This window comes from Duganella sacchari (assembly GCF_900143065.1).
In the GTDB taxonomy this organism is placed as follows: Bacteria; Pseudomonadota; Gammaproteobacteria; order Burkholderiales; family Burkholderiaceae_D; genus Rugamonas; species Rugamonas sacchari.
The window spans coordinates 1-41201 of the sequence record NZ_FRCX01000023.1; the positions used below are offsets into that span (position 1 = coordinate 1).

Here is a 41201-nt window from a genome sequence, read left to right on the forward strand (position 1 = left end):
AGCGACGCCGGCGGCGAACTGCTCCAGTCGCTGGTGCACCAGCGCTACAAGCTTAAGCGCAGCATCGTGGTGACCTCCAACCGGGTGGTGCAGGACTGGGGGAAGTACCTCGGCGACAACACCATGGCGACCACCATCCTGGACCGTCTGATGCACCGCGCGCACCTGCTGGAGTTCGAGGGGAAGAGCTACCGCTTGAAGGAGGCCGCCAGCCGTCTGACCGGCTTGGTCAAGCAGGGCGAGTCAAAAAATGACCCGGCTGCGGTCGATTAAACTACAATCCGACTGTCCTGCCTGGGGGAATTTGACCCGGCCAAGGGTGGGGGAATTTGAAGTGGCCAACGGGGGGAAGGAACGAAGGAGCAGAAAAATCTACAATTTCGGGATGCATGCAATAAGCTGATTCATGCTAAGAAGATCTCGTTTGGCATGGCGCAACTATCTGGGCGGCTGAACTATTTAGACGGGAGCGTCGAGTTGCATGGCGATTGGAACGGAAAAGATTGGGTCGCCCAAGTATTGTTGGCAGACTTCATTCGCATGGCTGTTCGTCAGCTATGACCTATAGTAGCTCGAACTTGATCTGACATCGGCTGACAGACCACTAATGTTGAAGTTGATTGGCCCGGAGCCTTATCAAGCCTTCCGACGTTTGGCGAAATCTTACGGTGGCTCATTTAAATCTTCATGTCGATCATGACCAAGCACGGTATTGACCTGTATCTGTTGCCGATCAGCCTCGTCAGCAACACTGAAGCATCCCGCGAGCGTATGGATATCGCGCGGTGCAATACCTGCATCCCGAAATTCATCCCGCCAGGTGGAGGCGATGTCCTTCACCTCACTGATGATTTCACGTGCTTCGGACTGCGTCAGTAAAAAGCGGCCGCATTGCGAGAGTGCGTTTGCAACTGTGCTCGCCGGCCCGAATTCACCGATGCCAATACTCTGCGGCCGGCCGGCGGCTTCAATATGCGGGACGATATCGAAGGCTGGGGAAAGGCGATACTGGCCGGGTTCGAGCATCAGGAAAGCGTGATTGCGCAGGTGATCGTCAACATTGCCCACCATGATGTTGAGCACCATTCGCCGGTACAGTTCATGCGCATCCGCACGCGCATCCGTCCCGTATGGCCGCAGTACTTCGGCGATTCCCGCGTATGAGAAGCTGGTCACGTAATCGCGACCATCGGGACTGAGCGGCTTCGGATCAAGGAAGCTCTGCGCGCTTGCGTAGTGAATGCGATTGTTCTCCAATCGATCAAATCGGTCAACGAGCAGAACAGAGCGGTCTCCAATCTTGATGAGCTCGAAACTGGGCACATTGATACATGCTTTAGTCGCCAGTCTCAGCGTGGCGTATTCCGCGGCCGGCACGTCGAAAAGATCATCCTGCCGGCTGAACTTCGCAATATGTTCTGTACCGTCATGTATAACCACCGTTTTAGGGCGGACACCGCCCAAGCCACTGCCAGGAAAAAGTAGATGTGCCGTTTCTGCATCGATTCGTACAGCAGGGTCGGCGGTGTATGCCTCCATTTCTTGCAAGACTCTGGCTGACAGAGCACGCGAAGATTGAATGTCATTCTTGAGTTGAGGCGGAGTGCGCAGATCAGTCGAGAAGCCGAGACAGCCCGAACCATGATGGAGCGAACTTAAGAACCATTCAACGGCGTTTTGTGGTGCTAAGCGGTTTGATTCGCGCAGCAGCTTGAGAGTGAGCTGTGCCCCCCAGGCGTTAGGGCCGGCATCTGAAAAAACGCCATATGTTCCATCACCTCTGCGCGGGATCGCAATTTCAGGCGCTTGCAAGGGCACATGGATTGGATCAAGCGAAAACGCTCGCGAAGTTCGCAAATATCGTAATCCATATCCAAAGCGCCCGTTGCCATGCGCATCGAGTCCGAAACGTCCGATCGGAACCGGAGCTTCGGGATCGGAACAGTCGAAGATGATGCAGGACTCGATAGCCATTAAAAATCTCGCTCAAGAGGCACATCCATTCCCGAGCGCAAGTGCGCTGGCCTATCTGGCTGGCTGACGAGCAGCTCGACACTGGACAACTCCCTCAGCGCCTCAAGCACACTCAAAAAGACGCCAAGGGAAACACCAGGATCTCCGCGTTCGAGACGTGCGAGTGTTTGCCGGTGGACGCGACACGCGCTTTCAAGATCGACCAACGAGCGCCTCTGCGCTTTTCTTGCCGTACGAATACGCTCGCCAAGACGCTGCGCAGCATTCTGGACATTAATAGAATTAAAGGTTTGGTCGTGTCGCATGGTTAATAGTCCTAAGACAGGTAGTGCTCATGCTATCACAATGTCGCTTAGATACACCATTCAATGGTGAAATGGTGCATCTAAGCGCCTTCGTTGCAATAATTTTAAAACTACACACAATAGAAGAGTGCAGATCTAGCTCACAGCTACAGTCCTATGAAAGCACATGGGTTCTAGACATATCCCCTGTCGGATGGGGGCCAGCATGAAGGATGCCCACGTAATGCTCCTCGCCAATTGCCAAGTAGTGATAGTAAACACGAGTGGCATTCCGTGCGTTCGTATTGTCACCTTGCTTCAGATGGGTTTCACGTGTTTCGCCGTAGACCTTTGTACCGTCCTGCCAAATCGTTAGTGTTCCCTTTTCTCGGCCATTCTGAGCGTGAGTGATGCCACGCCCTTTGAAAAACTGTTCAAGGGGAACGCCTACTTCGCCATCCAAAAGCTCGTGACACGAATCAGCGCAATTAATTAGAAAAACGCGCCTATGCTTTGGAATGTCATCACACGTTTCCAGTGCGCCATCAGTGACAAGAAACCGATTATTGCTCGCTGCAAGCGCACTAAAATGCTCCGATGGAGTGAGCGGCTTTTGCGGAAAATATTTCTCCTGAAAGCTCTTGAAGAGGCTGTTAAGAAAACCATCGTCAACCTTATCTCCCGAGCGAGGCCACCCCTCTTTACCGCGCTCAGGTCTTTCGACTAAGCCTTCAACGGCCTCGAAGGCATCGAGCTCATCTTCCAGGTTCTGCGGAATCGGAGCGTAAGGTAAGACCAAGACCTTAAGATCCCTTGGCTCCTTACCTTGAGTGTACGCTTGGAATGGAAAAATTGCCGTGTGCTCAGTAGGGATCAACCTCAGCTTCCCGGCATCATTAACGGCGGAAAGAATATATTCAACGGCGACATTATTAGTCAACGCAGCCGAGACCAATCTCGTCTCCATACCCTTAGGTAGGCCAATGACAAACAGAGAATCCATGGCATATGCTCAGAGGCGAGCTTTTACCAGGACTGTCGACACCAATATTGGCAGCACTATCTGTGCGATGTCATCGTCACTCATCGACTCCAAAATCGCTAACGCTTGCTTTCGCACTGGCGCAGGCAAATCACCAGGCGGCTTTATCGAGGTTGGCTCCATGACAGAATGCTGTTTGGAAGGGTGCGAAATTGCGGTCGAGTCGATCCCATGCTCACCACACCAGTTAACGATGTGTTCATAAATACGGTTCACCCGTTGAGCTCTCCAGATCTCGCCATCTTTGGCGCCCAAGATCTTGGCGATAGAGTCAAACATCACACCACCGGTGTCTTCTTCCAGCAGATGCTGAATTACCATCGCGATGCGACTGTTTGGCGGATTTTTCGATAGGAATGCACGCAACCACTCCACCTGTGTGGCTTCCGCGATCGGAACGATTTCGATGTAATTTGCCGGCGCAGACTCGATTGCAGCTTTAACGTCTGCAGGGGTACCGTTGCGGTAATGAAGAACCTTATGATCGACTCTAGAGAAATAGCGCCGGCGCTCTCTATCTTGATTTATAAACGCCTGCCAGACATCTGGGCGAACCACGATCTTTTCAGGTGCGATTACAGGCTCAGACTGCTGTAACCCAACGGCGATGGTAGCATCGACAGCCAGGTCCTTCAAACTCACCAAGACATCTCCCGGCCCAGCAGGCGGAGTTAGCGTCAGGCTCTCTCCAAGATGTTTTTTGAGGAAATCCGTAAACCGCTTACTGCCAAACGCCTTCTCGTCAAAGCGATCAAAACCGCGCTTTTGCAGCACACTATTGAGGCGCTGTTTGAGGCGAGCAGAAAGTTCTGGCTGGGATTCTTGAAGAAGATCGACCACCAGTTGGGTGATCAAAGTGATGGCTGCTTGCATGTATTTTGGAGTAAGAGTAATAGGAAAGTAACAGACTACAGAGTGTAGTTGTTATTTCCAGGCACAACCTTATATTACTCCGGGTTTATGACCTGTACAACGTCGTTCATCCAGGTAAACCCCAATCAAACTCCTGGTGACACTTTGGCGTATGTACAAGCTTCTTACGAGCGCAGATCGAATCCTATTCGACTACATTCTAAGAATACACTCCCAAAATACGTTGGAAGGAAGCGGGATTATACCCATCCACGGACATTTAGGTCAAGTCTAACGGAATCGCGCACAATTGTCGCTCCTCAAGAAAACCGCTGTGAGAGCCACAAATTTCACTTTTGGCGAACCTCGAATTCCTGTTTTTAACACCTTGCAGGAACAAGCTTTCGACTCTTGTCACATGTCTTCAATTCCACTCTCCAAGCTCTTTTGAATGAGTCATCCCGCGCAGCGTCGCCCGCACTACTTGCATCCAACTCGACTGAACCAGTCGCACGTGCGCGCTCTGTGGGAGCGTTTCCCCAAACACTTTGGCAAACAGTACGATACACGCAGCGATTGCTTTGCTATTGAGTCACATCGAAGGCGCAGTAACTCACTGGGGTGAGCTCTGATTCATCAGATCCATTACTTGCCCAACGTTTATCACGTCGCCCAGCCCGTCTAAGAGTTGCTCGGATACTGAAGCCGGAGTGCCGCCTGCTGCCCAGTCCACTGCAGGATGCCCTTGAGGTAGCATGCCGACGATTTGCTCCACTACCAATGGGAATCTACCGCCGGCGAAGCGAATTGCCAGCAATAGCAGCACACGACGCTTACGGTGGGCTGCAAGCGCGCTCGCGGCCGCAAGAATCATTTCGCCTGACCCAGCGAGGCAAAGAAGCACAAGCAGCCTTGATGCGATATCAGGATCAGACATCGTAAGAAACTGCGGCGTGACCTTTTCAAGAATTTCAGACGCCACTTTTTCATGTGCCGCTAACAAAGCATGAGCAGCCAGTCTTCGAACATGTGATTGGCCCGGGCTTGTCGCGAGCTCAAACAGTTTAAGCTGATAGGCCGGCTTTGCCGCGGAAGCCAGTAACGAAAAAATGTCGAACCGCAGTGTCATATCTGCCGTGTCTACAGCCAACTGATAAAGCTGCTCCGCCGCAGCGTCTTCGATGTTGCAGAGCTTAGATATTCCAACGACTGCGGCTCTGGCGACCGGATAATTTTCAGCTTGACCATGCTGCGCATAGCTTGTGGACCACTTGTCGCGAGCGAGACGCAGAAGAGTTTCTAAATGATTTCGATGGGGCTTTTTGTCCAGGAGTTCAACAAGCGCGCTACGTACTGGGTTGCCCTTTACTTGCACCATGTCGAGCACAGATGAAGGCAACGGCGCCTCCATAGGAGAGGCGAACGCACGGAGCGCCAGTGAAGCGACCTTCGAGAAGCGATGCGACAGCGCCAATTCAATGTCCTCATTCATTTGGTGCCGAATAGCGGCCTTCACTGCGATAACAGCATCGTCACGCTCATCCGCATTGGAAAGAAGCCATCGCACATCCTCTGGGACAAAGGCAGGAAGATGTTCATCCAATTTCAACCGGAACAAACGAACGGACTCGCATGCGTCGCTGATATTGATCAGGAATTCGATAGTCTCCACTGACATTTCAGGCATGGACGCGTTGACTAATGATGCGGCGGCGCCATAAATTTCTCGAAAAACTGCAGGGGCATTGGCGAGCATACCCAATACCTCAAGGTGTCCTTCTTCCACGATGGGCGAGATACTTGATGTTGGGTGTGAGCCTCCCAAATCTACCGCGAGCTCAACCAACCTAATGTATCGCCCATGTTGAAAAAGTCCCTGGACAGCTTTCATCAAACTTTCGGGAGCATGTTTAACAATGCAGCTCAATGCGCTCAGACGAACGAAAGTAGACCTGTGTCCTTCAGTAACTCGCTCGAAAAGCTTGGGTTCGTAAATCGCATCCCACTTACTTTCCAGGATATGCCAAACGCTGTCTTCTTCTTTAGTGTTATAGGCGGCGTCGAACGCGCCTGCAACCTCTGCTTCAGATACAGACTGAGCGTTCATCATTGCACGCAACCATGCAGACAGCATGAAAGATCTGTGCTTGTGTGCCGCAATCCGCTCCCAGCCGAATTCGGATCTAACGTGCACTACATAGGAGTCAATAAACTGGCTTGCAGTCCAACCATCTTCGCTTTCACTCAAGTACTGCGCATATTCTTCGCTGTACTCGCCGTTGATAATCGCGAGGTTTATCTTTGCATAACCAGCTAGCTCGTCCTCGGTCGGAGTCGTGATCCTGACGGCGATATCGATAATCCGCTCGAACCCCTCAACATCCTTCAGCGCACCCGCCGCAATGACTTCATTCGTCCTGATTACACCATTGTGCACAGCATCTTCTGCTGCCAAAAGGAATGCAGGTGTCAATCCGGAAGCCATGCGCTCGACTGCAGGAACAAAGTCATCCGTATAGTAGTCTCGACTATTGGGTAGCACACATTGGATAAATTTCTCTAACACGACTTTGGCGATGGGGCTGGCTCGCATTCGCGCATACCACTGCTCGTCATGCACCGGCAAGAACCACATATCCATGTATCCGAAACTTTGATCTGGTCTATGTAGCAGGAATCGCGCAACTTCAGCAACATCGCTACGCGGTGAGCCAGCAGAAGCTGCCACTGCCAAGAAATTCCCGAAGTCTTTTCCGCCTTCCGACAGCGCCTCCACTAGCCAGTTATCAATCGCAGCCCGGCTCTCATTAGATATTCTGGGTTTGATATCAGGTGTGCGATCCGCAGCAAAAAGTAGATGCGCTGCCGAACGTACTCCCCAGTGTTCACTGGCACCGTCGAGTAGCACCAGTCTATCAATGAGCAATCGTAGAGTACGTTGTACGCCAAGACGATCGCGGCCCAGCGCTTGCTCGATCCCCGACTCCACACGCGGATGAAAATAACTCACTGTTGAGTCAATCTGACGAAGGTTACGTGCCGCCACAAAAAAATTCAGCAGCGGTTGAAATCCTTTTTCGTATCGTGGGTCAAGATCGAAAAATTCCTCTTCTAACTGGCGCAGCAAATCGATCGATATTTTATCGTTCAGTTTTAGCAGAGCCCAGATCACGGTCGCTGCTACCAGGTCTTCGCGCTCTTCGATCTGATCTATAACTGTTCTCTCGATTGACTCATGATGAGCCTTGCGTACAGCCTCATTAATCAACGCCTTTGGGTTGTGCCGATGATCTATGTCAATAGTGGGGAGCGCATCAAAAAACTTCTGGATTTCAAGTGGCGTTCCTAGTTGCTCAAGGACCTTTGATAGGTTTGACGTGGCCACGCCTTGAAGTGCCCAGGGCAAATCATCGATCAAGGACCGATACAGTGATATCCGTTCCGACTTGCCGTAGTGCTCAGCCTCCAGATTGATAACCCACGACTGCACAGTATTCAAAGCGCCGGCAGCCTGGGCCACGTCGCGTCGCGATGTGGCCACGATCATCCGATCATGGCTCGCACGTGAAAAAGCCTGCGAAAGTTGACTGTTCCACGGACGGCGCCTTGGATCAAAATTGTACTTCCCCCAAGGGTCGACGATGTCGTAAAGAACCGGCGGCAGCGTATTATCGTTTTCGAGTTGTTCGGGACCGAGCGTGATGGGAACCCTCGTTAAACCGGGATTGGTCGCGCGAAGCTCTTCATATAACTTATGCGTCGAGATTGTCTTACCAGTGCCAGACTGCCCCACAATGAAAACAGCATACTGTGTCGACATCGCGCCAATCAACTCTGGCCAGTTGGTGGGATGAACGTAGTGCCTGAGTTCAGGCGAACTGGCAATGTAGCCACCATGACTTTTGATCAATTGTTCAAGCTCCTCCCTGATCCATCGACCTGCGCCGGCTCCAACGATCCGAGCGCGAGCCTCCTCGCGCAAGGCAAGCCGACAGTCGCGCAGATTTGGGCGCGGAATACGAAAACTCTCCAGCAACTTTTGCTCTATGTCGAGCCCGAGACGTTCCTCGTCTTGGTTACCAATGATGGCGACACGCCCGGCATAATCGGGAGGCAGGCTCTTCAAATCAGCAGTTTTCTCAGCCTTGGGCCAATTACCCGGACGGCGAACACCGAGATCACGCGTTCGACCGTTGAGCGCGGCATTAGTAACGAGAAGGTATCGCGCACGAGGATCTTCTTCGAGACGTTGAAATGCAGATTTACGAACGGTGCCGTGTTGAAGCAAGCTTTGTATTCCCGGCATAGTCCAGGCATCTCCAGAGCGCAGCTTTACCTGAACGATCATCCGATATGACGCCAGAGGCAAATCACTGGTTACACGTGCTGGCTCAGCATCTGTCAAATCAGCCTCCAGGTCCTCTTGTGACGCTGGCTCCAGAATGAGCTCTTGCGCCAGTTTGCTCTCCAGCACAAGGTCCAAGGCCAACCATACCGAGACATCGATCTGGTATTCGTATCCCAAAATCGAATACGCGCCGGAGCCTGGCTGGTTGTGAGCGCCGCTGCCTGGGGCATCTGCGCCCGAAGTGGATTCATGAGTCATGTCGGCGGCCGTTCAGAAGATAGACTAAATACCAAGAATTCTCGCACATGCGCAACTGCCGCAGGAACCTTCTATCACGAGCATCACCATGCTCTAGCAAGATCAGCATGGGTGGTCCCAATGACGAGCCGGTGCAAGGCTGAACATGCGGTCTCCATAACGCCGCGACGGTTAGCCGAGAATGAAATTCCTCATATATGAAGATTTTTACTCATATAAATTGCTATTTCCTTATATATGAGGAATAATGCGAACTTCATTTCAAATCTGGCAACCCACGTGTACTCGGACGATTGGTCTGAAAAGGCCGCCAACAAGTTGAAGGCCGAACTGCGGCTATCAGGCGTGGGATACGGCGAGCTCGTCACACGCCTAGCGCAAATTGGCGTCGAGGACACCTACAAGGGCGTCGCCACAAAAATCACCCGCGGGCGATTTACATTTGCTTTTTTCATGCAATGCATGAAAGCACTAGGCAAGAATGAGGTGAGGCTTGATTAACAAGCTTGTCAAACTTAGTGACATTTTTACCACTGTATTAAAATACAGTGGTCTTACTATTTTGGGAGATCGACATGGGCGTCAATAGCAAGATTGAGTGGACCCATCACACCTTTAATCCTTGGTGGGGATGTCTGCGCATCTCCCCTGCCTGCAAACATTGCTACGCAGAGACGTGGGCAAAACGGGTAGGGATGAACGATCTCTGGGGAAAGGACGCGCCACGGCGCTTCTTCACCGACGCACACTGGCGCGAGCCTTTGAAATGGGACAGGGATGCCGCCGCAGCTGGAGAACGACGACGCGTGTTCTGCGCGTCTATGGCCGACGTATTTGAAGATCGCCGTGACCTTAACGAAGCGCGTGAACGTCTTTGGGCGCTGATCGAAGCGACACCCAACCTCGATTGGCTACTTCTGACTAAGCGAATTCGTCACGTTAGAAAACTCGCACCTTGGTCCGGTAAGTGGCCCGAAAATATTTGGCTAGGTACCAGCACTGAAAATCAAAATTGGTTAGAAAAAAGAGTAGACCATTTGCTTCAACACAATGTAGTGGTACGCTTCGTTTCGGCAGAGCCACTTTTGGGTCCCCTGAATTTGCGACCGTGGTTACAAGCGCCAGGATCGGCGGTACCCGGCATCAACTGGGTCATCGCTGGTGGCGAAAGCGGTCCAGAATCTCGCTCGATGAATCCGGCTTGGCCGGAGGACTTGCGTGACCAGTGCAACGAAGCGAACGTGCCCTTCCACTTCAAGCAGTGGGGCCATTGGGCACCAGAGGAGTTGATTGCAGAAGGTATTTCCGCCCGGGCGCAACGAATCGACGTCGTTGGTCGTGACGGCGCCATTATTCGACTGGTCAAAGTGGGGAAAGCCAAAGGTGGTCGTGAATTAGGTGGAACGACGTGGGACCAGGTTCCTGTTATTAGCGGGAGCCTGCTACGATAACGGGAAGAATAATTGGCAAAAACTGGCGATAAATGGCAATGGATAATCGGAGACGCACCACCGCCGCTTGATCCACACTCAAAAGTTAAACATCAGCTAGTTAGGGACTATCTCTACAAGTACATTGGCGTGCTGATGGCAAATGCGAAGATGCCGCGGCTACGGCTAACACTGGTCGATGGATTCGCCGGCGGCGGCCTTTACGCTGACGGCGGCGGCACAGCGCCAGGATCGCCGCTGATCATGTTGCAAACGGCAAGGGAGGCTGAGGCATATCTCAATGCCAGCCGCACTCAAACGCCGCGCCAGGTCGACGCCCAGTATCATTTCGTCGAGCTCAACCCAAGCTCGTTCGAATATCTAAAGTACACACTCAAGGGTGAAGGATACGGCGAACGTATTGGCAAGGATATAGCCCTCTACAACCACAAGTTCGAATCGGTCTGCGCCGACATTGTTGCGGCCGCAGCGGCGCGTAAAGCGGGACAACGCGCGATTTTCCTGCTCGACCAGTACGCATATGACGATATCGTCATGTCCACGGTCAATAATATCTTCCAGAACCTTCAAGGTGCCGAGGTCATTCTGACCTTCAATGTCGATTCGCTCCTCACCTTCCTGACAGACAGCGAGCAGTTCCACTCAATAACACGCAGAATCGGGCTGGAAGAGTACATCAACTGGAAGGACATAGCCCGCTTGAAAGCCGGATCACATTGGCGGCAAATAATCCAGCGTCAGATATCGCACGGAATCTGGAAAGCCAGCGGCGCCCGCTTCATGACGCTTTTCTTCGTCACACCACAAGGTAATCGGCCGTGGTCCTATTGGCTGGTGCATTTGTCGAATGCCTATCGCGCGAATGACGTGATGAAAAGCGTACACTGGGATCACGGCAACAGCTTTGGCCATAGCCTGGAAGCCGGCTTTTTCCAGATTGGTTATGAAGCCAACAGGGATATCGACGTGACCTCACAATCAGAAATGGATTTTCAAGGCGCCAGCGCATTTGACGAAACCCTTCACAAACGCAGCGTAGCCACGCTGAAAGATCAACTGCCCCGCATGATCTACGACAATCCTGATGGCTTGATGTTCAACGATTTGATCTACCAGATCGCCAATCAAACCAACGCGACCGAGAAGATCATAAAGGAATCACTCCACGAAGGCGTTGCGACAAAGGAACTGCAGGCCATCATTGAGGGTGGAGGGTTGCGCACAAAAGGTACTTCGATCCGAGGGAGCGACATACTGATTCCCAACCGCCAAAAATCGATCTTCCTGGGATACCATTGATGAAGTTTGACCCTCACGAAATCATCCCTCAGGCATACGTCGGCCGAGAGCAAGCGTACATCAAACACCTGCTTCTGGACGGGTATCTTGAACGGTTGCTCTACATCGTGGGCTGGAACGCAAGCTTACTTGGGCACGAAGAGATAATTTTCGTTGACTGCTTCGCAGGTCCTTGGCAAGACGATAGTGACGATCTGAAATCGACCTCTATTGCCATATCGATGGACGTGCTGTCCAAAGTTCAATATGCGTTGGCCGAAAAAGGTAAGCCTGTGCGGTTCCGGGCGATCTACATGGAAATGGATAATGGCGCCTTCGGTCGGTTAAGTCGCTATCTCTCCAGTCACTCGCCGACCAACGTGGAAACCACTGCCCTGCATGGAGATTTCAGGCAGTGTGTACCAGACATTCTGTCTCATTGCCCACCCAAAAGCTTCGCCTTTTTCTTCGTGGATCCTAAAGGCTGGGTAGCGGTCAGACCGGAAATCTTGCAGCCCTTACTGGCTCGTCCACGCAGCGAATTCCTGATCAATTTCATGTACGGCTTCGTCAATCGCTTCGCCTCTATGGAAGCACAGCGTGAAGGTATTACAGCGCTGTTTGGCGGCCATTTCGATCCAGATAAGCTACCCACCAATCCCGCCGATCGTGAATCATTCCTTCTTGAGCAATACCGAACCGCTCTCGTTTCTCGGGCGAGCGTCGGGACCGCCAAGGCCCTTTCAGGCTACGTCACAATTCTCGATCCGACTGCAGACCGCACGAAGTATCACCTGATTTATCTCACCAGGCATCCGAAGGGTATCGTTGAATTTATGACCCAGTCTGAGAAGCTGTCCGGCGTCCAAGCAGTTGTGCGTGCAGCGGCAAAATTTGAGAAAAAGAATCGCGATAACGCCACCCCCGATCTGTTCGGAATCGACGCCAATCAGGTAGATACTCGCGGAGACAACGGCAACGTTCGCCAGGACCTTCTAAAAAAACTCTGGCTTGATCGAATCGGCGACAAGCCGCTAATGGTCACCGAAGCGGTTTTTGCAGACCTGATTTGCAAAAGTAATTGCTTCCCATCGGAGCTTCAGCTAGCGGTCAAAGATTTAACTGAACAAGGACAGATCATCAACCGCGATGCCGGACAGTCCAAGCGCTCCAAGAACATCGTGAACTACGAGAAAAAGGAGACCCTTGTCCGAACCAAGAGCTGAACTAAGCCTGCTGTGGTGGTGACAGGTATTGCCTTCCAAGTCTGGTCGCAGGTTATGCGATAATTTCCTAGTCGCAACCACCCTGTCTACGACAGAAGGTTTCTAAATATGCCTTTATCGTTTCAATACACCACTCGGCCACGAAGCAAAATAGTTTGCAGCGATGACAGCTTCCGACTAAATGGTCCTCACATGGCATGGTGGCAGTGCGGTTTCAAGAAAAATTATTCCGATGACACCCAGCCCACGGTACTGATGGCGTTTCGGAAAATAGACAGAGGTACTCTAGCTGACAAGGTGGTCTATCATGAGCTCTCTGTTGCGGCACTAGGGCAAGTCCGCCTGGGCTCGATTTGGCAGGATAGGGAATGCACATCGCAGGCGGTCTTCGAGGCGCGAACATTTGACGTGGATTTCACCAACGGCTGGAGGTTTACCTCTTTCAAGGAAGCCTCAAAACAGGGGCTCACAGCGCCTTTTCCTCAAGAAATCTATCCATTGGAGTACAAGTCAGCGGATATGAATTGGCTGCTGGAATTTGATCTCCCAACCGGTGGGAAACTCATCATTCCGTGCATTGAGTTTTTCGCGCGGTGTTACGGCAGTTCCGGCGAACTCAGGCGCATATTGGCGGCTTATACTTGGGAAGGGCACGCCGAAACGGTAAAGGCCAAATGCTTCGCTCCGCTCGATACAGAGGAAATCCCCGGCGTATGGCAAGTGCGCCTGCAGCCGCGCCTGCGCAATCGTGATGCGGTGTTCTTGGCCCACGTCAAATACGATCCTTATACAGAGTTGGCCGCTAAACGAATTCATAGCCAGATACAGGTGGCGTTTGAAAAGAACAGCTCACGGCCTATTTTCGCCCAAATCGCCCCTTGGTTTAAAGGCTCGACAAAGTTGATTGTCGAAGGGATCGCATTTGGTAATTCTTTCCTTGCTCTGCGGGTCAACGGAATGGAAGATCCCTCAGGGGATGATGTTGAGCGGTCCAGAGTTGGTGGCAAGGCGAAAAATCCTGCGCCAGAGTCCGCAAAGACTCGTGCACCTGGATTTCGACCGAGGATGCAAACGCCTCGCCCTATCATCAACTTAGCTGGCAATCGCATCGCTGACAGAGACGCAGGTACTGTCGAGTTCGAAGACGACGATTTTGTGACGATCAATCCTCGGCCGATCAAAGACGTCCAAGCGGAGCAAGCTAAAACAAAGTCAGGAGGGAGTCGCCACGGCCCAGAGACCACGACCTCATCGCTCGGCGAGGCTCGGGGCGCGGGTAAAGGCGTTGGCCAGGCATCCATTCACGCGCCAGAGTTTCCGAGCAACGGATGGTTGCGAGATATGTGGGATGCGATGATTGCACTTCAAAAACGCAAGGTCATTGATGCCGTAGACTGGTACACGTATCAGCATGGCTTCAGTGCTTCTATGCCGATCATGCTCATCACAGTGCCTGAATTTAAGAAGAACGACGAGGTCGAAACGAGAGTCAAAAGTTTTCCATTTTTGGATCGCGAAAAAACTCTCCGGCGAGGCATTCTTGTCGCACGCATTCAACTCTCCGATGGCCCGGTCTACATAGTAGAGATAGCCCGCAGCCCAATTGGTAGCGCTTCTTCAGGCGAAGGGGAGCAGTCATTTCAAGGCATCGTTTTTCGGTTAAGCGATGAGAAAGACCTAAATTCCTGGCTTAGAGAACTAATCGACCTGATACGCCGCAGCGCAGGCGTTCTTAGTCGGATAGGAGGAATTGAAGGAAAGTGCCCTGGAGTTGCAATGACCTTCCCTCACAACGCCGGCCCCAAACAACTAGCCAAAGGCGTGACAAGGTGCGAGTACATCGTCGCCGCAGCAATTCATGATATTGGTAGCGAGATTAATCTGGATGTCGCTTGACTTGGCAAAAACCGGGGCAGCAAAACCAGCCCCATATGCCCCGTCACCTCGCCAGAGACCGCAATTTCGAGGGCTTGCAAGGGCAAGTGGATCGGGTCAAGCGAAAACGCGCGAAGTTTGCAGATATCGCAGTCCATACCGTCTCTACCATTCGCCTCGCTGTTTGAGTTGAAACTCCAGGCCGTCCACCGGCCCGCCCTCGCGATGCCTGTTCAGGCCTACAAGCATCGCGAGGGCTTTGCGGCGTTCCGCGTGCTCGGTGGCCGTCAAGCCAATTGCCAGCTCTGAAGCCCGGTCCATCGTCGATTCAGCCACTTTCTTGGCGCGCTTATGCGCAGCGAGCACCCTCAGCAGCATGTGAGCATTTGGCATCTTGAGCATGTCTCGCTTTTTAGCGAGCAGCGCGCGCGCTTTGATAAGGCGACGCGAGGGATTGGGCGCCTTGTGACCGAGCTTTTGAGGTTGGACGGCGCCTACATCAGAACGTAGTTTCTTGATCGTCTGCATAATAAGCCTCCTGGGCGGCAATACTTCACTGATGCGCATTACCTTGTAGTTGCATTCAGTGTACCACCGGTGGACTCTTATGATCATCAACGCGTAGCCCTCATCTTTTCCAAATTCATGCTGCCAACGCGGTCTCCGGCTCATCAAACCGCACTACGCCGAACACCATGCAGTTGCAAGGGAAGCACACGAATATCGAACGATTCTGGAACGATTCTTGGAACGATTTAATTTCATTATTCCTATAAATATCAATGCATTAACGATAAATCCGATTCTTTTACGGAACGATTCTTGGTGACATAGCCAAACTCATTAGTTGCCTGACGCAGTGGGCGTAACGCTGCAGTCTTTGATATTCAGATATAGCCGTTGTCCACTTCTCCATTGGGTAGGATCAACTATCGGAACAATGGCATGGCGGGGAGCAAAGCTTCTTAGATAACGAACGTACACATATGGTGACTGCGAATCTGATCCTTTGCGACAATCGAGACTGGTATGCCGGATTTCTCCGGAAGCCGTACTAACAAAGATGACCGTCGCAACGCGCCACCCCTGATCGTAGTTGTACTTCCCATCATAGAGGATGGTACATCCACTAAGCGCCACAACAATGCACAGTGCGAGAATTCTCGTCATTAGCCTGCTCCCGGTTAATCCTGGCCGCACCCTCAATCATTAAACGTACGACCTGTCGACAAATTAGTGACGGCCAACTGTCCGCCTCTCCACGCCGGCGACATTTCCGTCCTTCGACGCTGAGGCCTGCTCCAGAATCGCCTGGACCACATAGCGCGGCCGCGCACGCACCTGCTGATAGATCCGGCCCACATACTCTCCAAGCAGTCCGATCCCGAAAAGAATCATGCCCATAAAGAAGAACGATATGGCAAACAGCGTGAATAGTCCTTCAGCTTCAGCTCCCCAAAATAGCCGGCGCAAAACGAGCACCGCCACAAGAATTGCAGAGGCGAGCGACATCAACATTCCCATCATGGAGAAGAACTGCAACGGCACAAGCGAGAAGCCAGTGACGAGATCAAAGTTCAAGCGAATCAGGCTGTATAACGAGTACTTCGAGTCGCCGGCCGCTCGCTCCTCGTGCTCGACGATGATTTCCGTTGGATTGCGGGCAAAGCGATAAGCCAGCGCCGGCACAAAGGTGTTCACCTCTGCGCACCTGTTCACGAGATCGATTACATTGCGTCCGTAGGCACGCAGCATATTCCCCTGATCGGTGATCTTGATGTTTGTGATCCTCTCGCGCAAGCTATTCATGAGCTTGGAAGCATAGGTACGCCAAGCGACGTCCTGCCGCTTGCGTCGTATTGATCCGACGTAGTCATAGCCCTCGCGAACCTTCATCACAAGATTACCAATCTCCTCAGGTGGATTCTGCAAATCGGCGTCCAACGTAACAATGATTTCGCCGCGTGCAGCTTCAAAACCTGCGAGGATTGCCATGTGCTGGCCGTAGTTGCCGTTAAAAAGAACCACGCGAGTTACATCGGATCGCATCCGGAACTGTTCCGCCAGGATTGAAACTGAATCGTCCCGGCTGCCGTCGTTGACGAAGACAACCTCGTAGCTCAACTCTAGTACGTCAAGCGCTGGGTACAGCCTGGCAAACAGGGCTGCGAGCCCAGCCTCCTCGTTATAAACCGGGATGACTATGGAAAGTTCTGGCGTAAACGGCTCTCGATGCATGATCACTCCACCAGCGCCTGAGCGGCTGCGACGTGCCCCTGGTACGCATCAAAGATCTTCTTGAGCGCATCAGCCATCGTCGTAGACGGCGCCCATCCCAACTCATCGCAAGTATTGGTGATCTTCGGCACACGGTTCTTGACGTCCTGGTAGCCCTCACCATAATACGACCCTGCGGTTGTCTCCACGATGCTGACCTTGGCAGCACCAGAGGCATACTCGGGATACTTGACTGCCAGGCCCAGCATGAGCGCAGCAAGTTCACGGATCGAGTAGTTGTTTGATGGGTTGCCGATGTTGTAGATCTTGCCGGTAGCGATTCCACCCTTGTTCTCAATGATCTTCATCAGCGCGTCGATGCCATCGTCGATGTCAGTGAAGGCGCGCTTCTGGTGGCCGCCGTCGACCAGCGAGATATTCTCGCCGCGGACGATATGGCCGAAGAACTGCGTCACCACGCGCGACGAACCTTCTTTCGGGGTGTGGATCGAATCGAGGCCGGCGCCGATCCAGTTGAATGGACGGAACAGGGTGAAGTTCAAGCCTTCCATGCCGTACCCCCAGATCACGCGATCCATCAGTTGCTTGGCATTGGAGTAGATCCAGCGCGGCTTGTTGATCGGTCCACAGATCAGTTCCGAGTTTTCAGGATCGAACTCTTCGTCGTGGCACATGCCATACACTTCCGAGGTCGACGGGAACACCAGGTGCTTGCCGTACTTGGCAGCCGAACGCACGATAGGCAGGTTGGCTTCGAAGTCCAGCTCAAACACGCGCAGCGGCGCTTTGACGTAGGTCGACGGCGTAGCGATCGCCACCAGCGGCAGGATCACGTCGCATTTCTTGACGTGGTACTCGACCCATTCCTTGTTGATGGTAATGTCACCTTCAAAGAAGTGCATGCGTTCGTGCCACAACAGGTCAGAGATGCGGTCAGTGTTCATGTCCATACCGTACACATGCCAGTCGGTCGTTTCGAGAATGCGTTTGGACAGGTGATGGCCGATGAAACCGTTCACGCCGAGGATAAGGATTTTTTTCATTATTGCTCCAAAAATTGAAAATCAAAAAAAGGTTGGTTGGTGCCGGAGACCGCAACTACACGGTCGTTACTGGCTCTGACCTGCATTGGCAGACCTTGCATCATCATCTCTTCATAGAATTCGACTCGGATGATGGCGAACTGCGGTAGACCACGAGCGATGCCTTGGCGCCACCGCTCATAGAACTGTTCAAGATTGGCGATGCCGCGCTCTGGCTCTTGTTTCAGACCAAACGACAATTCATCTGTGTAAGCAACTGGAATGACTGTATGCCCAAGGTAAAAGGTCATCGATTGCTCGTAGGTGCCAACGGAATACACTTGCGTTGTTTCTGTAACTTCGGGTTTGATCGCCATCGCGATGTCGATGCCGGATTGCTCCCGGCCAAATGGTTGGTATGCGGCCATACTCAATTGTGTGAAGGCCCAAGCAGCAACCGCGACAACAAGCACCACGACGCTACCTCTGTTGCGTTCAGCGAAATACCATCCGGTGGAACCCGCCACAATGCACACCGAAAATGCGATAACAAGGAGCGGCATCGATGAATGAAGCAACGCTGCATCGCGGGAAGTCAGTCCGAGTTTTCCGATCATGGATAAGCCCACCATGCCGGCGATACCCCATGTCAGCAAGCACACTGCGGGCAGCCTGAGAATCACACGCGAGGCGCCTTCGAGAACGATGCCGGCGAGAAGTGCCAGAGCTGGGAAGACCGGCAACATGTATCCGGGCAGTTTGGATTTCGAATAGCTGAAGAAGAACAGGATGAACACAATCCAGATCAATAAAAGCAGCTTAGGTTGGAACTGGGCCTGGATTCTCTTACCTGCCCGAATCAGACCAATTGGCAACAGCGGTAACCACGGAATCGTCGCTGGAATGATCAACACGAGGAAGTAGTACCACGGCCCTTCGCGATGATGCTCCTTCAGGAAAAAGCGATTCCAGTGCTCGTTGATGAAGAAAAAATGTGGCTGCTCAGGATTCTTGATCGCGACCACGATAAACCACGGCACAGCGATCGCCAAAAACAGCGCGCAGCCTTGTATGAAATGAAGACGGCGAAGAACTGCTCGGTCACCGGACACGATCCAATACAGGCCCATGACTGCCGCGGGCAGTACGACTCCGATCAATCCCTTCGATAGCAACGATAGCGCCAGGCCTGCCCAGCATACGAGCATCCAATTGCGGCGCTCGGATGCGGTAACGTGGTCCTGCTGCGCAATAAGTAAGGAGCACAGCGAAATGGTCAGTGTCGCAGCCACGCCAATGTCGAGGGTATTGAACTGCGACGCGCCGGTCCAGAAGAGCATCGATGCGAGTATCGATGCAGCATAAAATCCGACTCGCCCACCGAACAATTTTCGCCCGGTGTAGCCGACAAGCAGAACGCCCATGATCCCGCATACGCCGTTCCAAAGCCGTGCCTGCCATTCTCCAATGCCGAACAAGGCATAGGCAACGGCACTCATCCACATATGCAGGGGTGGCTTCTCGAAATACTTGATGCCATTGAGGCGTGTCGTAATCCAGTCGCCAGTTACGAACATCTCTCGTGCCATTTCTGCGTAGCGTCCCTCATCCGGTGGCACCAGACTACGAATGTCGAGTACCCAGATAGAACACACCACGAATATTACGATGAGCGCGTACAGCTCGATCTTAGACTTCAAAAAATCAGACATGAAATATAGTTGATTAAGGTGATACATCCCTGTGCAAAACTTGGCACATCAAGCTGCCTGGGCAATCCAGATCATTCAACAACAACGTTCGTAATCTCTGGCTTATGCGAGCCAACGCAGTAAGGGTGCCTGACAACTACCTTGTCATCTTTTTTAAACTCCTTTGATAGCGGAACAAATGCATTGATCGATCGGTGTAGCCTGTAGCTCATAAAGTGAACCTGCATATAGCGGCCCGTCGCCAACTCTTCAGGATTGAGCGACACACGGCAATCCGGCAGATCAGCGGGTTCGACACCCACATCGAATATCTCGGTGATGGTTCCAATTTGCGTCCCCAGATCATCCGGCGGCTTCGTGCTACATCCAGCAGTCATCACAGAGATGACGACCAGACTCAGTATCTGATTGCGTTTCATATTTACCTCCTGTTTCGGGACTCATCCGACCATGTTCTTGAACAATGACCCGATTTCCTTGTATTCATCTAATGCCTTCTGCAGCAAGAACTCATGCCGAATTGCCTGATCTGCGAAAGAAGAGCGCTCGGTGTCCATCTCTACGGTGTTCCCATCAACTGAGCCCTGTGTTGGAATGCGGTACATCAACGTAGCTACAAAAGGCGTGTCTTTAGCCGGCGAGCTGGTGACCTTAACCGTCGCAGTCGTTGCATTGCTCGCAGCAATCGCTTGCTGCAACGATGCTCGAAAATCGATATCGCGCGCCTTGTAGTTGGGCGTATCTGCGTTCGCAATATTCGATGCCAGTAGGGTCAACCTCTGCTCCGAAATCTTCAATGCCCTTTCCCAAAATACCTCCTTGGTCCAGCCACTGAAGACGTTCGGTGCATCACCTTTTACATTGTCCATTTCAACCTCCTGTTCAAATTGGGATAGTCATACGGGCAAATCAATCTCTTAAAAGATCGGCGAGCGTCGGCTTAAAGGGCCGGTCTTTCTTCCGCTGGCGACGCAACCACCACGGATATGCCCACCACAGTGTCAAGATCAGGGACGTGACCAGCGCCGCAACGGCACCTCCAAGAGGGTGGCCAACAACCTCCGCGGTAACCAGATATGCACACAGCACGGACGCCAGAGACAGAAATGACGCCCCCGCAAGCATCTGCTTACTGGCTAGATTCTTGAAGCGGGGCCTGTTATCCAAAGGACGCAATATCCTGTGTTGCACCGCAGGTGCCGTAAACAAGATCAAGCTCGATAGCGAGCAGAAAAAGGTGGCCATGAAGATCCACTTCTCCACTTCGACAATCTCCCGAAATCCGGAATTGAAGGGCAACGTGATGAGAAACCCGTTGAGTAACTGGGCGCCTGGCAACAGGATGCGTAGCTCGTTGAGCATCTCTGTCATGTCGGTCTCATCGTGTCCTGCGTTATCTGCATGCGGATCCGTCATGGCAATCTCCTTGGCTCCAATAATTCAGCTAACGCCATCGACATAGAGTGCAGTCGCTGCGAACCAGACGAGTGAAGCAAGAAGATATGCAATAGCTGTGCGCCTGGCAGGAGAGTTCGAACTTCGTTGAGTGTTTCGCTTTTCTCGCAATGCGAATCGGAAAACACCTTCGCAAGAGTGTCCTTCATTTTCCACCTCCACTTTGCGAAGTACGTGGGCTATAGCTATGCTCACCTGCGTCGTCGCAAGGTTCAGATTCAAGCTGAACCGTGCAATGATGGATGTCGAACTGCTCCGCGATGGTTTCTCTTATTTTCTTTAGAAGAATTTGCTGTCCTGGGATCGCCAGCTCAGTGACGACATGAGCAGTCAAGCTAGCTTTGCCGCTGGTAATGGCCCAGACGTGCAGTTCATGGACGCTCACTACGCAATTGATTTCCTCGATCGTTTTCTTGATTTCGAGGAGATTGAGACCTTCTGGCACGCCCTCTAGCAGAACGTTCAAACTCTCTTTAAGCAGAGTCCACGTGCGCGGGAGGACCCACAGACCAATCAGCACAGCGATCGCTGAGTCAACCCATGCCCAGCTGGTATAGCGAATGATCACGGCCCCGGCAATAACGCCTACCGATCCAAGCATGTCACTCCATACTTCGAGATAGGCACCTTTAACGTTCAGGCTCTTGTCCTTCCCACTGCCCAGCAAGCGCATGCTCACCAGATTGATCATCAGGCCAAGGGTCGCAACGATAAGCATCGCACCGGATTGAATTTCCGGAGGGTTGTTGATCCGCTGGTAAGCCTCGTACAAGATGTACATGGCAACCAGGAAGAGCAACACTGCATTGAAGGCAGCAGCCAGAATTTCGAATCGGTAATAGCCAAACGTGCGTAAGCTGTCGGCCGCGCGTTTACCGATTCGGATCGCGACCAGAGATACAGCCAATGCAGCAGCGTCGGTAAACATGTGAGCGGCATCTGAAATCAGTGCCAGGCTATTGGTCAGGACTCCACCGACAACTTCCGCAATCAGGAATGTTGTCGTCAGTATGAGTGCAATCCAGAGCGGCTTTTCATTCGTGCCCTCATTGACTGCGTGTGCATGATTCGAGCTCATAGACTTTCCTTACTTCTTGTGTCGCTTGTGGCGGCGTTGGCCATGCAGCTTGGATGACGGACTGACGAGCTCCAAATGCGGCTTTTGGTGTTTCTTATTGCGCTTCTTGTAGCTGTAGTTCAGCCACCATATAAAGCCCCCCATGATCAAGATCATCACGATGGAACCGTAGACAAGGAACGTAGTCATCTCGGCGTGCGCCGCGGATTCGCTTGAATTCATATTCACCACCTTTGAATGCCAGTTTTAGGCGTAAAGAGCCCCACCGACTCGCTTTTCAGTGAGTCGGAAGAGGCGGCCGGCAATGCCGGCCGCAATCTACGAGGGGTTAGTTCGAGTTAGTGAGCAGGTTGTGCGTCATCAGGGACAACCTCCTTTTCCTCAGGATCGTTGCGATGCATCAAGCGGTACAACAGAGGCAGTACCAGCAAGGTCAGCGCCGTCGACGACAGGATGCCGCCGATGACGACAGTGGCCAGCGGACGCTGTACTTCGGCGCCCGTACCGGTAGCCAACGCCATCGGCACGAAGCCCAGCGAAGCGACCAGCGCAGTCATCAGTACGGGGCGCAGACGGGTCAAGGCTCCCGTGATCACCGCCGCGTCCACACTCATTCCTTCTTCACGCAAGGATCGGATATAGGAAATCATCACCAAGCCATTGAGGACGGCGACCCCCGACAGTGCAATGAAGCCCACCGCCGCAGAGATCGACATTGGAATGCCACGCATCGACAGCGCGATGATGCCGCCGGTCAGCGCAAACGGAATGCCGGTAAAGACCAGCAGGCCATCCTTGACGTTGTTGAACATGACGAACAACAGCGTGAATACCAGGAACAGTGCCAGTGGAACGACAATCTTCAGGCGATTGGTTGCGGACTGAAGTTGTTCAAACGTACCGCCCCAGGTCGTCCAATATCCAGATGGGATCTTGACGTTCTTGGCGATCGCTTGCTCCGCCTCGGGCACAAAGCTGCCGATATCACGGCCGGTGACGTTAGCGCTGATCACAATGCGGCGCTTACCGTTCTCGCGGCTGATCTGGTTCGGACCTGGAGCGAAGTCGAGCGAAGCCACTTCGCTCAATGGAATGAACGAGGTTGTGGCGCCAGCTTGCGCCGGCAGCGAGATCGGCAGGCGACGCAAAGCATCCAGGTCACTACGCAGCGTTTCTGGCAGTCGGACCAAGATATCGAAGCGGCGGTCACCTTCGAACATGATGCCGGCTTCACGACCACCGGTGGCGATCGCGAGCGCTTCTTGCACGTCGCCGATATTCAGCCCATAACGCGCAGTCTTCTCACGATCGATTTTCACGGTCAGCATCGGCAAACCACCGGTTTGTTCCACCTTCACTTCGGTGGCGCCCGGTATGCGTTGCAGCACATCGGCGATCTTCTTGCCGGTCTCAGCCAGGACGTCCATATCGTCGCCATAGACCTTGACCGCGACGTCACTACGCACACCAGAGATCAGCTCGTTGAAACGCAGCTGGATAGGCTGAGAGAACTCATAGGCATTACCGACGTACTTCTCGGCTTCTTCCTTGATTTCAGCCACCAATTCGTCGCGGGTTTTCTTCGGCTTCGGCCATTCCGAGTCTGGCTTGAACATGATGTAGCCATCCGAGATATTCGGCGGCATTGGGTCCGATGCAATTTCTGCGGTACCGGTACGTGCAAAAACGCGATCGATTTCCGGGAATTTTGCTTTCAGGCCAGCTTCGAGCTTCTTCTGCATTTCCAGCGACTGGCTCAAACTGGTGCCCGGGATGCGCAGCGCCTGGATCGAGATATCGCCCTCGTTCAGGTTCGGCACGAATTCACTGCCCAAACGAGTCGCCAGCAAACCGCACAGAATAATCAGCACTACAGAACCGGTGATCACGGCGGTAGCGTTGTTCATCACCTTTGCCAGCAAAGGCTCGTAACCGTTCTTCGCCATCACCATCAGGCGGTTTTCCTTCTCAGCCACACGCTTACCAATGAACAGCGCTACGGCAGCCGGAATGAAGGTCATGGACAGAATCATGGCGCCCAGCAGTGCGGCAACCACGGCGAAGGCCATTGGGTGGAACATCTTGCCTTCGACGCCAGCAAGAGCAAAGATCGGCAGGTAGACGACCATGATGATCAACTGGCCGAACAGCAGCGGACGGCGCGCTTCCTTGGCGGCCGCAAATACTTCATGGAAGCGTTCACGCAGCGTGAGCTCACGCTTGAGGTGCTCTTGTGCATGCGACAGGCGACGCACGCAGTTCTCGACGATCACCACGGCGCCGTCGATGATAATACCGAAGTCCAATGCCCCCAGACTCATCAGGTTGGCACTCACTTTGTACGTGACCATGCCCGTAAAGGTGAAGAGCATCGCCAGAGGGATGACCATCGCAGTAATGATCGCCGCGCGCATGTTACCCAAGAACAGGAACAGAATCACGATGACCAGGATCGCGCCTTCGAGCAGGTTCTTCTTGACCGTTGCGATCGCTTTGTCGACCAGCACGGTGCGGTCGTAGACAGGCACAGCCTTGACGCCAGCCGGTAGGGAGCGGTTCACCGCCTCCATGCGCTTGGCAACCGCCTGAGAGACTACGCGGCTATTTTCGCCGATGAGCATGAAGACGGTGCCCAGCACAACCTCACGGCCATTCTCCGTGGCTGCACCAGTACGCAGCTCGCGACCAATGGCAACCTCAGCTACATCGCGCACGCGAATAGGGACGCCTTGAACATTGTTCAGGATGGTGTTGCGAATATCATCCAACGTGCGCACCTGGCCAGGCGCGCGGATCAGGAATTGCTCGCCCTTGCGCTCAATGTAGCCGGCGCCGACGTTATTGTTGTTGCGGTCGATGGCGCCCACGACATCCTTGAGCGTCAGGCCATAGGAACTCAGCTTCACAGGGTCAGGAGTGATGTGATACTCCTTGGCGTAGCCACCGATCGAGTTGATTTCAGTGACACCTTCCACTTGGCGCAGTTGCGGCTTGATGATCCAGTCCTGGATCTCTCGCAGGTCAGTCGGAGTGTACGGCGTGCCATCAGGCTTTTTTGCATTCGGCTCGCTCTCAACTGTCCAAAGGTAAATTTCACCCAAGCCGGTAGAAATCGGTCCCATCATCGGTACGACACCCTGAGGCAAATTCTCCTTGGCCTCCTGGATACGCTGATTGACGAGCTGGCGAGCAAAGTAGATGTCGGTGCCATCCTTGAAGATGACGGTCACCTGCGACAAACCATAGCGCGACAGCGAGCGGGTCTGCTCCAGATTAGGAAGGCCCGCCATCACCGTCTCGATCGGGAAGGTCACGCGTTGTTCAACTTCCAGTGGCGAATAGCCACTGGCACTGGTGTTGATCTGCACCTGCACATTGGTAATGTCAGGCACAGCGTCAATCGGCAGCTTCTGATAGCTGTAGACGCCGATGGCGGCCATTGCGAGCACGGCCAGCATGACAAGCCATCGGTGTCCGATGGAAGATTGAATTATTCGTTCAAACATGGTCGGTTCCTTAGTTAGTCTTCGTGTCCGGCACTGCCTTTGCCCTGCTCAGCTTTGACCACGAAGCTATTGCTCGCGGCATACTGGCTTCCGGCAGACAGGCCCTCTACGATCTCAACGAGCTTGCCGTCGCTGTTACCAGTTTTGACGGGCTGGACTTTGAAACCTTTTTCGACTTTCACGAAGACCACGGATTTACCGTCGATGGTCTGCACTGCATCAGCAACGACAGCGACAGGAACTTTCTTCTCACCACGGGTCATGGCTGCATTGACGAACAAACCTGGGCGCCAAGCCATATTCGGATTAGGGATGACAACGCGCGCTTTGGCGGTGCGGGTTTGCTCGCCTAGCAGATTGCCGACGTAGCTGACTTTTCCGGTGGCGGAGGTATCATTAGCTGCCGAAGTGATCGTGACGGTTTCACCTACGCGGACCAATTCCAGATCCTTTGGCGTCACCACAACTTCCACCCACACGCTAGACAGATTGGAGAGCAGGAAGACGTTGGCGTCTTCTTTAACAGCTTCTCCTTGTGCGATGTGCTTTTCCAGAATGACGCCATCGAACGGTGCACGCAGCACATAGCGGTTAAGCGCGCCCTCGGCTTCGCCTGCACCCAATGCGGCCAGCTTGGAGCGGGCGGTCTGGGCTTCGATCTCAGCTTCGCGCAGCGCAGTCTGCGCCTGGAGATAATCCTGTTCTGCAGAGATCTTGTCTTCCCACAGTTTCTTCTCGCGCTGGTACGTGGTCTGTGCCAGGCCCAGTCGTTTTTGCGCTGCGAGAGACGCGCTACGCAGGTCTGCCAAGGCAGGGCTGGAAATCACTGCCAGAACCTGGCCTTTCTTGACGCTTTGGCCAAGATCAGCGGCAACCGACTCAGCCACGCCAGGTGTACGCGGTACGATGTGCGCGGTGAGATCTTCGTTGAAGCGTACCTCACCCGGCAACTGAATCACGTTGCCCATCGTGGCCGCCTCGGCTTTCGCGATCGTCACACCTGCAGTCTGAATCTGCTTTGCGTTCATCAGGACCACGCCTTCTTCGCCGGCGTGATCGCCGCCTTCCTTCTTCGCGGTTTCTTCTGCGTGCGGTGCTTCAGCAGCACCACCGCCACTGTCCTTTTTCCATAACAGGATGGTCGCACCCAGTACGGCGCCAATCAGCACAATGATCAGTGCAGTTTTTTGAGATTTTTTATCAGTATTGAACATCATTTTGCATTCCTGTCAGTCGTGTAGTTGCCAACGTTGGGTTCTACGGCGATGAAACGTTCCAGATCGGCGAGAGAGCGATAGCGGGCGGAGAGTGCGCTCAGATATTGAGCGCGGCTTTGGAATAAAGTGCGCTGAGCATCGAGCACGTCAATAAATCCAAACTTGCCCAGTTCAAAGCCAGTGACGGCCGCGTTGAACGCGCTTTGTGCGGCCGGCAGGATCTCGTTGCGCATGCTCTCAATCTGCTCCTGTGCCACGGACGCCCGTTGGTGAGCATCTGCCAAAGCTTGGGATGCATTCAGATACTCAATCTCTGCATCGGTCTTCGCCTTATCAACACGACGCAGTGCGGACAGAAGGTTGCCCTGGTTACGGTTAAAGAACGGCAGCGGTATCGCGACACCTACAACCGTCTGAGAGACGTTGGTCTGGAAGTCCTTCTTTTTCCCCAGCGTGAGGGTCAGGTCAGGAACGCGATCTGCCTTCGCCAGATTAACACCCGCCTCTTCGCGAGCAATCTGCATGCGTGCACGTTGCATCTGTGGCGATGCATCCAGGCGAGACTGTAGTTCAGGCAATGCAGGAATGACTGCCAGGTTGATGTCTGGCGTCACCAAGGAACGCGCTTCAGGCTGCGTACTACCCCAGAATGCAGCCAGGCGGCGCCGTGCCAATGCAGCGTCGGCGACTGCTTGCGACAACTCCAGACGCGCACTGGCTTCAGCCACGCTCGATCGGGTTTGCTCCAGAGGCGAGATTTTGCCGGCCGCCACACGGCGCCCAGCGGCGTTGGTAGCCTTTCCTGCCAGGCTGAGAGACTCCTTTGCCAACGTGACGTGCTCTTGCGCCGTAAGGGCCTCTAAATAGGCCGCAGTGACGTTCGCGCGCAGCTCTGCTGCAGCGACGTCCACATCTCCGCGCGCCAGCGCCTGATCTTGTTCTGCCAGTTTGATACGGGCACCGCGTTTTCCGCCCATCTCAATGGGCTGGCTTAACTGGTAGGTATCAGTACGATTGCTGCGGGAGGAAGTACCTTCGCGCAGCAGCGCCAGTTCAGGATTGGGGCGCACGCCGGCTTGGACGCGCGCGCCTTCGGCGATCGCAACGCTCTGTGCGGCCGAACGCAGTTCTGGGCTGGTCGACAGGGTCATTGCGATGGCCTGTTCCAGCGTCAGCGGTGCGGAATTTGTATTTGCTGCAGGTGCCACTTCACCAATCGTGAAGGCAGCGCTCTGTTGCCCAGCAGCCTGGGTACTAAAGGGGATGAGCTGTGCCAATAGGACAGCCGCTCCCAAAACCAAATGTCGGGATTGCATGGATAACTCCGAAAATTAAAGACGAAGAAATCCGGCGGCGTGCAGCAACCTCCGCCTATTTTCAGGCGTAAGTCACACTTCTAGAGAGACGAACGAATACAACCGCCGGAGTTAAGCGGCGACTGCCCACTGAGGGCGTTCTGGAGGAGCGGTGTAAAACGAGGAGAGGATGATTTCGGTGGACACTGGAGCAGCTTCAGCGATCTGAGGATGCGAGATGCCGTCAAAGCTATCAAGCGACAAGGTGCCGTGTGCACACGAGGCGCAATGAGAATGCGCCGACGACTTCTTTGCGTCCGTCGGCTTTTCTTTCAGAATCGAAGCGACGTTGTCCGAAGGATTGGTATCGGGATGATGGCCCCAGTGATTTGCAGCTTTACCCGTCTCATGCGTGCAATAGACTGCCACCACGCTCCAGCTAAACTGCAGCGCGAGTAGAGTAATCAGCATGATGAGAGTTCGACGGACCATGCGGCGAGTATATCACGATGAATGCATTTGCATTTCTGTTGCGCTCGAATTTTTTTCTTAATCCAACAGTCTCTGTTTGCAAGTGATCTCTCAGACAGCTTGTATCTAAAGGCAATCTTGCAATTACGTGATGATGCCACTCCTGTTTTGGAGGTGTCATCATCACCGCTTTTACGCGCTGGCTTTGTCCTTAAATGCGAGCAGCCTCAGCGCATTGACCACCACAATGATCGTTGAACCTTCATGGAAGAGTACGGCAGTGCCGATGTTCAAGCCGAAGATCGTCGCCGGGATTAGCACGGCGACCACACCCAGGCTCACCCAAAGGTTTTGCTTGATGATTCCGCTCGTCTGGCGTGAAAGGCCAACGACGAACGGTAGCTGCGATAGATCATCGCCCATCAGCGCTACGTCGGCCGCTTCCAACGCGACGTCCGAACCCGCGGCTCCCATCGCGATGCCTACGGTCGAATTAGCCATCGCAGGCGCGTCATTGACGCCGTCGCCGACCATCGCGACCTTGCCGTGTGCTTCGCGCAAGCGCTTAATCTCGCCGACCTTCTGGTCCGGCATCAAATCGCCGCGCGCTTCAGTAAGTCCCACCGTGCGCGCAACCGAGTCTGCAACTTTCTGGTTGTCGCCAGAAATCATAATGAGCCGTTCGATACCCAGTGCGCGCAATTTAGTCATCACCTCGCCGGCTACTTCACGAGGTGTATCCATGACGCCAATCACGCCAAGGTAACGGCTGCCTTTAAACACGATCATGGTAGTACGACCGTCGCCGACCAGTTTCTCATTGGCGCTGGCCAGCGCTTCCGGCACCGCACCGACGGAGAGTTCCGTGAACAGAATCGGCTTGGCTACATAGACTTTTTCACCACCGACATCTGCCTCGATACCGCGGCCCGTGATGCTCTTCACGTCATTGGCAGAAATCTGCTGCAGCTTGTCACCTAAGCGTTCGCGCGCGCCTGCCACCAATGACGAAGCAAGCGGATGGTCGCTGTGAGATTCAACCGCAAGTACGACACTGAGTAGCTCTGCTTCATCTGCACCAGGCGCCGTCACAACGTCCGTCATTTTCGGTTTGCCCTCAGTGAGCGTTCCTGTTTTGTCAAAGGCGATAGAGGTGAGAGTCCCGAGGTTCTCAAGCGGCCCGCCTCCTTTGACCAGCACCCCGCTGCGGCCGGCGCGCGCAACGCCAGAGAGCACGGCGCTTGGCACGGAGATCGCCAGCGCACACGGACTTGCAGCAACGAGCACGGCCATCGCACGGTAGAAGCTATCCGCAAAAGGTTCGTCGATTACGACGAAGGCGAACATCAGCAACACGACTAACCCTAATACCGCCGGCACAAATTTCTTCTCGAATTTATCAGTGAACTGCTGAGTCGGAGAACGCTGTGCCTCGGCTTCAGAAACCATCTGCACGACGCGTGCCATTGTCGACTGGGTGGCCAGGCGTGCAACCATGACCTCAATACTGCCGGCGCCGTTGATGGTGCCCGCAAATACGCGGTTGTTTGCAGGCGCCTTATCAAACGCGGCGATCGCAGCGCTTGCATCTGCCACGGGCTCTTTGTCGACGGGCACACTCTCGCCAGTCACCGGCGCCTGATTAACGCTGGTTGTGCCCTTGGTTACGACGCCATCGGCCGGCAACCTCTCATTCGGCTTGACCAACACAACGTCGCCAGGCTGGAGGGATTCGACAGAAACCTCCTCAGTTTTGTCGCCTCGGCGAACGATCGCAGTTTCAGGTGCGAGCTTGGCCAGCGCTTCAATAGCGCGTCGTGCGCGCCCCATCGCGAAATGCTCCAGCGAATGGCCCAGGCTGAACAGGAACAGCAGCAATGCGCCTTCCCCCCATTTCCCCAAGGCGGCGGCGCCGGCTGCAGCTACAAGCATTAACGTATCGATCTCGAAGCGCTTCGCTCGCAAGTTATCGATTGCCTCTTTGAGCGTGAAGTAACCGCCGAAGACGTAGGCGGTGCAGTACAAGGCCGTGCTGAGCCAGTCCGGCCCCGCCTCGGACCTCTCGCACAGCCAACCCGCTAAAACTAAAGCGCCGGCGAGCAGCGCAAAAATCAGTTCCGTTTTTTCACCCAGCAGGCCGCCTTCGTGATCGTGCCCATCGTGGTTACCATCTGCTTCATTTTTCGCGTCGTGTTGATGCTTTTCGGACGTTGCCATACATACTCCCATTCCTCGCGTTGAATTCTCGTCCGACGACGCGCCTCGGCCCGGCGAACGATGCATGAAATTCTTTGGTCAGGCGGAATGCGCGCGGTCTGGCTCGCGCGGACCATCAGGGATATGGGAGGTATATGAATCGGGGGGAAGTTGCGGTAGCTTTGCCAAAGACAGCGAAAGCGATGGGGCACGATCTAGCTCAAGGAGCAATGCCAATACGCTAGTGTGGCAAGAACCACAGTCCGAGTGCAGCTTACTGAGCTTTGCCGTGTGTTTCGAATCAGGCTGATCCGTCTTACTTTGATGATGATGTGCATGATGTCCAAAGTGCGCAGCGACCGGACCGTTCTCATGCTGACAGTAATCGCCGGCCATTGCCCAAGATAATTGGAATGGCACCAGCACTAGCAGCATAATCAGTAGCACTTTTTTCATGTCGAAAAGCTTAACATAAACTTCTTTTGGCACCTCATTCATTTGGAACGGCAACTGACTGAGAGATAATGCTCTTTGGGGCGAATCGCTTCTTTATCTGAGCGGCTACCTACGGAAAATGGATACGATAGTTCTGACGTCCGGCCCGCCCACATCAGACATTGCGTTCTCAGCCTGAGAATCCCGCCTCTAAGGAGCTGATGTAGCGCAGAACGTCGCTTGTCCGGCCCTCCGATGCTAACTCGTGGCCCGTCTTGTAATCAAAGGGCTGGAGAGGTGCATTTTTGAACCAGAACAGCGCGCGCTCAACAGTTTGCGCAATTCCAGTGGCGGCGCCGGTAATCTGAAGGCTCTCGCGTAGATAACGTTGAACGTTTTCGTCATTGGGTGTCTTGCGGAGCCTCTCCATCGAAACGTGCGCAGCACTAGCCAGGGCCTTCAGATCGAAGCTGAATACGCTTGCGAAGCGCCCGGGGGATATTGCCCCATCCTCATCACGAAGAAATAAATGAAGCTGCTCGAAATCCTGTCCAAAGACAGGGACCGGTTCAGTATGACCGCTCATAGTTCGCCTCCGCAGATCGTCGGTTTTGCCCCACTCCAGTATGACCAGATTTTACCCCTGTAATGGAGACAACTTTTCCATCTTGTGTCACATGCCTAAGTTCAGTACTTACAAATGCTTGCCCAACATGGGCGAAAGTGGTTTTTCTTGGGTAGAAGTATATTGCCCTCCGGTTCAGTTCGATATGGCAACTCTATTGAGGGGTAAATTGCGCTTCTTTGGGAACTGGCCATTTCAGCATCGCTGCCGTTCGATGCACGACCCACTTCATTTCTTCATCTGCCCCCCATCCAGTTCTGAACAGACGCTGCAGGTACTGCTCTAATATGGCTTCTCGCGACAAGTGAGCATACTTACCTTTCTCTGTCTCTAAAGACCTTTCTGCGAGCTGACGGGCCAGGTCCTCGCAGACCTCCCAGCGATTTAGCACTTCTGGTGGACTCGCTCCTGGTTGGTAGTACCGCCCGCCGAACTCGACGAGCGCCAATTTGGGTTGCGCGCCAGCGAGTGATGAATGGGCAGCTACAATGGGAAAATCAGCTGGCACCAAAGCCCGCCGCAACTCGACCTCCAATGTTGCCAGTCTTGGACACTGAACCCGTTTTGCCAAGGTCATTACAGCACCAACGAGGGCATCGGTTTCCGTTGAATCTTGCTCGGAAGCGCGATACGTCCTGATGATCAGTGTCGCCGGCGCCCGTTGCAAAAATTCTGACAGCGATTGATCAGTTGTAGCAGCCTGATCTTTTAAGTGCAGAGCAGCGGTCAGATCCTGTAGGGAAACAGGTTTGGACAAGCCAAGTGCGTTGATGTCTTGGCTCAGCGCTTGTTCTAGTGACGCCAACTTATCTTCCATAGCCACTCCCATGTAAAAATAATGACGATGAAACGGCGGCCCAACGTGGGCTAAAAACCCTTGTTCTTACGTCTGCCCACCGCAAATAATTTCGCCGCTTATGCTCACGATGCCGCGAAAACCAACACCCCTCCACGGGCTAGCGGGATAGTCCAAAAACTCATGCAAATGACCGTGATAGGCATTTGCGACTCCCATACTGCTGGCAAGTTCACTGATGACATCGAATCCGCAGGGATGCATGCCTGGCGCCTCATGGGTAACCAAGATATCCGCCTTCAGCTGAGAAAGATGAACAACGTCAGCAGGGAAAATCGTTGACCGATGCCTAAGCGGCAATCCTCCTCTAAACAGATTGCCTTTACCTACCTTGCTCTTGTAAACATCACCGCTGAAAGACGGATCAAAAGATGCATTGCCGCGCGGGTACCAAGGCTTTCTGAATACGCCCCCCAGGCCGGCAATCCGGACACCACAAATGCTCATTACGGTGGCGTGTAGATTTACATAGCCGCTACCGGTTAGATGGTCCCAATTTTTCACGCAATCAGTATCGTGATTACCAGGGATGTACGCGATCTCGATTCCAGTTGGAAGGTCTCGCAATTCGTCTTGCAGCGGACTGCTACACTCAAGATCACCAAGGAATACAATACCGTCCGGGCGACGTGCGTGTACTGCATTCAGGATATGCGTGAACACACCGTGGCAATCACCAGCGAACCAGATTTCGGAGCACCTGAGGTTAGCTGCCCCAAAGCTGCTATCCGAGCTAGCGCACGACTCCCTATTCATTGCCACCTCCATCGTTCAATTCCCTCACTTGAGATGCTGCAGACTATGCCTACAGCATCAAAGCAGGCAATCAGTTTGCAGCAGTTGTGAATTTCCAGGACTTGGACACTGTCGCTCCATTGACCATCCCAGAGAACGAAACAGTATAAATAGTATTGGCTAGCATACGTGTAACGGGCACGATAGTGACGGTGTATGCCGCCATACGATCATCTCGGGTCAGTTCAGGCCCAGATGTGGAAACCGAACCGTTGGTCGTATTGGCCAAAATACGAGCGGCAACTGGCTGACCGCCGGGCGGTGTAATGCTCAACTGCGAAATCGTAATTGAAGGTTTCGCGCCGGCGGCCACAAAGGACTTGGTCTTGAAGTTTAGCGTCACTGGAGTACCTAATTCCTGATAATCCGGTAGAGGCGTAGGAGATTCGGCCTGGTTATAGAAAACGATAGGAACACCTGTTTGATCCGCATATGGATAAGTGCGAATAGTGCCATCGGCAGGAAGTTGTTCTGACTTCGATGTACCCATCGAGAAGTCTGCCACGCACACAGTATATTTGCCGAATACTGGGTCATCCTTGGTGGTCAGCGCCGAAATGCCAATATCACGCATCCCAGAGAAAAGCACGCCAATGTGGTAGACACTATTTGCCCAACTTGCCACGCACCCGGCAAAATTGTCGGCTCCATTCGTGCCGAAGATTACCTCATCGACATACGCACTCGTGTACCCAGCAGCCTTGGCGCGCGCGGTCGCATCAACACCTGTGAATCCGCGTTTGCCTTCAGTCTCGCTATGCAGGCTCACAATGGTATTGATATCAAGGTAATTCCAGTGAGCCAGTGCAGCCTGATCAAGTGCCGTGTTCTGCGAGAGCAGTCCCGAGCCCAGCTTATCCCGGAGCGCATTAATCGCGTTGAAAACTGCGATGTTACCCGTACCAGCGGCGTAAGTCGGCGTGGCAACGGTGCTAACCAATTCATTCACATCAACAACCGGAGGTGTCACCACGGGCGGGGTGATGACTTGTTGACCTGGCGCTGAACCGCCACCGCCTCCTCCACAAGCAGTGAGAGTGAAGAGGAGAGACAGCGCCAGTTTGTTTCTATTTCCCATGAATTTCCTTATCGGTGGTTTTGGTGGCATTCCAACATTGGGCTAATGAAATTCCTAATTGCCAAATTGAAACGAATTTATTGTAACCAAAAATCCTGAAATGGGATATCCCAAAGTGGGATATCCCATTTCGGAATTCAAACTAAGGAGATGACGACATACAATCCAAACCAGGACGCCCACTACCAGATTCTGCGAGAAATGCTGATTGAGGCCAGACAGGCTAGGGGCATGTTTCAAAAGGACGTTGCTGAGCGCATTGAGAAGAAGCAGTCACATATCTCAAAGTACGAAGGCGGAGAAAGAAAGCTGGACTGGATTGAAGTACTCCAGCTTATCGAGATCTTCGAGCTGTCAGAGGTAGACTTTCTGATGGAATTTCAGAGACGAGTCTTTGAGTTCAATGAGTCGACGCAGACAAAAGTTTTGCAGAACGTAGCAAAGAACGCGGCAAAGAAAGCGCGGGTTCGCGCCGAAATCGTAAGACTCATGCGCGAAAACAGTCTCTCCTTCTCGGATCTGGCCGAGCCACCTATACGCACACGTCGGCATAAGAGCAACAGGTGACACCGCTTGTTTCATTAAGGTCTACAATAGATGCAACGGACCTCGAAAGGAACTGTCGTGCCCAAAAATATCCGCTTTGATTGCGTCGGGGTGCTGTCTGCTGATACCAAAATACTTGGTGCAACTGCCGGAGAGTGGGACAAGGCATTCACAGGCAACATGAAGCAGAAGCTACAGGAGCTCAAGCGCCTCGTGGAATGTGGGGCGCAGCGCAACCCAGGCGCGATACCAGTTCTCGATGTTGCGAGCACTGTCTCTAAGCATCTTCGCCAAAGCTGACCCGCAACGCCGGTGCTGGATTCCCCAGAAGGCGATACCGACAAAACGATTTAACGAACGACATATGGCAAAATTTACTGACGAACAAATGGAGAAAGGATATACCCGCTTTCTCAGAGCTCACCCATCGATCGAAAATCGCATCGATGGGCTAACGCAAGCTGAAGCCGATGCATTAGGCATCACGCTGAAAGAACTCCGCGACACGGAAACCATGCGCGAGCTGCAAGCAATCGCCAAAGCAAAACGCGTTGATTCGTCCGACCTATTTTGGTCGTTTGTTGCAGACACACGCGAAGAATATGAAGAAATGGTTGCTGCTCGCGATAAGGCCATGAAAGAGGCGATCGGTCTTTAACCGCACATGCACGTCTCGAAAGGCGTTTAAACGATAAATATGTATAACCTCCTGATGGATCGCAGATCAGGCTGCTGGGAAGCCGGCGGCGCAACCGTTTCACTTGGCCGATACCTGGAATATACCGACGACGCAATTGCTGCACGTTTGTCGGAAATGACACCTGAAGTGATTGAGCAGCTACAGGGATGGCCAGCGCTATTCGCGTATGAATTTTCCGAGTATGACGACCACAACAGTGTGGTGGCTTGGGTCGGGCGTATAACGAGCATTCAAATCAGAGGTTCTAGCGCGCGCATCGGATGTGAGTTTGATCCATCCGTGCCGCCACTCACATTGCGTAAAATGCTGGCCATGCTATGGGAGCTAGATATTGAGTACGAGACTGATCGAACTCATTGGGCAGTAAAAGATATCGATCTCGAAGCCGTTCTGCGGAGCAAAGGGATTATAGGTACCTTACCTGCCCCCGTCAGTACGCCCCAATTGGCGATCACATCAGAGACTGTGGAGCGAGCACTTAGCGAAGTAGAGCATCTCGTCAAGACGGGACGCGGTGCCGCCAGTGCGCTTGATCGAATACACACAGCGCTGCATGGTTACCTAATTCAGTTATGCGTTGACGCAAGCCTACTACCCGTCCAAGATGAACAACTGTCGTTGACCGCCGCTTTCAAAAAGCTGCGTGAAGATCATCCAAAATTCAGTTACGCCGGCCCCAGGCCCGGCGAAGTCACATCAGCACTAAAAGCGTCTTCTTCGATTATTGAAGTACTCAATACGCTACGCAACAACGCCAGCATGGCGCATCCCAATTCTGCAATCGTCCCGGAGCCTGAAGCAATGTATCTGATAAATCTGGCCAGGTCTCTGTTGCATTATGTCGAAATGAAGCGAACAACAAACTGACTAATCATTAATCAGGGCCACAGCAGTATTAATTTGCATTGAAGATCGCCCGACCTTCCCACGAATTTTGCAACGGAAGCGGCTCAGTTGTTTCCGATCTCAAGTAGCGCCAGGCGGTGTTACGTTAGATCTCGATTCTTTCGCTACTATTCGAATTCGTGATGCCAGCAGACCGTGCAAGACAAACATATTTTCGTTTTTAAATCGGCAACATGCTATGCTAAATTGCATCGACAAACTGTCGCGGCACCAAACTCCGATTTCAATATGAAAAGTCGACATGAAACTCACTCGAATCTACATCCGCAACTTCCGTAATTTTCGCGAGGTGGATATTACACTCGAAGGCAACGCTGTCATAGTGGGTGAGAATCGCGTTGGGAAGAGCAACCTCCTTTATGCATTGCGGCTCATCTTCGACCCGACTCTGCCCGACAGCGCTCGCCAACTTGGCCAAGGTGACTTTTGGGACGGCTTGGGAGAGCCGCTTGAAGGGGAGCGAATTACAATCTCCGTCGAAGTGCAAGATTTTGAAGAAGATTTAGACCTCCTGGTCCAGCTCACCGACTTCCGGCTTGACGACGATGCTGATACTGCACGGCTGACATATGAATTTCGACCACTTGCTGGATTGGACGAATTCCCTCAGACAGATGATGACTATGAGTTCATTTGCTACGGCGGCGAATCGGAAGCGAAGCTCTTCGGACACGAATTGCGTCGCCGTATCGCATTGGACATTTTGCCTGCTTTGCGTGACGCCGAAAGCGATTTGGCCACCTGGCGTCGTTCTCCATTACGGCCCCTGCTCGAACGAGCATTCTCCGCCGTGCCCATCGAAAGTTTGCGAGATGTTCGAGATTCCGTAAGCGCAGCAACAGAGGAGTTGGGCCAGTTCGATTCCGTGCGAGCGGTGGAGACGCAACTGCGCGAGCTCTTTGCCTCAATGAGTGGGCCAAAACAGAATATTGATCCTAGCCTGGGTTTTGGAGTAACAGAGGTTACGCGCCTTTATCGCAATCTTCGCTTGTTAATTGATGGAGGCATCAGATCAATTAGCGATGCCAGCCTTGGCTCCGCAAATGTACTATTCCTAGCTTTGAAAACTCTCGAACTGCGGCAGTTGATGCGCGAAAATCGGCGCGACCACTCGTTGCTGGCTATTGAGGAGCCGGAAGCTCACCTTCATCCGCATTTACAAAGGTCTGTGTATCGCTACCTTTTCGAAGAGTTGGCCGGAGACGATGCTGATCATCCTCTGTCATTGCTGCTGACGACCCACTCTCCCCATATTGCCAGCGTTGCGCCTTTACGATCATTGGTTCTCTTGCGAGAAGCAGGAGGTCACGGCTCTGTGGCAACTTCAGCAGCATCGATCGACCTTAGTGAGGAAGAAGAAGACGACCTTGCCAGATACCTAGACGTCACACGCGCCGAGATGCTCTTCGCGCGCGGGATTATTCTGGTCGAAGGGGATGCAGAGAAGTTTCTTTTACCAGAACTAGCGACTGCGATTGGTCATGACCTTGACCACTTAGGCATCACAGTCTGCTCAGTCTCCGGAATTAATTTCGAGCCCTATGCAAAGTTTCTAACCGGACTTGGAATACCATTCTCGATTATCACTGATTGGGACCCGCGTGAAGGACGACAACCACTAGGCCGCAGGCGCTCACTGAAGCTGATTCACGCGATAGAGCTGCAACGCACTGGTGCTGTTCCTGCTGGACTGTTAGCGCAAATAGAAGCTCTTCCAAACGGCCCGCTTTTTGATGCGCAGTGCGCAGTGTACGGAATATTTACCAACACACATACCTTAGAAGTCGATTTGTTCCATGACGATGATTTCAGAGAGCCTATCATCGAAACACTACGCGAACAAAACTTTAGCGCGGCCCGCCAGGCTTGGATAAATGAATGGGAAAATGATCCGGAAAGCTTGGTAGTCGAAGATTACCTGAAGCTTATCGAGGCGATCGGCAAAGGACGTTTTGCTCAACGGTTAGCATCACGTATCGACGACCTTAATCCGCCATCGTATATTGCGGATGCAATAGCTTACGTGGTTAATCGTGTCTGATAGATCGGCTTACCTGCAAGCCGCAACCCAGCTCCGCGGCAACCCCGGCCAGTGGGCAGCCTATGAATCGGCTGGACACTGCGTGGTACTGGCTGGACCAGGCAGTGGCAAGACTAAGACGCTTACAACGAAGATGGCGCGGATGCTCGCCGAGGACGTGCACACACCGCGCGGAATTGCATGCATCACATATAACAACGAGTGTGCCCGCGAGCTCGAAGATCGGCTTGCCGCACTCGGCGTTGAACAAGACCGGCGTATTTTCATCGGAACGGTACATTCGTTCTCATTAACACAAATAATCCTGCCATACGCTCAGACAGCCGGGCTCGGTTTGCCTGCTAGCTTTGCTGTCGCAACACGCGCAGAGCGCCAAGCCGCACTTGCGGAAGCACTGGGCAGAGCTGAAATTCCACAGGGCTTAGAATTTCGTCTCGGAATCTATCGCCGCACTTACCTAAATCGCGAATTACCAGAATGGCGCAACTCCGACCCTGATCTTGCAGCGCTGATAGAGCGCTACGAGGCGAGCTTAAGGCGCCGAGGTCGAATTGATTACGACGACATGCCATTACTGGCTATACGGGCATTACGTGCGAATCCGTGGCTGCAGAGAGCATTGCTCGCTAAGTTTCCGATCCTTGTTGTAGACGAGTACCAAGATCTTGGTGCCGCGCTGCACAGGATGGTGATGGGACTTTGTTTCAGCGTCGGCATGCGCTTGTTCGCAGTCGGCGACGTCGACCAATCGATTTATGGATTCACTGGTGCCCGACCAGATCTATTGCAGAGGTTATCCGAGCGAGATGACGTAGAGACCGTACGTCTCAGACTAAATTACCGCAGCGGTGATCGCATAGTCGCGGCCGCAGGGGTAGCTCTTGGAGCCGACCGAAATTACGAAGCCGCTGATGCTGATGCAGAGGGAGCGATCTTCATTCACCCTATGGAAGGCAACTACGATCAACAAGCCCGACGGGCGCTTCAAGATCTGCTGGCACAAGCACGTGCCCGTCATCCCGATTTTAGCCTTCGTGACCTAGCAGTGCTCTACCCGGCAGCATGGATAGGCGATTCGTTAGCCGCTGCGGCGCAAGCCTTAGGTATCGCGTATGTGCGCACTGATACCAATGCACTATATCCACGCTCAAGCCGAATAATGCAATGGCTAGAAGCTTGTGCACAATGGTGCTGCGGAGGATGGCGAATTGGTGCACCACGACTAAGTCGCATAATCAGGGAAGGCAAACGATTGTTCGACAAAGCGATCATCACCGAGGAATCTGAGCTGAATTTTCATCGGCGGCTGGTCGCGGTGCTATGGGGGAATCGAGATGCAAATACAATTTTGCGTGACTGGCTGACCCAAATGACAAAGGAAGTAGTACAGTCATTTGCAATTGACGATGCAGCATTACGTGATGAACTCGACATACTGGCTGAATTTTCCGAACGCTTGGCGCCTGGCGCAGACCATCAGAACATGGTATTAGGCGAGCTCGCTGGAGACGGCGTGTATGTAGATCGTCTTACGTTATCGACCTTACACAGTGCAAAAGGCCGCGAGTTTGGAATTGTGTTCATGTTTGGCATGGACAATGGGCGCATACCGCGAAATGGCGCATCCAACAACGAGCGTGCCGAAGCGCGTAGGCTGTTCTATGTAGGAATGACCCGAGCGAAAAGGGAGATTCATTTGCTGCATACGACTGGCCGCGAATCGATCTTCGTAACTGAAATTGATCAGCATTTAGCTGATGAGTGATCATTCAGAGCAGTAATTACGTGAGCGATGTCCGAACCAAGCGAACAAACTAGACGGCCAGCCTTGCATCGTGGACTGATGAACACTCCGTTATGCTAAAGATCAGCTTTGCCGATGAGTCCAACATTAATCCTCATCTGCGGTACCCTCCCGTGATTCTGGGAACTGGCGCACAGGGGGGGACGTCCAGTGCGGCACGGTAAAGTATTCGTCATTCCAAGTAATGGCAAACACTTGTAGCTCCTTTATTAGGAGTGCAGAAATAGCCATCTTCGTGCTCTCGCGCTTGGGAACATTATGAAAGTACATAAGTCCCGATGCGACCCACCTCAATTTAAACTTGTCATCTTTAACCGTAAGCTTCCAGCCCAGCCACCTGTTCAACGGTCTTAGAACTGCGTAGAGTTCGGGAATGGCAGCAACGAATCGATCTGGCTGTTAGGGCACGTCGGGAGACGTTCCAACACGTTGGCCAGCCAATGCAGCGGATCGAGGCCATTGAGCTTGGCGGTGCCGAGTAATGTTTGGATGGCGGCAGCGCGTCGGCCGGCGCGCTCGGAGCCTGCGAACAACCAGTTCTTTTTGCCGATGGCGATGGGACGGATCGCATTTTCCACGGCATTGTTATCAATCGGGAGCGCGCCCGATTCCGCGTAGCGCACCAGTGCCGGCCAAC

General features: G+C 53.2%; 35 protein-coding genes. 12 read left to right on the forward strand and 23 right to left on the reverse strand.

Annotation, left to right across the window (positions count from 1 at the left end; genetic code table 11):
• The coding region (locus tag BUA36_RS28900) for an ATP-binding protein (RefSeq protein ID WP_167544236.1) at positions 1-273 on the forward strand (273 nt) is incomplete at its 5' end.
• A 390-nt stretch (positions 274-663) separates the two neighbouring features.
• On the opposite strand, the gene BUA36_RS28905 is transcribed toward BUA36_RS28900, so the two are convergent.
• From BUA36_RS28905 to BUA36_RS28925, 5 genes are all read right to left on the reverse strand, one after another.
• The gene (locus tag BUA36_RS28905) at positions 664-1974 is read right to left on the reverse strand and encodes a type II toxin-antitoxin system HipA family toxin (protein WP_084560402.1); all 1311 of its coding nucleotides are present in this window, start codon (positions 1972-1974) and stop codon (positions 664-666) included.
• Positions 1974-2279, reverse strand: coding sequence for a helix-turn-helix domain-containing protein (locus BUA36_RS28910; protein ID WP_072790686.1), 306 nt, complete (start codon positions 2277-2279; stop codon positions 1974-1976). Before BUA36_RS28910 ends, BUA36_RS28905 begins: the two co-directional genes overlap by 1 nt.
• Positions 2280-2433: 154 nt before the next feature.
• Positions 2434-3261 (reverse strand): hypothetical protein, encoded by an 828-nt coding sequence (locus tag BUA36_RS28915; RefSeq protein ID WP_072790689.1) that lies wholly within the window; start codon positions 3259-3261, stop codon positions 2434-2436.
• A gap of 9 nt (positions 3262-3270) precedes the next feature.
• Complete coding sequence (locus tag BUA36_RS28920; RefSeq protein ID WP_072790693.1) at positions 3271-4173, reverse strand: hypothetical protein; 903 nt, start codon at positions 4171-4173, stop codon at positions 3271-3273.
• Positions 4174-4765: 592 nt separating this feature from the next.
• A complete protein-coding gene (locus BUA36_RS28925) occupies positions 4766-8758 on the reverse strand; it encodes a hypothetical protein (RefSeq protein WP_139260730.1) in 3993 nt (1330 codons plus the stop codon).
• Between the two features lie 279 nt (positions 8759-9037).
• On the opposite strand from BUA36_RS28925, the gene BUA36_RS28935 reads away from it, so the two are divergent.
• The 5 genes from BUA36_RS28935 to BUA36_RS28955 all read left to right on the forward strand — a co-directional run bounded on the left by BUA36_RS28935 (position 9038) and on the right by BUA36_RS28955 (position 14609).
• The gene (locus BUA36_RS28935; protein WP_072790793.1) at positions 9038-9259 is read left to right on the forward strand and encodes a DUF6471 domain-containing protein; all 222 of its coding nucleotides are present in this window, start codon (positions 9038-9040) and stop codon (positions 9257-9259) included.
• A gap of 74 nt (positions 9260-9333) precedes the next feature.
• Entirely contained in the window at positions 9334-10209 is an 876-nt protein-coding gene (locus tag BUA36_RS28940; protein ID WP_072790703.1) for a DUF5131 family protein, read from the forward strand.
• A gap of 12 nt (positions 10210-10221) precedes the next feature.
• Positions 10222-11508 carry a three-Cys-motif partner protein TcmP gene (locus tag BUA36_RS28945; RefSeq protein WP_072790708.1) on the forward strand — a complete coding sequence of 429 codons (1287 nt, stop codon included), beginning with the start codon at positions 10222-10224 and terminating at the stop codon, positions 11506-11508.
• Positions 11508-12713 (forward strand): three-Cys-motif partner protein TcmP, encoded by a 1206-nt coding sequence (gene tcmP / locus BUA36_RS28950; RefSeq protein WP_072790711.1) that lies wholly within the window; start codon positions 11508-11510, stop codon positions 12711-12713. The genes BUA36_RS28945 and tcmP overlap by 1 nt, the downstream gene beginning before the upstream one ends.
• Positions 12714-12905: 192 nt before the next feature.
• Positions 12906-14609, forward strand: coding sequence for a hypothetical protein (locus BUA36_RS28955; protein WP_072790714.1), 1704 nt, complete (start codon positions 12906-12908; stop codon positions 14607-14609).
• Between the two features lie 144 nt (positions 14610-14753).
• Here BUA36_RS28955 and BUA36_RS28960 read toward each other — a convergent pair whose 3' ends face one another.
• The 17 genes from BUA36_RS28960 to BUA36_RS29045 form a co-directional block, all read right to left on the reverse strand.
• Positions 14754-15116 carry a hypothetical protein gene (locus tag BUA36_RS28960; protein ID WP_139260731.1) on the reverse strand — a complete coding sequence of 121 codons (363 nt, stop codon included), beginning with the start codon at positions 15114-15116 and terminating at the stop codon, positions 14754-14756.
• 705 nt (positions 15117-15821) lie between these two features.
• Positions 15822-16826: a glycosyltransferase gene (locus BUA36_RS28965; RefSeq protein WP_072790721.1), complete on the reverse strand. Its 1005-nt coding sequence runs from the start codon at positions 16824-16826 to the stop codon at positions 15822-15824.
• A gap of 2 nt (positions 16827-16828) precedes the next feature.
• Positions 16829-17869: a bifunctional UDP-4-keto-pentose/UDP-xylose synthase gene (locus BUA36_RS28970; protein WP_072790724.1), complete on the reverse strand. Its 1041-nt coding sequence runs from the start codon at positions 17867-17869 to the stop codon at positions 16829-16831.
• Positions 17869-19560: a glycosyltransferase family 39 protein gene (locus BUA36_RS28975; protein ID WP_072790796.1), complete on the reverse strand. Its 1692-nt coding sequence runs from the start codon at positions 19558-19560 to the stop codon at positions 17869-17871. The genes BUA36_RS28970 and BUA36_RS28975 overlap by 1 nt, the downstream gene beginning before the upstream one ends.
• 71 nt (positions 19561-19631) lie before the next feature.
• The gene (locus BUA36_RS28980) at positions 19632-19979 is read right to left on the reverse strand and encodes a hypothetical protein (protein WP_072790729.1); all 348 of its coding nucleotides are present in this window, start codon (positions 19977-19979) and stop codon (positions 19632-19634) included.
• Between the two features lie 21 nt (positions 19980-20000).
• On the reverse strand, positions 20001-20429 hold the full coding sequence (gene flgB, locus BUA36_RS28985) for a flagellar basal body rod protein FlgB (protein ID WP_072790731.1): 429 nt from the start codon (positions 20427-20429) through the stop codon (positions 20001-20003).
• A gap of 40 nt (positions 20430-20469) precedes the next feature.
• The gene (locus BUA36_RS28990) at positions 20470-20976 is read right to left on the reverse strand and encodes a DUF6328 family protein (protein WP_072790735.1); all 507 of its coding nucleotides are present in this window, start codon (positions 20974-20976) and stop codon (positions 20470-20472) included.
• A gap of 184 nt (positions 20977-21160) precedes the next feature.
• On the reverse strand, positions 21161-22093 hold the full coding sequence (locus BUA36_RS28995) for a cation diffusion facilitator family transporter (protein WP_072790740.1): 933 nt from the start codon (positions 22091-22093) through the stop codon (positions 21161-21163).
• A 338-nt stretch (positions 22094-22431) separates the two neighbouring features.
• Complete coding sequence (locus BUA36_RS29005) at positions 22432-25599, reverse strand: CusA/CzcA family heavy metal efflux RND transporter (protein ID WP_072790747.1); 3168 nt, start codon at positions 25597-25599, stop codon at positions 22432-22434.
• Positions 25600-25613: 14 nt separating this feature from the next.
• Positions 25614-26816, reverse strand: a complete 1203-nt coding sequence (locus BUA36_RS29010) for an efflux RND transporter periplasmic adaptor subunit (RefSeq protein WP_072790750.1) — start codon at positions 26814-26816, stop codon at positions 25614-25616.
• Positions 26813-28132, reverse strand: a complete 1320-nt coding sequence (locus tag BUA36_RS29015) for a TolC family protein (RefSeq protein WP_072790753.1) — start codon at positions 28130-28132, stop codon at positions 26813-26815. Before BUA36_RS29015 ends, BUA36_RS29010 begins: the two co-directional genes overlap by 4 nt.
• A gap of 111 nt (positions 28133-28243) precedes the next feature.
• On the reverse strand, positions 28244-28582 hold the full coding sequence (locus BUA36_RS30560; protein WP_139260732.1) for a hypothetical protein: 339 nt from the start codon (positions 28580-28582) through the stop codon (positions 28244-28246).
• A 192-nt stretch (positions 28583-28774) separates the two neighbouring features.
• Entirely contained in the window at positions 28775-30799 is a 2025-nt protein-coding gene (locus BUA36_RS29020; protein ID WP_072790756.1) for a heavy metal translocating P-type ATPase, read from the reverse strand.
• A 604-nt stretch (positions 30800-31403) separates the two neighbouring features.
• Positions 31404-31799 (reverse strand): hypothetical protein, encoded by a 396-nt coding sequence (locus tag BUA36_RS29030; protein WP_072790759.1) that lies wholly within the window; start codon positions 31797-31799, stop codon positions 31404-31406.
• 193 nt (positions 31800-31992) lie between these two features.
• Positions 31993-32655 (reverse strand): hypothetical protein, encoded by a 663-nt coding sequence (locus BUA36_RS29035; RefSeq protein ID WP_072790762.1) that lies wholly within the window; start codon positions 32653-32655, stop codon positions 31993-31995.
• A gap of 66 nt (positions 32656-32721) precedes the next feature.
• Positions 32722-33462 carry a metallophosphoesterase family protein gene (locus BUA36_RS29040; protein WP_084560406.1) on the reverse strand — a complete coding sequence of 247 codons (741 nt, stop codon included), beginning with the start codon at positions 33460-33462 and terminating at the stop codon, positions 32722-32724.
• A gap of 58 nt (positions 33463-33520) precedes the next feature.
• A complete protein-coding gene (locus tag BUA36_RS29045; protein ID WP_167544352.1) occupies positions 33521-34567 on the reverse strand; it encodes a CAP domain-containing protein in 1047 nt (348 codons plus the stop codon).
• Between the two features lie 150 nt (positions 34568-34717).
• Here BUA36_RS29045 and BUA36_RS29050 point away from each other — a divergent pair, with 150 nt between their 5' ends.
• The 6 genes from BUA36_RS29050 (at position 34718) to BUA36_RS29075 (ending at position 40525) form a co-directional block, all read left to right on the forward strand.
• Positions 34718-35134, forward strand: a complete 417-nt coding sequence (locus BUA36_RS29050) for a helix-turn-helix domain-containing protein (protein WP_072790769.1) — start codon at positions 34718-34720, stop codon at positions 35132-35134.
• Positions 35135-35191: 57 nt separating this feature from the next.
• On the forward strand, positions 35192-35413 hold the full coding sequence (locus BUA36_RS29055) for a hypothetical protein (RefSeq protein ID WP_072790773.1): 222 nt from the start codon (positions 35192-35194) through the stop codon (positions 35411-35413).
• A gap of 64 nt (positions 35414-35477) precedes the next feature.
• Positions 35478-35771 carry a DUF6388 family protein gene (locus tag BUA36_RS29060; RefSeq protein WP_072790777.1) on the forward strand — a complete coding sequence of 98 codons (294 nt, stop codon included), beginning with the start codon at positions 35478-35480 and terminating at the stop codon, positions 35769-35771.
• 39 nt (positions 35772-35810) lie between these two features.
• Entirely contained in the window at positions 35811-36680 is an 870-nt protein-coding gene (locus tag BUA36_RS29065) for an abortive infection family protein (protein ID WP_072790780.1), read from the forward strand.
• A gap of 280 nt (positions 36681-36960) precedes the next feature.
• The gene (locus BUA36_RS29070) at positions 36961-38760 is read left to right on the forward strand and encodes an ATP-dependent nuclease (protein WP_072790783.1); all 1800 of its coding nucleotides are present in this window, start codon (positions 36961-36963) and stop codon (positions 38758-38760) included.
• Positions 38753-40525 carry an ATP-dependent helicase gene (locus BUA36_RS29075; protein ID WP_084560410.1) on the forward strand — a complete coding sequence of 591 codons (1773 nt, stop codon included), beginning with the start codon at positions 38753-38755 and terminating at the stop codon, positions 40523-40525. Before BUA36_RS29070 ends, BUA36_RS29075 begins: the two co-directional genes overlap by 8 nt.
• A 389-nt stretch (positions 40526-40914) precedes the next feature.
• Here BUA36_RS29075 and BUA36_RS29085 read toward each other — a convergent pair.
• A partial coding sequence (locus tag BUA36_RS29085) for an IS66 family transposase (RefSeq protein ID WP_139260733.1) occupies positions 40915-41201 on the reverse strand: 287 nt, incomplete at its 5' end.

Excerpts from the sequence above, each read along its gene's own strand:
- BUA36_RS28905 (WP_084560402.1), bottom strand. The coding sequence starts at position 1,974 with ATGGCTATCGAGTCCTGCATCATCTTCGACTGTTCCGATCCCGAAGCT.
- BUA36_RS28910 (WP_072790686.1), bottom strand. The coding sequence starts at position 2,279 with ATGCGACACGACCAAACCTTTAATTCTATTAATGTCCAGAATGCTGCG.
- BUA36_RS28915 (WP_072790689.1), bottom strand. The coding sequence starts at position 3,261 with ATGGATTCTCTGTTTGTCATTGGCCTACCTAAGGGTATGGAGACGAGA.
- BUA36_RS28920 (WP_072790693.1), bottom strand. The coding sequence starts at position 4,173 with ATGCAAGCAGCCATCACTTTGATCACCCAACTGGTGGTCGATCTTCTT.
- BUA36_RS28925 (WP_139260730.1), bottom strand. The coding sequence starts at position 8,758 with ATGACTCATGAATCCACTTCGGGCGCAGATGCCCCAGGCAGCGGCGCT.
- BUA36_RS28940 (WP_072790703.1), top strand. The coding sequence starts at position 9,334 with ATGGGCGTCAATAGCAAGATTGAGTGGACCCATCACACCTTTAATCCT.
- tcmP (WP_072790711.1), top strand. The coding sequence starts at position 11,508 with ATGAAGTTTGACCCTCACGAAATCATCCCTCAGGCATACGTCGGCCGA.
- BUA36_RS28955 (WP_072790714.1), top strand. The coding sequence starts at position 12,906 with ATGGCATGGTGGCAGTGCGGTTTCAAGAAAAATTATTCCGATGACACC.
- BUA36_RS28960 (WP_139260731.1), bottom strand. The coding sequence starts at position 15,116 with ATGCAGACGATCAAGAAACTACGTTCTGATGTAGGCGCCGTCCAACCT.
- BUA36_RS28965 (WP_072790721.1), bottom strand. The coding sequence starts at position 16,826 with ATGCATCGAGAGCCGTTTACGCCAGAACTTTCCATAGTCATCCCGGTT.
- BUA36_RS28970 (WP_072790724.1), bottom strand. The coding sequence starts at position 17,869 with ATGAAAAAAATCCTTATCCTCGGCGTGAACGGTTTCATCGGCCATCAC.
- BUA36_RS28975 (WP_072790796.1), bottom strand. The coding sequence starts at position 19,560 with ATGTCTGATTTTTTGAAGTCTAAGATCGAGCTGTACGCGCTCATCGTA.
- BUA36_RS28980 (WP_072790729.1), bottom strand. The coding sequence starts at position 19,979 with ATGAAACGCAATCAGATACTGAGTCTGGTCGTCATCTCTGTGATGACT.
- flgB (WP_072790731.1), bottom strand. The coding sequence starts at position 20,429 with ATGGACAATGTAAAAGGTGATGCACCGAACGTCTTCAGTGGCTGGACC.
- BUA36_RS28990 (WP_072790735.1), bottom strand. The coding sequence starts at position 20,976 with ATGACGGATCCGCATGCAGATAACGCAGGACACGATGAGACCGACATG.
- BUA36_RS28995 (WP_072790740.1), bottom strand. The coding sequence starts at position 22,093 with ATGAGCTCGAATCATGCACACGCAGTCAATGAGGGCACGAATGAAAAG.
- BUA36_RS29005 (WP_072790747.1), bottom strand. The coding sequence starts at position 25,599 with ATGTTTGAACGAATAATTCAATCTTCCATCGGACACCGATGGCTTGTC.
- BUA36_RS29010 (WP_072790750.1), bottom strand. The coding sequence starts at position 26,816 with ATGATGTTCAATACTGATAAAAAATCTCAAAAAACTGCACTGATCATT.
- BUA36_RS29015 (WP_072790753.1), bottom strand. The coding sequence starts at position 28,132 with ATGCAATCCCGACATTTGGTTTTGGGAGCGGCTGTCCTATTGGCACAG.
- BUA36_RS30560 (WP_139260732.1), bottom strand. The coding sequence starts at position 28,582 with ATGCTGATTACTCTACTCGCGCTGCAGTTTAGCTGGAGCGTGGTGGCA.
- BUA36_RS29020 (WP_072790756.1), bottom strand. The coding sequence starts at position 30,799 with ATGGCAACGTCCGAAAAGCATCAACACGACGCGAAAAATGAAGCAGAT.
- BUA36_RS29030 (WP_072790759.1), bottom strand. The coding sequence starts at position 31,799 with ATGAGCGGTCATACTGAACCGGTCCCTGTCTTTGGACAGGATTTCGAG.
- BUA36_RS29035 (WP_072790762.1), bottom strand. The coding sequence starts at position 32,655 with ATGGAAGATAAGTTGGCGTCACTAGAACAAGCGCTGAGCCAAGACATC.
- BUA36_RS29040 (WP_084560406.1), bottom strand. The coding sequence starts at position 33,462 with ATGGAGGTGGCAATGAATAGGGAGTCGTGCGCTAGCTCGGATAGCAGC.
- BUA36_RS29045 (WP_167544352.1), bottom strand. The coding sequence starts at position 34,567 with ATGGGAAATAGAAACAAACTGGCGCTGTCTCTCCTCTTCACTCTCACT.
- BUA36_RS29050 (WP_072790769.1), top strand. The coding sequence starts at position 34,718 with ATGACGACATACAATCCAAACCAGGACGCCCACTACCAGATTCTGCGA.
- BUA36_RS29060 (WP_072790777.1), top strand. The coding sequence starts at position 35,478 with ATGGCAAAATTTACTGACGAACAAATGGAGAAAGGATATACCCGCTTT.
- BUA36_RS29065 (WP_072790780.1), top strand. The coding sequence starts at position 35,811 with ATGTATAACCTCCTGATGGATCGCAGATCAGGCTGCTGGGAAGCCGGC.
- BUA36_RS29070 (WP_072790783.1), top strand. The coding sequence starts at position 36,961 with ATGAAACTCACTCGAATCTACATCCGCAACTTCCGTAATTTTCGCGAG.